Source organism: Nonomuraea sp. NPDC049695, from assembly GCF_040674955.1.
In the GTDB taxonomy this organism is placed as follows: Bacteria; Actinomycetota; Actinomycetes; order Streptosporangiales; family Streptosporangiaceae; genus Nonomuraea; species Nonomuraea helvata.
Map to the genome: position 1 here is coordinate 1 of NZ_JBFANV010000077.1, position 49,566 is coordinate 49,566.

Annotated in this window: 48 protein-coding genes and 1 pseudogene; 23 read left to right on the forward strand and 26 right to left on the reverse strand. The window is 70.9% G+C overall.

Annotated elements, in window-relative coordinates; translation table 11 throughout:
- Window positions 1-97: 97 nt before the first annotated feature.
- Genes AB0J64_RS42990 through AB0J64_RS43000 form a run of 3 tightly spaced genes read right to left on the reverse strand, consistent with a single transcriptional unit; the run spans window position 98 to window position 1,219 of the window.
- The gene (locus AB0J64_RS42990) at window positions 98-547 is read right to left on the reverse strand and encodes an SRPBCC domain-containing protein (RefSeq protein WP_364041193.1); all 450 of its coding nucleotides are present in this window, start codon (window positions 545-547) and stop codon (window positions 98-100) included.
- Window positions 525-869, reverse strand: coding sequence for a metalloregulator ArsR/SmtB family transcription factor (locus AB0J64_RS42995; RefSeq protein WP_364041195.1), 345 nt, complete (start codon window positions 867-869; stop codon window positions 525-527). Before AB0J64_RS42995 ends, AB0J64_RS42990 begins: the two co-directional genes overlap by 23 nt.
- On the reverse strand, window positions 866-1,219 hold the full coding sequence (locus AB0J64_RS43000) for a VOC family protein (RefSeq protein ID WP_364041197.1): 354 nt from the start codon (window positions 1,217-1,219) through the stop codon (window positions 866-868). The genes AB0J64_RS42995 and AB0J64_RS43000 overlap by 4 nt, the downstream gene beginning before the upstream one ends.
- A gap of 106 nt (window positions 1,220-1,325) precedes the next feature.
- On the opposite strand from AB0J64_RS43000, the gene AB0J64_RS43005 reads away from it, so the two are divergent.
- Window positions 1,326-1,994: a permease prefix domain 1-containing protein gene (locus AB0J64_RS43005; RefSeq protein ID WP_364041199.1), complete on the forward strand. Its 669-nt coding sequence runs from the start codon at window positions 1,326-1,328 to the stop codon at window positions 1,992-1,994.
- Here the strand turns inward: AB0J64_RS43005 and AB0J64_RS43010 are convergent.
- Window positions 1,966-2,322 carry a helix-turn-helix transcriptional regulator gene (locus AB0J64_RS43010; RefSeq protein ID WP_344984785.1) on the reverse strand — a complete coding sequence of 119 codons (357 nt, stop codon included), beginning with the start codon at window positions 2,320-2,322 and terminating at the stop codon, window positions 1,966-1,968. The genes AB0J64_RS43005 and AB0J64_RS43010 overlap by 29 nt on opposite strands.
- Window positions 2,323-2,478: 156 nt before the next feature.
- Between AB0J64_RS43010 and AB0J64_RS43015 the strand changes: the two genes are divergently transcribed.
- The 8 genes from AB0J64_RS43015 to AB0J64_RS43050 all read left to right on the forward strand — a co-directional run bounded on the left by AB0J64_RS43015 (window position 2,479) and on the right by AB0J64_RS43050 (window position 10,732).
- Window positions 2,479-3,648: a cytochrome ubiquinol oxidase subunit I gene (locus AB0J64_RS43015; protein ID WP_364041201.1), complete on the forward strand. Its 1,170-nt coding sequence runs from the start codon at window positions 2,479-2,481 to the stop codon at window positions 3,646-3,648.
- Window positions 3,649-3,659: 11 nt separating this feature from the next.
- Window positions 3,660-4,424, forward strand: coding sequence for a cytochrome d ubiquinol oxidase subunit II (locus tag AB0J64_RS43020; protein WP_364041203.1), 765 nt, complete (start codon window positions 3,660-3,662; stop codon window positions 4,422-4,424).
- Window positions 4,425-4,430: 6 nt separating this feature from the next.
- Window positions 4,431-6,290 (forward strand): thiol reductant ABC exporter subunit CydD, encoded by a 1,860-nt coding sequence (gene cydD / locus AB0J64_RS43025; RefSeq protein WP_364041205.1) that lies wholly within the window; start codon window positions 4,431-4,433, stop codon window positions 6,288-6,290.
- Between the two features lie 103 nt (window positions 6,291-6,393).
- Window positions 6,394-8,094 (forward strand): thiol reductant ABC exporter subunit CydC, encoded by a 1,701-nt coding sequence (cydC, locus tag AB0J64_RS43030; protein WP_364041207.1) that lies wholly within the window; start codon window positions 6,394-6,396, stop codon window positions 8,092-8,094.
- An 83-nt stretch (window positions 8,095-8,177) separates the two neighbouring features.
- Window positions 8,178-8,801: a hypothetical protein gene (locus tag AB0J64_RS43035; RefSeq protein WP_364041209.1), complete on the forward strand. Its 624-nt coding sequence runs from the start codon at window positions 8,178-8,180 to the stop codon at window positions 8,799-8,801.
- Entirely contained in the window at window positions 8,798-9,121 is a 324-nt protein-coding gene (locus AB0J64_RS43040) for a transcriptional regulator (RefSeq protein ID WP_364041211.1), read from the forward strand. The genes AB0J64_RS43035 and AB0J64_RS43040 overlap by 4 nt, the downstream gene beginning before the upstream one ends.
- On the forward strand, window positions 9,118-9,999 hold the full coding sequence (locus tag AB0J64_RS43045; RefSeq protein WP_364041213.1) for an ABC transporter ATP-binding protein: 882 nt from the start codon (window positions 9,118-9,120) through the stop codon (window positions 9,997-9,999). The genes AB0J64_RS43040 and AB0J64_RS43045 overlap by 4 nt, the downstream gene beginning before the upstream one ends.
- Window positions 9,992-10,732: an ABC transporter permease gene (locus AB0J64_RS43050; RefSeq protein ID WP_364041215.1), complete on the forward strand. Its 741-nt coding sequence runs from the start codon at window positions 9,992-9,994 to the stop codon at window positions 10,730-10,732. The genes AB0J64_RS43045 and AB0J64_RS43050 overlap by 8 nt, the downstream gene beginning before the upstream one ends.
- An 83-nt stretch (window positions 10,733-10,815) precedes the next feature.
- Here the strand turns inward: AB0J64_RS43050 and AB0J64_RS43055 are convergent, their stop codons facing one another.
- From AB0J64_RS43055 to AB0J64_RS43085, 7 genes are all read right to left on the reverse strand, one after another.
- A complete protein-coding gene (locus tag AB0J64_RS43055) occupies window positions 10,816-12,051 on the reverse strand; it encodes a trypsin-like peptidase domain-containing protein (protein ID WP_364041217.1) in 1,236 nt (411 codons plus the stop codon).
- 154 nt (window positions 12,052-12,205) lie between these two features.
- Window positions 12,206-13,741: an acyl-CoA synthetase gene (locus AB0J64_RS43060; RefSeq protein WP_364041219.1), complete on the reverse strand. Its 1,536-nt coding sequence runs from the start codon at window positions 13,739-13,741 to the stop codon at window positions 12,206-12,208.
- A gap of 285 nt (window positions 13,742-14,026) precedes the next feature.
- Entirely contained in the window at window positions 14,027-14,848 is an 822-nt protein-coding gene (locus AB0J64_RS43065) for a MetQ/NlpA family ABC transporter substrate-binding protein (protein WP_364041221.1), read from the reverse strand.
- A 9-nt stretch (window positions 14,849-14,857) separates the two neighbouring features.
- The gene (locus tag AB0J64_RS43070; protein ID WP_364041223.1) at window positions 14,858-15,514 is read right to left on the reverse strand and encodes a methionine ABC transporter permease; all 657 of its coding nucleotides are present in this window, start codon (window positions 15,512-15,514) and stop codon (window positions 14,858-14,860) included.
- A 64-nt stretch (window positions 15,515-15,578) separates the two neighbouring features.
- Window positions 15,579-16,535 carry an ATP-binding cassette domain-containing protein gene (locus AB0J64_RS43075; RefSeq protein WP_364041225.1) on the reverse strand — a complete coding sequence of 319 codons (957 nt, stop codon included), beginning with the start codon at window positions 16,533-16,535 and terminating at the stop codon, window positions 15,579-15,581.
- A gap of 289 nt (window positions 16,536-16,824) precedes the next feature.
- Entirely contained in the window at window positions 16,825-18,000 is a 1,176-nt protein-coding gene (locus AB0J64_RS43080) for an alpha-amylase family protein (RefSeq protein WP_364041227.1), read from the reverse strand.
- Complete coding sequence (locus AB0J64_RS43085) at window positions 17,984-19,009, reverse strand: FUSC family protein (protein WP_364041229.1); 1,026 nt, start codon at window positions 19,007-19,009, stop codon at window positions 17,984-17,986. Before AB0J64_RS43085 ends, AB0J64_RS43080 begins: the two co-directional genes overlap by 17 nt.
- 113 nt (window positions 19,010-19,122) lie before the next feature.
- Between AB0J64_RS43085 and AB0J64_RS43090 the strand changes: the two genes are divergently transcribed.
- On the forward strand, window positions 19,123-19,551 hold the full coding sequence (locus AB0J64_RS43090) for a MarR family transcriptional regulator (protein WP_364041231.1): 429 nt from the start codon (window positions 19,123-19,125) through the stop codon (window positions 19,549-19,551).
- Between the two features lie 3 nt (window positions 19,552-19,554).
- Here AB0J64_RS43090 and AB0J64_RS43095 read toward each other — a convergent pair whose 3' ends face one another.
- The gene (locus tag AB0J64_RS43095; protein ID WP_364041233.1) at window positions 19,555-20,685 is read right to left on the reverse strand and encodes a Fic family protein; all 1,131 of its coding nucleotides are present in this window, start codon (window positions 20,683-20,685) and stop codon (window positions 19,555-19,557) included.
- A 67-nt stretch (window positions 20,686-20,752) separates the two neighbouring features.
- Window positions 20,753-23,110, reverse strand: coding sequence for an endopeptidase La (gene lon / locus AB0J64_RS43100; RefSeq protein ID WP_364041235.1), 2,358 nt, complete (start codon window positions 23,108-23,110; stop codon window positions 20,753-20,755).
- A 177-nt stretch (window positions 23,111-23,287) separates the two neighbouring features.
- Here lon and AB0J64_RS43105 point away from each other — a divergent pair, with 177 nt between their 5' ends.
- The 6 genes from AB0J64_RS43105 (at window position 23,288) to AB0J64_RS43130 (ending at window position 29,866) form a co-directional block, all read left to right on the forward strand.
- Window positions 23,288-24,784 carry a sensor histidine kinase gene (locus AB0J64_RS43105; protein ID WP_364041237.1) on the forward strand — a complete coding sequence of 499 codons (1,497 nt, stop codon included), beginning with the start codon at window positions 23,288-23,290 and terminating at the stop codon, window positions 24,782-24,784.
- 128 nt (window positions 24,785-24,912) lie between these two features.
- A complete protein-coding gene (locus tag AB0J64_RS43110) occupies window positions 24,913-25,569 on the forward strand; it encodes a response regulator transcription factor (protein ID WP_364041239.1) in 657 nt (218 codons plus the stop codon).
- Between the two features lie 70 nt (window positions 25,570-25,639).
- Window positions 25,640-27,001: a phenylacetate--CoA ligase family protein gene (locus tag AB0J64_RS43115; RefSeq protein ID WP_364041241.1), complete on the forward strand. Its 1,362-nt coding sequence runs from the start codon at window positions 25,640-25,642 to the stop codon at window positions 26,999-27,001.
- A gap of 138 nt (window positions 27,002-27,139) precedes the next feature.
- Window positions 27,140-27,781 (forward strand): biliverdin-producing heme oxygenase, encoded by a 642-nt coding sequence (locus tag AB0J64_RS43120; protein ID WP_364041243.1) that lies wholly within the window; start codon window positions 27,140-27,142, stop codon window positions 27,779-27,781.
- A gap of 70 nt (window positions 27,782-27,851) precedes the next feature.
- Window positions 27,852-28,457, forward strand: coding sequence for a TetR/AcrR family transcriptional regulator (locus AB0J64_RS43125; RefSeq protein WP_364041245.1), 606 nt, complete (start codon window positions 27,852-27,854; stop codon window positions 28,455-28,457).
- Window positions 28,454-29,866, forward strand: coding sequence for an MFS transporter (locus tag AB0J64_RS43130; RefSeq protein WP_364041247.1), 1,413 nt, complete (start codon window positions 28,454-28,456; stop codon window positions 29,864-29,866). Before AB0J64_RS43125 ends, AB0J64_RS43130 begins: the two co-directional genes overlap by 4 nt.
- A 72-nt stretch (window positions 29,867-29,938) precedes the next feature.
- On the opposite strand, the gene AB0J64_RS43135 is transcribed toward AB0J64_RS43130, so the two are convergent.
- Window positions 29,939-31,168: a cytochrome P450 gene (locus AB0J64_RS43135; protein WP_364041249.1), complete on the reverse strand. Its 1,230-nt coding sequence runs from the start codon at window positions 31,166-31,168 to the stop codon at window positions 29,939-29,941.
- A 120-nt stretch (window positions 31,169-31,288) separates the two neighbouring features.
- Between AB0J64_RS43135 and AB0J64_RS43140 the strand changes: the two genes are divergently transcribed.
- Window positions 31,289-32,665 carry an FG-GAP and VCBS repeat-containing protein gene (locus AB0J64_RS43140; RefSeq protein WP_364041251.1) on the forward strand — a complete coding sequence of 459 codons (1,377 nt, stop codon included), beginning with the start codon at window positions 31,289-31,291 and terminating at the stop codon, window positions 32,663-32,665.
- 5 nt (window positions 32,666-32,670) lie between these two features.
- On the opposite strand, the gene AB0J64_RS43145 is transcribed toward AB0J64_RS43140, so the two are convergent.
- The 6 genes from AB0J64_RS43145 to AB0J64_RS43170 are packed head-to-tail and all read right to left on the reverse strand — an operon-like array spanning window position 32,671 to window position 38,622.
- Window positions 32,671-34,179 carry a HAMP domain-containing sensor histidine kinase gene (locus AB0J64_RS43145; protein ID WP_364041253.1) on the reverse strand — a complete coding sequence of 503 codons (1,509 nt, stop codon included), beginning with the start codon at window positions 34,177-34,179 and terminating at the stop codon, window positions 32,671-32,673.
- Between the two features lie 8 nt (window positions 34,180-34,187).
- Window positions 34,188-34,880 carry a response regulator transcription factor gene (locus tag AB0J64_RS43150; protein WP_344984812.1) on the reverse strand — a complete coding sequence of 231 codons (693 nt, stop codon included), beginning with the start codon at window positions 34,878-34,880 and terminating at the stop codon, window positions 34,188-34,190.
- On the reverse strand, window positions 34,877-35,431 hold the full coding sequence (locus tag AB0J64_RS43155; protein ID WP_364041255.1) for a hypothetical protein: 555 nt from the start codon (window positions 35,429-35,431) through the stop codon (window positions 34,877-34,879). The genes AB0J64_RS43150 and AB0J64_RS43155 overlap by 4 nt, the downstream gene beginning before the upstream one ends.
- Window positions 35,432-35,441: 10 nt before the next feature.
- A complete protein-coding gene (locus AB0J64_RS43160) occupies window positions 35,442-36,689 on the reverse strand; it encodes an ABC transporter permease (protein WP_364041257.1) in 1,248 nt (415 codons plus the stop codon).
- A complete protein-coding gene (locus AB0J64_RS43165) occupies window positions 36,686-37,519 on the reverse strand; it encodes an ABC transporter ATP-binding protein (RefSeq protein WP_364041259.1) in 834 nt (277 codons plus the stop codon). Before AB0J64_RS43165 ends, AB0J64_RS43160 begins: the two co-directional genes overlap by 4 nt.
- Window positions 37,516-38,622, reverse strand: a complete 1,107-nt coding sequence (locus AB0J64_RS43170) for an efflux RND transporter periplasmic adaptor subunit (protein ID WP_364041261.1) — start codon at window positions 38,620-38,622, stop codon at window positions 37,516-37,518. Before AB0J64_RS43170 ends, AB0J64_RS43165 begins: the two co-directional genes overlap by 4 nt.
- A gap of 176 nt (window positions 38,623-38,798) precedes the next feature.
- Between AB0J64_RS43170 and AB0J64_RS43175 the strand changes: the two genes are divergently transcribed.
- The gene (locus AB0J64_RS43175; RefSeq protein ID WP_364041263.1) at window positions 38,799-40,418 is read left to right on the forward strand and encodes an efflux RND transporter periplasmic adaptor subunit; all 1,620 of its coding nucleotides are present in this window, start codon (window positions 38,799-38,801) and stop codon (window positions 40,416-40,418) included.
- A gap of 260 nt (window positions 40,419-40,678) precedes the next feature.
- Here the strand turns inward: AB0J64_RS43175 and AB0J64_RS43180 are convergent, their stop codons facing one another.
- From AB0J64_RS43180 to AB0J64_RS43190, 3 genes are all read right to left on the reverse strand, one after another.
- On the reverse strand, window positions 40,679-42,223 hold the full coding sequence (locus AB0J64_RS43180; protein ID WP_364041265.1) for an alkaline phosphatase D family protein: 1,545 nt from the start codon (window positions 42,221-42,223) through the stop codon (window positions 40,679-40,681).
- A 102-nt stretch (window positions 42,224-42,325) separates the two neighbouring features.
- Window positions 42,326-42,913: an HAD family phosphatase gene (locus AB0J64_RS43185; protein WP_364041267.1), complete on the reverse strand. Its 588-nt coding sequence runs from the start codon at window positions 42,911-42,913 to the stop codon at window positions 42,326-42,328.
- Window positions 42,910-43,728 carry a hypothetical protein gene (locus AB0J64_RS43190; protein WP_364041269.1) on the reverse strand — a complete coding sequence of 273 codons (819 nt, stop codon included), beginning with the start codon at window positions 43,726-43,728 and terminating at the stop codon, window positions 42,910-42,912. Before AB0J64_RS43190 ends, AB0J64_RS43185 begins: the two co-directional genes overlap by 4 nt.
- Before the next feature lie 135 nt (window positions 43,729-43,863).
- Here AB0J64_RS43190 and AB0J64_RS43195 point away from each other — a divergent pair, with 135 nt between their 5' ends.
- Window positions 43,864-44,178, forward strand: a complete 315-nt coding sequence (locus tag AB0J64_RS43195; protein WP_364041271.1) for a helix-turn-helix transcriptional regulator — start codon at window positions 43,864-43,866, stop codon at window positions 44,176-44,178.
- Window positions 44,179-44,205: 27 nt separating this feature from the next.
- Here AB0J64_RS43195 and AB0J64_RS43200 read toward each other — a convergent pair whose 3' ends face one another.
- Window positions 44,206-44,982: a hypothetical protein gene (locus AB0J64_RS43200; protein WP_364041273.1), complete on the reverse strand. Its 777-nt coding sequence runs from the start codon at window positions 44,980-44,982 to the stop codon at window positions 44,206-44,208.
- Window positions 44,983-45,136: 154 nt separating this feature from the next.
- Here AB0J64_RS43200 and arfB point away from each other — a divergent pair.
- Window positions 45,137-45,523: pseudogene (arfB, locus tag AB0J64_RS43205) on the forward strand (alternative ribosome rescue aminoacyl-tRNA hydrolase ArfB); the annotation flags it as partial.
- A gap of 9 nt (window positions 45,524-45,532) precedes the next feature.
- Here arfB and AB0J64_RS43210 read toward each other — a convergent pair.
- Window positions 45,533-45,973 carry an NUDIX hydrolase gene (locus AB0J64_RS43210; RefSeq protein WP_364041275.1) on the reverse strand — a complete coding sequence of 147 codons (441 nt, stop codon included), beginning with the start codon at window positions 45,971-45,973 and terminating at the stop codon, window positions 45,533-45,535.
- A 77-nt stretch (window positions 45,974-46,050) separates the two neighbouring features.
- On the opposite strand from AB0J64_RS43210, the gene AB0J64_RS43215 reads away from it, so the two are divergent.
- Complete coding sequence (locus AB0J64_RS43215) at window positions 46,051-46,980, forward strand: acyl-ACP desaturase (RefSeq protein ID WP_364041277.1); 930 nt, start codon at window positions 46,051-46,053, stop codon at window positions 46,978-46,980.
- 60 nt (window positions 46,981-47,040) lie between these two features.
- Here AB0J64_RS43215 and AB0J64_RS43220 read toward each other — a convergent pair whose 3' ends face one another.
- Window positions 47,041-47,991, reverse strand: a complete 951-nt coding sequence (locus AB0J64_RS43220) for an aldo/keto reductase (protein ID WP_364041279.1) — start codon at window positions 47,989-47,991, stop codon at window positions 47,041-47,043.
- A gap of 108 nt (window positions 47,992-48,099) precedes the next feature.
- Here AB0J64_RS43220 and AB0J64_RS43225 point away from each other — a divergent pair, with 108 nt between their 5' ends.
- A complete protein-coding gene (locus tag AB0J64_RS43225) occupies window positions 48,100-48,633 on the forward strand; it encodes an NAD(P)H-dependent oxidoreductase (protein ID WP_364041281.1) in 534 nt (177 codons plus the stop codon).
- Window positions 48,634-48,727: 94 nt separating this feature from the next.
- The coding region (locus AB0J64_RS43230; RefSeq protein ID WP_364041283.1) for a BTAD domain-containing putative transcriptional regulator at window positions 48,728-49,566 on the forward strand (839 nt) is incomplete at its 3' end.

The window sequence follows — 49,566 nt, forward strand, 5'->3', positions numbered from 1 at the left end:
GATGTCTTGGAGTGACACACCTCTTCTACAGCGGCTCCGCTGCTTTGTTCACCGGCTTTGACGAACAGCCCTAACTCTTAACTGAACGGCGTTGCCGCTAGAGCTCGTCGACGAGGGCGGCGATGGCGCGGAAGACGTGCGAGCGCCAGCCGCCGCCCATGATCCTGCGGGAGAGCTGCTGCGTCTCGTCGTCCGGGTCGAAGCCCTCGTGGTCGAGGAAGAGCCTGGTGCCCTTGCCCTCGGGCTCCAGGCGCCAGGTGACCGTCCAGTCGGCCTTCTTGCGGTCGCTCCAACTGATCTTCAGCAGCTTCTCCGGCTCCAACTCCAGCACCTCGCAGTGGACGATCCCGTCGAATCCCACCTGCGGTTTGGGCTCGGTCGTGAACGTGAACCGGTGCCCCACCTCCGGCTTGAAGTCGTTGGGCATGAGCCAGCGGGCCAGCAGCTCGGGCTCGCTGAGCGCCCGCCACACCTTCGCGGGCGGGTGCGCGATGAACTGGTCGAGCCTGATCGCGCGCAGATCTTCAGCCGTCCTGTCGTGGGGCATGGTCGTCGTCCTCCATCTCGTCGAGCAGGGTCGTGAGGTCGGCGAGCTTCTCCCGCCAGAACCGTTCGTACGGGGTCAGCCAGTCGCGGATCTCCATGAGCGGCGCCGCCTCCAGCCGGTAGTGCCGTTCCCGCCCCCTGCGGGTCTCGGCGACCAGCCCCGCGTCCCTGAGCACCTTGAGATGCTCCGACACGCTGGGCCTGCTCATGTCGAACCGCTCGGCCAGCCGCCCGGCGGGCTGGGCGCCCTCGTCGAGCAGCAGGCGCAGCAGCTCCCGCCTGGCCGGGCTGGCCAGCGCGGCGAACACGTGGTCGGCGGTCATGCCTGGCTGACCACGAACCCGTTGCCGAACGGGTCCTGGAACAGCAGCTGCCGGCCCCACGGCTCGTCGCTCGGGCCCTCGAAGGCGACCTCGTGCTCGCGCAGCCGCGCGGCCAGCGCGTCGAGGTCGGGCGCGGCCACCACCAGGCCGCCGATCGGCGCCATGCCGGGGAACCAGGAGGCCAGCAGCAACGTGGTCTCGGCCCCCTTGGGGGCGACGGTGAGCCAGCGGCCCATCGGGAAGGGGTTGTCGGTGCGTACCTCGAACTCGAGCACGCCCGCGTAGAAGGCCAGCGCCCGCTCCTGGTCGGCGACGGGCACGGTGACGGTGCGGATCTGGGATATCGGCATGCCGAACACTATATGTAGGATTTTTCCTACATATCAAGTCGTCCCTGGCGGATATCGGGGACTTCCCCGATGGGCCCCCGAGATCGCTCTCCGTAGACTGGGTCTCATGCGCATCGACGACTATGTGGCAGAGCTCGACCGCGCCCTGGCCGGTCCGCAAGGGGCCAAGCGCGACCTGGTCGTCGAGGCGCGCGACAGTCTGACCGACACCGCCGAGGCCCTGGAGGCCGAGGGGCTGGACCGGGTGGAGGCGGAGCGGGTCGCGGTGGCGGAGTTCGGGGAGGTCACCGAGGTCGCGCCCGGCTACCAGGCCGAGCTGACCGCCTCGGCGGGGCGCCGGCTGGGCTTCCTGCTCTTCATCAGCGTGCCGATGACCGCGCTGATGTGGTCGGTGATCTGGCGCGTCTATCCCGGCAACGAGGTGGCCTGGCAGCACGCGCCCGTCTGGTACAAGCCCGTCTCGCGGCTGCTCGACGTGCTCCAGCTCTGTGTCGGGCTGTACGGCGGGCTCGCGCTGTTCGCCCTGAGCCGGGGCGCCCGCTGGATCCGCCGGCCGCGGCTGGTGACCAGGTCGCTGGGCGTGCTCGTCTGGGCCATGCTGCCGGTCACCGGGATACTGAGCGTGGCGCTGACCTTGGGCTCGAAGGGCGCGACCCAGGTGGACGTCCTGCCCTCCATGCTCGCCAACGTGGTGACGTCCGCCTTCTGGGGCCTGCAGATCTACGGCGCCACGCGCTGCCTGCGCGTCAGCCGTCCGCGGCTCGCACGGGGCTGACCTCGGCGGCTTCGGGGCGCAGCACGCCGCCGATCACGGTGGCGAACTCGTGCCACGCCGAACGCTCGCCTTCCAGCCGCTTCCTGCCCGAGTCCGTCAGCCGGTAGGTGCGGCGCTTGCGCCCGCCCACGGTCGCCCACTCGCTGGACAGGTAGCCGATCCGCTCCAGCCTGCGCAGGGCGGGGTAAACGGTGCCGGTGGGCACGTTCAGCGCGCCTCCGCTCCGCTCCAGCAGCGCCTCGATGATGGCGTAGCCGTGCAGCGGCTCCCGCTCCAGGACGGAGAGCAGGAGCGCGTCCATGTGCCCGCGCAGCGCGTCCGGATTCATGACTTCGATCCTAGGTGCAGCGCCACCGGAGCGTCGTGCCACGACCACTCGCGGCCCCCAGGTGGTGCGGCCGGAGTACTGAGGTGTGCGCTCATGTAGGCAGTCTACATGTAGGCTGTCTATATGTAGGTAGACATAACAACCCACGGAGTCGTGATGGATGTACTCGAACTGGCACGTACGCAGTTCGCGGTGACGGGCAGCCTCCACTTCCTGTTCGTCGTGCTCACGCTGGGCCTGGCGCCGCTGGTGGCGATCATGAACACGCGCTGGGCGCTCTCCCGCAAACCGGTGCACGAGGCGATGACCCGCTTCTGGGGGCAGGTCTACGTCGTCAACTACGCGCTGGGCATCGTGACCGGGCTGGTGATGGAGTTCCAGTTCGGCCTGTCGTGGAGCGGTCTGTCCCACTACGCGGGCGACGTGTTCGGCGCGCCGCTGGCCATGGAGACGCTGGTGGCCTTCTTCCTGGAGTCCACCTTCCTGGGCCTGTGGATCTTCGGCTGGGGGCGGCTGCCCCGAGGGCTGCACCTGGCGTGCATCTGGCTCGTCACGCTGACGGCGTACGCGAGCGCCTTCTACATCATGGTCGCCAACTCGTTCCTGCAGAACCCGGCCGGCTCCGTCGCCCGCGGGGACCGCCTGGAGCTGGTGGACGTCGGCGCCCTGCTCACGAACAAGGCGCTGATCTTCTCCTTCCCGCACGTCATCGGAGCGGGCCTGTTCACGGGGGCCATGGTGCTGGTGGGCGCGAGCGCGTACCAGCTGCGCCGCCGCACCGAGCACGTGGAGTTCTTCACCAGGTCGCTGCGGACCGGCGTGGTCGCCGCGGCCCTCGGGATCTTCGTCACGATCGGGTTCGGGTACGCGCAGTTCGCCGGGGTCCAGGAGGGCAAGTTCGACGGCAACCCGGGCGCGGCGATCCCGCTCGGGCTCATGATCGAGTTCGGCCAGCTGCTCGCGCTGGTCATGCTGTTCGTGCTGCTGCCGCTGGTCGGCGTGCTGCCGCGGTGGCGCTGGACGCATCCGCTGCTCATGCTGATGACGCCGCTGCCGTTCGTCCTGGCGATCATGGGCTGGCTGGCGCGCGAGGTGGGGCGTCAGCCGTGGATGATCTGGGAGAAGCTGACCCTGGCCGACGCCATGTCCCCCGGGCTGACCCCGGGCATGATCACGGCCTCGCTCATCGGGTTCGCCGGCGTGCTGGGACTGCTGGCGGTCGTCGACTACGTGCTCATCGCCAGGATCATCCGGCGCGGACCGCGCGACCTCGACCTCGGCGCCGTTCCCGCCACTGAGTCCCGCTCCCCCGCGCTGACCTACTGAGGAGTGCTGACATGGAAATGATGTGGTTCGTCCTCTTCGCGCTCCTGCTGGCCGGATACTTCGCCCTTGAGGGGTTCGACCTGGGGGTGGGGCTGCTGCTGCCGCTGCTGGGCAGGACACGCGAGGGCCGCGACCGCATGGTGGCCGCGATCGCGCCGTTCGTGCTGGCCAACGAGGTGTGGCTGGTGGCGGTCGCCGGGGCGCTGTTCGGGGTCTATCCGCTGCTCGAGGGCGAGGTGCTGTTCAGGCTCTACCCGCTGGTGGTGGCCATGCTGCTGAGCTGGGTCGTACGGGATGCGGGGCTGTGGTTCAGGCGCCGGCTGGACGGGTTCAGGTGGCGCGGGTTCTGGGACGCGATGATCGCGTTCGGGTCGCTCGGGCTGTCCTTCGGATGGGGCATGGCGATCCACGCGGCGGCCACGGGATTCAAGACGCCGGTCGTGCATCCGGTGGGGGTGATGCTGGGAGCGGTCGTGACGCTGCTGTTCGCCTTCCACGGGTGGACGTTCCTGGCCTGGCGGACGCCCGGGGCCTTCGGGGCGTCCAGGTCGGGGCGTGCCCTGGCGGTGTCGGCGCTCGTGGCGGCGGTCCCGGCGCTGGGGCTGCTCGTGGGCGCGATGCCGTACCTGCTGGACCACAGCGCGCCCCCGGCTACGTTGAATGTGCTCAGTGTCATGGTGCTGCCGTTCGCACCCATCGTGCTGAGCGCGCAAATATGGGTATGGCGTACTTTCCGCCCAGGGAAGGACGCTTTCCGACTCCCATCGTTCTTCTGAGGGCACGTGCATAAGGATCTCCTCAGGCTCATGCGGGCCGAGCGGTCGGTTCGCCGCCATCTGGCCGTGACCATGCTCGCGGCGGTGCTCGCGGGGCTGCTCGTCCTGGTGCAGGCCGAGCTGCTGGCCGGGGTGCTGTCCGGCAGGTTCACCGCCGCCGCCCTGACGGGGCTGGCGGCGGTGGTGGGCGTGCGGGCGCTGCTCGCCTGGACGCAGGGCGTCTTCGCGGGGCGCACCGCGACCGGCGTGAAGTCGGCGCTGCGCCACCGGCTGCTGGGCCGCCTGCGGGACCTCGGGCCCGGGCGGCTCACCGCCCACCGCTCGGGCGAACTGGTCACGCTCGCCGGGCGCGGCCTGGACCGGCTCGACGCGTACCTCACCGGCTACCTGCCGTCGATCGCGGTGGCCGGGGTGGTGCCGCTCGCGGTGCTGGTACGGCTGTTCGCCGCCGACCTGGCGAGCGCGGTCATCGTCCTGGTCACGCTCCCCCTGATCCCGATCTTCGGCGCGCTGGTGGGCATGACCACCAAGGCCGTCACCGAGCGCCAGTTCCTGGCCCTGTCGCGGCTCGGCGGCCACTTCCTGGACGTGGTGCGCGGGCTGCCCACCTTGCGGGCCTTCGGGCGCGCCCGGTACCAGGCGGGCGTCATCCAGCAGGTCGCGGACGCGCACCGGAGCACGACGATGCGGACCTTGCGGGTGGCGTTCCTGTCGTCGCTGGTGCTGGAGCTGTGCGCGTCGCTGTCGCTGGCGCTGGTGGCGGTGCCGATCGGGCTGCGGCTGCTCGGAGGGTCGCTGGATCTGACGACGGCGCTGCTGGTGCTGCTGCTGGCGCCGGAGGCGTACCTGCCGCTGCGGGCGATGGGGACGCGCTTCCACGCCTCGATGGAGGGAGTGGCCGCCGCCGACGCGGCCTTCGCCGTACTCGACGGATCCGGCTCCGAGACGGCCGATCCGGTACGGCGGCCCGCCCCGGCGTCGTCGGGCGGTGCACCGGAGATCCGCCTCGAGAACGTGACCGTCCGCTACCCCGGCCGGGACGGCGCCGCGCTGGAGAACGTCTCGCTCACCATCGGCCCGCGCGAACGGGTGGCGCTGGTCGGCGAGAGCGGCGGCGGCAAGAGCACGCTGCTCCACCTCGTCCTCGGCTTCATCCAGCCGTCGGAGGGCCGGGTCCTCGTCGACGGGACGGATCTGCGCGAGCTGGACCTGGCGAGCTGGCGGGCGCGGCTGGCGTTCGTGGCGCAGCGGCCGCACCTGTTCGCCACGTCGGTGGCCGGCAACATCCGGCTCGGGGCTCCCTCGGCCACCCTGGACGAGGTCCGGAAGGCGGCCGCCGCCGCGCACGCCGACTTCGTGGACGGGCTGCCGCAGGGGTTCGACACGGTGGTGGGCGAGCGCGGGACCAACTTCTCGGCCGGTCAGCGGCAGCGGATCGCGCTCGCGCGGGCCTTCTGCCGTCCCCATGCCTCGGTGCTGCTGCTCGACGAGCCCACGGCCCGCCTGGACGGCCGGAGCGAGGCGGCCGTGGTGGCGGCCACCGCGGACCTGGCCCAGGACCGTACGGCCGTCATCGTCGCCCACCGGCCCGCCATGATCGAGCTCGCCGACCGCGTCATCCGCATCCACGACGGCCGTGTCGTCTCGGACACCACCCGCCGCGCTTCCCCTCCCGACGGGAGCGCCGCGCGCGCCGGTGCGCCGCCCGCGCGGAACGGCGCGGCGGCGCAGCGCGACACGACGGCGCAGCGGGACGTGGTGGCGGACGGGGGTGGCGGCGCCTCGGGAGGTGCGCCGGAGGCAGGCCCGCACCGGGCGCGTGATGAGGTGGCAGTGGTGCGGCCGGGCGAGGGCAGCGGACAGTGAACCAGCACGAACACGCGAGCCATGAACCGGCGCATGAAGATGTGGCAGGCCGAAGGGAGCGGACGGTGAACCGGCGCATGCGGTGGGCCGAAGGGGGCAGGTCGTGAACCGGCGCATGGGAGTGCGGCTGGTCTGGGCCGTGCTGGCCGGGGCGGCGGCCGATCTGGCCGGGCTCGGGCTCATCGCCGCCGCCGCGTGGCTCATCACCCGGGCCGCGCAGCAGCCGTCACTCGCCGCCCTGAGCGTGGCGATCGTGGCGACCAGGGCGTTCGCCACCAGCAAGGGCGTCTTCCGCTACGCCGAACGCCTCACCGGTCACGACGTCGCGCTCCGCGCCCAGGCAGGCACCCGCGAACGCCTCTACCGGGCCCTCATCCCGCCCCAGCAGCCGCGGCACGGCGGCGCCGACCTGCTCAGCCGCATGGTGGACGACACCGAGGCCGTACAGGACCTGCTCGTACGCTGCCTGCTCCCCGCCGCCGCGGCCGCCGCCGCGGGGCTGGCGGCCGTGGTCATCGGGCTGACCGTCCTGCCGGTGACGGCACTGGTGCTGGTGGCCGGGCTGGTGCTGGCCGGGGTGGCGCTGCCCGCCGGTACGGCCGCCGCCGCCCGCCGCTGGTCGGCCAGGATCGCGCCCGCCAGGGCGGCCCTGGCGGGCCGGGTGACGGACCTGGTGCACGGCTCCGCCGACCTGGCCGCCTACGGCGCCGACGACGAGGCGCTGGCCAAGGCGCTGGCCGCCGACGAGGCGCTGGCCGCCCTCGAGCGCCGCCAGGCCCGCGTCCACGCCGCCGCCCTGGCCGGGGGCACGCTGGTGCAGGGGCTGACGGTGGCGGCCATCGTCCTGCTCGCCCAGAGGGCGGGCGCCGATTCGGTCGCGACGGCCGTGCTCGCGCTGACCGCCCTGGTGTCGTTCGAGCCGGTGCTGCCGCTGGCCGCGGCGGGCGAGCGCCTGGCGGGGATCACGGCCGCGCTCCGGCGCCTGCGGGAGGTCCGCTCCGCCACCCCGGCCGTCACGGAGCCCCCCGCGCCCGCTCCCGTGCCCGCGTCCCCGCTGACCATCGAGATCGACGACCTCGTGGTCCGCCACCCCGCCCCTGCTGCTGACACGGCACCAGGGGCGCGGCCCGCGCTGGACGGGGTGTCGTTGACGCTCACCCCCGGCAAGCGGGTCGCGATCGTCGGTCCCAGCGGCGCGGGGAAGAGCACGCTGCTGGCCGCGCTGATGCGGCTGGTCGAGCCCGAGTCGGGCAGCATCCGCGTCAACGACGTCGACGTACGCGACCTCGCGGGTGACGACGTGCGGACGCTCATGACCGGGCTCACCCAGGACCCGTACATCTTCCGCACCACCCTCCGCGACAACCTGCGCCTCGCGGGCCCCGAGGCCGGCGACGAGGCGCTGGAGCGCGCCGTACGGGATGCCAGGCTCGACGGATGGGTCGAGCGGACCGGATGGGACGCGGAGCTGGGCGAGGACGGCAGGACCGTGTCCGGCGGCCAGTTGCAGCGGCTGGCGCTGGCCAGGGCGCTGCTGTACGACCCGCCCGTGCTGCTGCTCGACGAGCCCGCCGAGGCGCTCGACGAGGAGACGGCCGACCGGCTGATGGGCGACCTGCTCGACGTCACCAGGGACCGCACCACGCTCCTGGTCACGCACCGGCTCAGAGGGCTGGAGAACGTGGACGAGGTCGTCGTGCTCGAAGAGGGCCGGGTCATCCAGAGAGGGCGGCATGACGAGCTCGTCGCCGTGCCCGGTTACTACCGCGATCTGTGGGAGTCCGAGGTCCTGACCACGCGCTGAGTCCCTGACTGAGGAGAGGGATTGAGTTGGCGCGGCAATCTGGTTTAAAGTACAAACCAGTTTGAGTTACCGAGGAGTTTGCGATGGCGAGCGACGACGAGCACGTGGCGAGTCCCGAGGAGATGCTGCGCGTCATCGAGGAGCAGCGCGTCGCCACCGCGCGGTGGCTGTACGGCGACCCGCTCCTGCTCTACGTCCCCTGGGGCGTCGCCTGGTTGCTCGGCTTCACCGCGCTCTTCCTGCACTACGGCCTCGACGGCCACCCGTACGCGCCGATCTCCCAGACACAGGCGCTGGCGGTGCTGATGAGCGCGCAGCTCGTGGCCGGGGCGGTGGCCGCGTTCGGGCTCGCGCGGATGAACAGAGGAGTCCGCGGCGACCACACGGCCAGGGGCACGATGTACGGGTACGCGTGGTTCGCCGGGATGGTGCTCGTGTGGGTCATCTGCGTCAGACTGAGCTCCCTCCTGCCTCCCGATGAGAGCGGCCTCGTCTGGGGAGGCGCATCGCTCATGATCGTCGCGGTCATGCACATGGCCGGGGGCGCGATCTGGCTCTACTGGCCGATGTTCTTCGTCGGCGCCTGGGTCGCCGCCGTCGACGCCCTCGGCGTGCTGCTCGGCGCCGGCTGGCACGCGCTGCTCACGGCGGTGCTGCTGGGCGGCGGCTTCATCGTCGCGGGCCTGTGGCTGAGGCGCCGCCGGTGAGCGCGGACGAGGCGCCGCCCGAGCTCGACCCGGTGATCCACGCGCAGGCCCGGCTCCGGGTGGTCGCCGCGCTGAACATGCTCGGCGAGGGGAACGAGATGGCGTTCCCGGCGCTGAAGGACCTGCTCGGCATGACCGCGGGCAACCTGTCGGTGCACCTCAGCAAGCTGGAGGACGCCGGCTACGTCGAGATCACCAAGACACACAAGGGCCGCACCCCGGTCACGTACGTGGCGCTCACCAAGCGCGGACGGCTGGCCTTCGAGGACTACACCAAGGCGATCCGCGCCTTGCTCGACAACGCAGGAGGAATGTCATGACGGTCCTCGCCAGGGCGATCGAGGTCAGCCGCCGCTACGGCGACGTGCTCGCGCTCGATCGGCTCTCACTCGACATCAGGGCGGGCGAACTGGTCGGGCTGCTCGGCCCGAACGGCGCGGGCAAGTCCACCCTGATCAACCTGTTCGTGGGGCTGCGCCGCCCGACGTCCGGCACGGTCGAGCTGCTCGGCGGCTCCCCTCAGGATCCGGCGACGCGGCGTGGCATCGGCGTGACCCCGCAGGAGACCGGGCTGCCGGAGTCGTTACGCGTCGGCGAGATCGTCGACTTCGTATCCTCGCATTTCCCGAAAAAGTCGGAAAAAGGGGAGCTGCTCTCCCGCTTCGGCCTCGAAGACCTGGTCAAGCGGCAGATCGGCGGCCTGTCCGGCGGGCAGAAGCGGCGGCTGGCCGTGGCGCTGGCGTTCGCGGGCAACCCGCAGCTGGTCTTCCTGGACGAGCCCACGACCGGCCTGGACGTAGAGGCCAGGCGTTCGCTGTGGGACGGCATCAGGGCCTTCCACGAGGGCGGCGGCACCGTCCTGCTCACCAGCCACTACCTGGAGGAGATCGAGGCCCTGGCAGAGCGGGTCGTGGTGGTGGGCCACGGCCGCGTGCTGGCCGACGACACCGTGCGGGCCGTACGCGACATCGTGGGCGTGCGGCGCGTCTCGCTCGCCGCGGCTGACCTGCCCGAGCTGCCCGGGGTGATCGGCTCAGAACGCGAGGACGGCCGGATCCACCTGATGACCACCGACCCCGACCGGCTGGTCGTCGAGCTGGTGCGGAGCGGCACGCCGTTCTCCGGGCTCGAGATCAGGCCGACCACCCTGGAGGAGGCCTTCCTCACCATCACCTCGAAGGAGTCCGCGCATGTCTAGCCTGGTCCTCGCGCACACCCGCTACCTCATGCTGGAGCAGATCAGGGTGCCGATCAGCATTCTGGCCAGCGCGTTCTTCCCGGCCGTTTCGCTGCTGGCGTTCGTGGTGCCGTTCGCGGGCGGCGATCCCCAGGCCGCCACGACGGCGACGGCGTCGCTGATGTTCTTCGGCGCGATGTCCGGCGCGCTGATCGGGCTCGCCATCAGCGTCGCCCAGGACCGCGAGCAGCCCTGGAACCCGTACCTGCGCACGCTCCCCGCCGGCCCGTTCCCCCGCTTCGCCGGGCGCATCCTCACCACGGTGGCCGTCATGCTGGTCTCGGTGATCCCCGTGCTGCTGTTGGCGGCGTTCTTCACGGAGGCCACGATCACGCCGGTCCGGCTGCTGCTCGGGCTTGTGGCGCTGGTCGCGGGCGGGATCCCGTTCATGCTGATGGGTCTGCTGATCGGCTTCCTGATGAGCTCGAAGGGGGCGATCGCGGTGTCGCAGATCATGTTCTTCCCGCTGGCGGTGGTCGGCGGGCTGCTTCTGCCGCCCGCGGTGCTGCCCGGCTTCATCGAGACCGTCTCCCCGTACACGCCGGCCAGAGGGGCGGCCGAGCTGCTCTGGGCGGCGACCGCGGGCCTCAGCCCCAACCCGGTCGCCCTCGTCATGCTGGCCGTGTGGACCGTCGCCCTGGCGCTCGCGGCGGGCTGGGCCTACCGGCGCGACGAGGGCCGGCGCTTCTCCTGAGTAAAGCTTCTCCCAGAAAATGGGGGGTGTGCCGCCGAGTCCGCAGCGATCTCGACGGCACACCCGTCCGGGAGGGGGTCCTGTTATTTGTTCTCTGCGAGGGTCACGGTGACGTCGTTGGTCTTGCCGTCCCTCATGTATGTGATCTTGACCTGTTGGCCCGGTTTGAAACCTCTGACCTGCCCAACTACAGTATCGCCGCCGTCAACCACCTTGCCACCGATCTTCGTGATCAGGTCGCCCTGCTGCAGTCCCGCCTTCGCCGCCGGGCTTCCGTCGGTGACCTGCCTGATGAGGGCGCCCGGCACGTCGCCCGTCGCGTCGGTGACGCTCACGCCGAGGAAGGCGTGGCTGACCTTGCCGTTGCTGATGAGCTGCTCGGAGACCTGCTTGGCGGTGTTGACCGGGATGGCGAAGCCGACGCCGCCGCCCGCGGCGTCCGAGGCGATGGCGGTGTTGATGCCGATCAGCTCGCCCGCGGCGTTCACGAGCGCGCCGCCGGAGTTGCCGGGGTTGATGGAGGCGTCGGTCTGGATGGCGCCGCCGATCGTGGTGGTCCCGCTCCCCTGGCTCTGCTGCTCCTGACCCCAGCCCGGCGGGATCTGCTGGCGCTGCTCGCCGCCGACGGTGAGCGTGCGGTCGAGCGCGCTGACGATGCCGGCGGTGACGGATCCGTCGAGGCCGAGCGGGCTTCCGATGGCCAGTACGGGGTCGCCGACCTTGACGATGTCGCTGTCGCCGAGCGTGGCCTTGGTCAGCCCCGACACGCCCTCCGCCCTGATGACGGCGAGGTCGGTGGTCGGGTCGGTGCCGACGACGGTGGCCTTGGCGGTCTTGCCGTCGTTGAACTTGACGGTCATCTGCCCGCCGCCCTGGTTTGCGCCCTCGACCACGTGGTTGTTGGTGAGGATGAGCCCGTCCTCCGAGAGCACGACGCCGGAGCCCTCGCCGGTCTGACCCTGGATCATCACGACGCTGGGCTGCACCTTGGCGGCCACCTGCGCGATGGTGAGCTGGTTGGAGGCCGACTTGAAGACGGGGCTCGGCGTGGCGCTGCTGGCGAGCGGCTCGGGCTGGAACGAGTTGGCGACGACGGCCCCCACGACGCCGCCGCCGATGGCCGTGGCCGCGAGCGCGAGACCCGCGATGGCCCTGCGCCCCATGGAGGACAGGCCGGGCTTCTTCGGCGGCGGGGGCGGAGGAAGCGGCTGTCCAAGGATCTGCGTGTCTCTGCGGGGGAAGCCCCCGGGGGCCGGCGGGGTGTTGCCGAACTGGCTCCACCCGCCGGTGCCCTGCTCGCGAGGCTCATTCGCGTTCATCTGTCATCTCCCTCGAGTCCCGATGACTCAAGGGTGCCAAGACTGGCGTAAGAGCTGCTTAAGCCGGTTCTTTGAGGTTTCTGAGACGGTTGACGGCTGCTTTATCGATCCAGGTGGGGACCCGGGGCGGGGGGCGTACGAGATTGCCAAGTTTTTACCCGCGAACCGGCCAGTACTCGTCTCTGAGCAGGCGCTTGTAAAGCTTGCCCGTCGGGTGGCGCGGCAGTGCCTCACGGAAGTCCACCGATTTCGGGCACTTGTAGTGTGCCAGACGCTCGCGGCAGTACGCGATCAGCTCCGCCTCCAGCTCCGGGCCCGCCTCCGCCATGGACACCGGCTCGACCACGGCCTTGACCTGCTCCCCCATCTCCTCGTCCGGCACCCCGAACACCGCCACGTCCGCCACCTTCGGGTGCACCGACAGGACGTTCTCGGCCTCCTGCGGGTAGATGTTCACACCCCCAGAGATGATCATGTACGAGCGGCGGTCGGTAAGGTAGAGGAAGCCCTCGTCGTCCAGGCGGCCGATGTCGCCGAGCGTGGTCCAGCCCTTGCCCTGGGGGTCCCGCGCGGAGCGGGTCTTGTCCGGGTCGCCGTGGTACTCGAACCGGCTGCCGTTCTCGAAGTAGACCGTGCCGTCCACGCCCGGCGGCACGTCGTTGCCGTCCTCGTCGCAGACGTGCACGACGCCGAGCAGCGAACGGCCGACCGTGCCCTTGTGCCGGAGCCAGTCCTGGGAGTTGACATAGAGGAAGCCGTTGCCCTCGGTGCCCGCGTAGTACTCGTGGATGATCGGGCCCCACCAGTCGATCATCTGCTCCTTGACGGGGACGGGGCAGGGGGCGGCGGCGTGGACCGCGCACTGGAGGGAGGATAGGTCATACTTTGACCGGATTTTTTCGGGCAGCTTCAGCATCTTGATGAACATCGTCGGCACGAGCTGCGCGTGCGTCACCCCATACCGCTCCACCAGCGCCAGGAACTCCTCGGGGTCGAAGCGCTCCATCACCACCACCGTGGCCCCCAACCGCTGGAACGTCAGGCTGTAGCGCAGCGGCGCGGCGTGGTAGAGCGGCGCGGGCGAGAGGTAGACGCTCTCCGGCGACGGCGCGAAGAGCGCCTGGATGAGACGGAGCAACGCGCCCGGCTCGGTGAGCGGCCCGTGGGTGGAAGGGATCTTGACGCCCTTCGGCCGTCCTGTGGTGCCCGACGAGTACAGCATGTCCGCGCCCATGCACTCGTCATCGACCGGGGTGGCCGGCTGCTCGGCGACCGCCTCCTCGTACGGCTCGAAGCCCTCGGCCACCCCGTCCAGCATCAGCCGCACCTCCACACCGGGCGCGGCGGCGCTGATCGAGCCGGCCACGGGGGCCAGGTCGGCGCTGGAGACGAACGCCCGGGCGCCGCAGTTGTTCACGATGTAGGCCAGTTCGTCGGTCTGCAGGCGCGAGCTGATCGGCGTGTAGTACAGGCCGGAGCGCAGTGCCGCCCAGGCGACCGTCAGGAAGAGCGGGTGGTTGGGGAGCATGAAGGCGATGTGGTCGCCCGGGCGTAGGCCGGCGGCGCGGAACAGGTGGGCCAGCCGGTTCGACTCCTCGTCGAGCTCGCGGTAGGTGATGATCCGTCCGGAGCCCGCCATGATCACAGCGGGCTTGCCGGGGGTGGCGGCTGCGATGGCTCCCGGATACATGAACCGAACACTATTCGGTCGTCCGAGGATCCGGAAGCGTCGGGCACTTCGCAGGGGCCATGGATGGTCGTACTTCTGCTTGACCAACTGCACCCACCTGGGAGGAGGGGGCTCGCTCTCGCGACTCCCGACTGGCTGCCGGGCGACCGTAGCGTATGGGCGGTTGACAAACGCCCCGGACGACGTGCCGCCCGCGATGAGGTGATGGCCGATAGCAGGCCATGAGCCGTTTCCCGATTGCTCGGTGCCTTAGACCCCGTCCATCACCTGTGCGTAACCATACCATTACTCTGCTGGGATCACGGAGCCCTCGTACTTCTGCTTGATAAAGTCCTTGACCTTCGGGTCCTGCAGGAGCTTGCCGAGGGTGACGATGTTGGCGTCCTTCTCGTGGCCGGCCTGGACGACGAGGCCGTTGACGTACGGGTTGCCCTCGGTCTTCTCCAGCACCAGCGCCTGCGAAGCGGGCTTGAGCCCGGCCTCGATGGCGTAGTTACCGTTGATCACGGCGGCGTCCACGTCCTCGAGCGAGCGCGGGAGCTGAGCCGCCTCGAGCGGCTTGAACTGCAGCTTCTTCGGGTTGTCCACCACGTCGCGCTCGGTGGCGGCGGTGCCGACGCCGTCCTTGAGCTTGACCAGGCCGTTGTCGGCGAGCAGCTTGAGCGCGCGGCCCAGGTTGGTGGCGTCGTTGGGGACGGCCACGGTCGCGCCTGCGGCCAGCGCCGACACGGAGGTGATCTTCTTGGAGTACAGGCCCAGCGGCTCCAGGTGGACCGGCGTGACGAAGGTCAGCTTGGTGCCCTTGGAGGCGTTGAAGTCGTCAAGGTAGGGCTTGTGCTGGAAGAAGTTCGCGCTCAGCTGGCCCTCGTCAAGCTGCACGTTCGGCTGCACGTAGTCGGTGAACTCCACGACCTCCAGCTTCAGCCCGGCGGCCGGGGCCAGGTTCTGCTTGACGAAGTTGAGGATCTCCGCGTGCGGGACCGGGCTCGCGCCCACCTTCAGCACCGTGTCGGCCGACTCGGCCGTCTTCGTCGCGGATTGCGACGTACCGCATGCGGCGAGCGACAAGGCCAGCGCAACAGCACCCGCTATATAACGAAATTTCATGATTTTTCCTTACTTGTGAGAAAGGCGCCGGGCGACCCAGTCGCCCAGGCTCTGCAGGAGTTGCACGATCACGAGGAGCAGGACGACGGTCACGATCATCAGCAGCGTCTCGAACCGCTGGTAGCCGTACCGGACGGCGAGGTCGCCCAGGCCGCCGCCGCCGAGCGTGCCCGCCATGGCGGAGTAGCCGATGAGCGCGACGACGGTCACGGTCAGGCCCGCGACCAGCCCGGGCAGCGCCTCGGGCAGGAGGACCTTGCGCACGACGGTGGTCCGGCTCGCGCCCATGGCCTGCGCCGCCTGCACCACGTCCGCGCCGACCTCCCTGAGCGCCGTCTCGACGAGCCGGGCGTAGAACGGCACCGCGCCGACGGTGAGCGGCACGACGAACGCGGCCGTCCCGATGGTCGTCCCGACGACGACCCTGGTGAAGGGGATGATCGCGATCATCAGCACGATGAACGGCAGCGACCGGCCGACGTTGACCACGAAGCCGAGCCCCGACTTGAACGCCGGGAGCGGCCGCAGCCCGCCCCGGTCGAACACCACCAGCGCCACGCCGAGCGGCAGCCCGAGCAGCGCGGTGAACAGCGTCGACCAGCCGACCATCTGCGCCGTCTCCAGCGTCGCCGGCCAGAGCAGCGGCAGGATCTCGTCCCAGGTCATGAGCCCTCCTTCGTCGGTCTCATGACCAAGGTGCTGTGCTTATCGATGACCTCGACAAGCTCGGTCATGTGCCCTCCACCTCTACGATCAGCCCCGCGTCGCGCAGGTACGCCAGTGCCGCGGCCGAGTCGGCGCCGTCGAGCGCGACGCGCAGGCGGCCCACCGAGCCGCCCGCGAGGTCCTCGATCGAGCCGCCGAGGATGCTCAGGTCCACGTCGAACTTCCTGACGACCTCCGACACCACCGGCTGCCGCGGGTCGCCGGTGAACGTGAGCGTCACCGAGCCGGCCGGGGCGGGTTCGGGCAGCGGGAAGATCTCCCTGGTCAGGCGGGATCCCGACGTCTTGATGAGCTCCGCGATGGCGCCGGACTCCTCTATGCGGCCGTTCGCCATGATGGCGACCGAGTCGCAGACGCTCTTGACGACGTTCATCTCGTGGGTGATGAGCAGGATCGTCAGGCCCAGCTCGGTGTTGAGCCGCTTGAGCAGGGCGAGGATCGACTGGGTGGTGGCCGGGTCGAGCGCGGAGGTGGCCTCGTCCGACAGCAGCACGGCGGGGTTGCCCGCGAGTGCCCTGGCGATGCCGACGCGCTGCTTCTGGCCGCCGGAGAGCTGGTTAGGGCGGTCCTTGCCGCGGCCCTCGAGCCCGACCAGCTCCAGCAGCTCGGCGACGCGCCGGTCGCGCTCGGCCCTGGGCACTCCCATGATCTCCAGCGGAAAGGCGATGTTGCCCGCGACCGTGCGCGAGTTCAGCAGCGCGAAGTGCTGGTGGATCATGCCGATGCGCTGCCTGGCGCGGTTCAGCTCGGCGCTGCGCAGCGCGGTCAGGTCCTGCCCGGCGACGGTGACGGTGCCCGCGCTGGGGCGTTCGAGCAGGTTGACGCAGCGCAGGAGCGTGCTCTTGCCGGCGCCGCTCTGACCGAGCACGCCGTAGATCTCGCCTTCGCGCACGTGCAGGTCGACGCCGTCAAGTGCGACGGTGTCCCCGTACTGCTTGCGCAGGCCGGAAGCCTGGATCACGGATTATCCCCACGACTGAGAGCGGCCCGTCGGGGGCCGCGGAAACGTACATCACCGGAAGAAAGCGCGTGGCGTCAGCGCGTGCCGGGGTGGAAGGGCAGGTGGCTCAGCCTGCGCAGCACGAAACTTGGTGCGATCATGTGGAGGGGCTTTCGACGAGAACGGGGCAGGGCGGAGGGTCGCTTCAGCGGCTCAGCATTCGGCCCGGACAACACACGGCGTTCTCTGTCACGCCTGTCCTAACGAGATCTTTACTCGGCTCCATTCCTGATGCGCGGTGTGAGTTGACTCACTTCTCCTCGATGATCTCCCAGCCGTGCGGCGGGACCTCCCCGAGGCCGGGAAAGCGGTGCGGCTCGTCACCCACGTTGAGCAGGAGCGTCATCCCCGCGCCGGAGCGCAGTACGGCGGCGGTGCCGGTGAGGTGTTCGACGGTGGTGCGCGCGGTCGCCGCGCCCTTGTGGCGCCTGCGCGCGCCGATGAGGCGCTGGTGCGTGCGGTAGACGGACCGGCCGTGCGGCGCGAGCCCGGCGGGGGTGTCGGGGAAGGCGGGTCTGATCGCGTCGTCGCCGCCTTCGCGCTCCTCCTTCAGCCCCTGGAACGCCTGCTCGTCGCCGTAGTACACGCTCGGCACACCGCCCACGGTGAACAGCACGGCCAGGGCGTGCCCGAGGTGCCGGGGGTCGTCGAGCCTGGTCGCGAGCCTGGTGACGTCGTGGTTCCCGGCGAACGTCTGAGGCGTGAACGTCTCCAGCATCCGGTTGTGCCGGTCGAGCGCCCAGGCCAGCTCGAACAGGTTGCGGTCGTTGAGCGAGCTCCAGATCGCCTTCCACAGCTCGTACTGGGTGACGGAGTCGAGCCCCGACCGTTCGACGTAGTCCGCGTAGTCGCCGTGGATGACCTCGCCGGAGAACCAGGCGTCCGGGTGGCGTTCGCGCACGCCGGGCAGCACCTGCGCCCAGAAGCCGGCGGGCACCGCGTACGCCGCGTCCAGTCGCCACCCGGCCGCTCCCCTGCCGAGCCAGTGGTCCATGACGGCCGTCACGTGCTCGCGCACGGCCGGTTCCGCGTGGTCCAGCACCACGAGGTGGTGGTGCCCTTCGAACGTCTCGAACTCGCCGGATTCCGGCCGGCGCCTGAGCCAGCGCTGCCCGGCGGGGAACGAGCGGGCCACGTGGTTGAACACGCCGTCCAGCACGATCCGCAGCCCGCGATCGCGTGCCTGCTCGACGAGGTGGTCGAAGTCCCGCTCGTCGCCGAGGCGGGGGTCGATCGCGAAGTGGTCGACGGTGTCGTACCCGTGCGTCTCGGAGGCGAAGATCGGCCCCAGCATGATCGCCGAGCAGCCCAGCTCGACCGCGTAGTCCAGCCAACCGGCCAGGTGCCGCAGCGGGCGCGGCCGGCCCGCGCCGAAGCCGAGCGGGTAGACGTGCCAGAAGATCGCATGTTCAGCCCACGGCGGCACGAAGCGCCTCCTTCTTCCGTAGGTAGGGCGCACAGGCCAGTCCGAGGGCGATCGCGCAGCCGATCGCCGTGTCGGCCAGGCGGTAGCCGAGCGTGGCCGGTGACACGTGGCCCATGAGCAGCAGGACGAGCGGGGTCATGACGGTCGCGTACATGGTGTAGTTGCGCTCCTTGAGCGCCGGCCTGGCTGCGGCCAGCGCGGCGACGAGCAGTACGAGCAGCCATGAAGGCGGTACCCACAGCAGCACGGCTGATCCCGCGATCACTCCGGCGGCGGTGCCGGCGGCCCGCTCGAGCGACCGCCGCGCCGATCCGTCCGATCGCCGCCGGACGAGGATCACCACGGTGACGGCGATCCATGACGCGGTCGGCTGGGGCCACAGGAGCCCGACGGCCTCGGCGGCGGCGAGGCACGCGGTCAGGCGGATGGGGTGCTGCCATCCGTGTGCGCTCCCCAGCGTCCCCCACCAGCGCCGCAGCAGCGCTCTCGCCGTGGGGGCCGGTCGAGCGGCGGGTGTGTGACCTTCTTGGGCGCCGTAGCGGGTGCGTCTCACGTGGACGCAGAGCGCGGTGACCAGCAGGCCCCAGGCCGCTCCCTCGGCGAACAGCACGGCAGCGGCGACCGGCTCGACGCCCTTCGCCGCGCCGGTGCTGATCACCATGAAGACGATGAGGCGCGTGCTGTGCTCGGCCATGGGCCGGCTGATGCCTCCTGCCGTCGCGAGCACGCCCGCGACGAGCACGACGGCGACCGCGGTCAGCCACCCGCGCCCCGCGACAGCGACCCCGGCGAACCCCGCCGCAGCCGTTCCCGCCACCACGGCGGCTCCCTGGGCCAAGGCGCGGCAGAGGCGCGCACGCGGGCCCCCGTTCAGGGAGACACCGTTCACGGCCAGGGCTCCGAGGGCGGCCAGGGCGCCGAGCGCGGGCCGCCCGGAGGCGACACCCCACGCGACCGGCCCGGCGAGCCCGAGCGCGGCGGCGACCATGGGCCGGAGCTCGATCCGCATGCGGCACCTCCTCTCGACGCGGGAGCCTACCCCACTTTCCTACGCATTGCGTAGCAACTTGCGGCTATAAGCCGCTTATGTCGGGGCAATTAGTAAGTGCTATCGTAATAATCATGGACGACGAGGAGCTGCGTGCCACAGCCGTGTCACTCCGCCGGGCGACCATCGGCCTGGCGAGGCGGCTGCGCGACGAGCGGCCCGCGCACGGTCTCGGCCGGCTGGCTCTCTCCCTGCTCGGCCACCTGCACAGGCGCGGCGCGCTGACGGCGGGAGAGCTCGCCGCCGCCGAACACCTCCAGCCCCAGTCCGTCACCCGCGTGCTCGCCTCGCTGGAGGAGCAGGGCCTGATCCGCCGGTCGCGCGGCGAGACCGACCGCCGCAGGCACCACATCGTCCTCACGGAGCGCGGCGCCGCGGCGCTCACCCAGCAGGTCGGCACCACGGATCTGTGGCTGGCCGACGCGATGGCCCGCAAGCTCACCCCCGCCGAGTGCCGCATCCTGGCAGTGGCGGCCGACCTGCTCGACCAGCTCCAGGCGTGAGGGCTACTGGCGGTACGGGTCGCGCAGCGGGGTGACCCGTTCGGCGAAGTCCGCCTTGATCCGCTCCATGCGCGGCCCTGGGGCGTAGAAGCGGCCCTTGGTCTCACCGTAGGGCCGCAGCCATCCCTTGGCGGCGAGATCGCGCAGGTCGCGAGCGGCCTGCCCCTGGCTCAGGCCTTCGTCGGCCTGGTAGCGGCTCCTGCGCAGGCGCCTGTTGACGAACACCTCGTAGAGCGCGGAGACGGTACGGCTGTTGAGCCCGTCGGCGTCGACCTGTTCCTCCAGGAGCATCCAGATCTCTCCGGCTTCGGCGAGGCGCTGGCGGACCCGCTGGGCCTGCATGTGATGCGCCTTCAGACAGAACCGCACCCACGGCAGCGTGTCCCCGTGGGGGCTCCATCGCCGCCTGCCGACCTGGCCCAGCACGTCGTAGTAGTCGAGCGTGACACGCTGCTGGCCGAGCCACTCCTCGATGGAGCAGAACTCGGGCAGCAGGATCTGCTCGCGGCCGAGGACAAGCGTCTGCAGCGCTCGGGACATCCGGCCGTTGCCGTCACGCCACGGGTGGATCTTGACGAGGTTGAAGTGGGCCATGGCGGCCCGGACATAGCCGGGGGCGTCCAGGTCGCCCTCGTTGAGCCATACGACCAGCTCATTCAGCGCGCCGGGCACCAGCTCGACGTCGGGGCCCTCGTAGACGACCTCTCCCGTGTCGGAGTCGCGGATGTAGATGGCTCCCGGCCGGATGACACCCGGTCCCTTGTTGCGGTGGTGACCGATGACCATGAAGTTGAGCGCGTTGAGCAGCCCGACGTCGTAGCGGAACACCGGCGCCCGCGACAGCACCTGGATGTAGGTCAGTGCCTGCTGGTAGCCCGCGATCTCCTGAGCCACCGGCGCGGACGTCTCCAGGGGCTCCTCCCCCGCCATGATGGACTCGATGTCCTCGACGCTCGCGCGGTAGCCCTCGATCGAGTTTGAGCCCTGGATCGCACGCGCCTGCAACTGCCTGCGCAGCTGCCCGTCCCACCGATGCGTCTCGGCGAGCCGGTATTTCAGGTCGCGCCGCATCTCCTCGATCTCCTCGAGGACACCCTTGTCCACGGCCTCGAGCACCGGAGTCCCGTACAGCATGCCCACATAACAGCATGGACGAATCATCCAGTCAAGCGACTGAATGATTCGTCCATTTATGCCGCAATTAGGCGGCTACCGTGGAGGCGACCTGCGCCGGGGTCAGCGCGATGTCGAGAACCTCGCGCACGTCGCTCACCGCGTGGATGGTCAGCTCGTTGCGGACCTCCTCGGGCACGTCGTCCAGGTCCGGCTCGTTGCGGGCCGGGATGAGGACGGTGGTGATGCCCGCCCGGTGAGCCGCCAGGAGCTTCTGCTTGACGCCGCCGATCGGCAGGACCCGCCCGGTCAGCGAGATCTCACCGGTCATGGCCACGTCGCCGCGTACCAGCCGGCCGGACAGGAGGGACGCCAGCGCGGTCGTCAGCGTCACACCGGCCGAAGGGCCGTCCTTGGGCACGGCGCCCGCAGGGAAGTGGACGTGTACCGAGCGGTCCTTCAGCGCGGTGACCGGCAGCTCCAGCTCCGCCCCGTGCGAGCGCAGGTAGGACAGCGCGATCCTGGCCGACTCCTTCATCACGTCGCCCAGCTGGCCGGTCAGCGTGAGGCCGGTCTCGCCGGTCTCCGGGTCGGCCAGGGACGCCTCGACGTACAGGACGTCACCGCCGGCGCCGGTGACCGCCAGGCCCGTGGCGACGCCCGGCACCGAGGTGCGCTGGGTGGCCTCGGGCAGGGACGACTCCGGCACGAACCGCGGCCGCCCGATGTAACCCACGAGGTCGTCCTCGCCGACCGTGACGGGCAGCTCGTCCTTGGCCGCCACCTTGCGCAGGATCCTCGCGACCGCGCGCTCCAGCGACCGGACGCCCGCCTCGCGGGTGTACTCGGCGGCCAGCTTGCGCAGCGCGTCGTCCTCGACCGTGATCTCCTCCGCGGTCAGGCCGGCCAGCTCCCGCTGCCTGGGCAGCAGGTGGTCGCGGGCGATCGCGACCTTCTCGTCCTCGGTGTAGCCGTCGAGCGTGACGACCTCCATCCGGTCCAGCAGCGGTCCGGGGATGGCCTCGAGAACGTTGGCCGTGGCCAGGAAAAGCACGTCGGACAGGTCCAGCTCGACCTCGAGGTAGTGGTCGCGGAACGTGTGGTTCTGGGCGGGGTCGAGCACCTCCAGCAGGGCGGCCGTCGGGTCGCCGCGGTAGTCGGCGCCGACCTTGTCGACCTCGTCGAGCAGGACGACCGGGTTCATCGAGCCGGCCTCGCGGATGGCGCGGACGATGCGGCCGGGCAGCGCGCCGACGTAGGTGCGGCGGTGGCCGCGGATCTCGGCCTCGTCGCGTACGCCGCCGAGCGCGACCCGGACGAACTTGCGGCCCATCGCGCGGGCCACGGACTCGCCCAGAGAGGTCTTGCCGACCCCGGGAGGACCGGCGAGGGCCAGCACGGCGCCGCTGCGGCGGCCGCCCACCACGCCGAGGCCCTTGTCCTGGCGGCGCTTGCGCACGGCCAGGTGCTCGATGATGCGGTCCTTCACATCCGACAGGCCCGTGTGGTCGGCGTCAAGCACGCCCCGCGCGCCGGTGATGTCGTAGTTGTCCTCTGTACGGGTGTTCCAGGGGATGTCGAGCACCGTGTCCAGCCAGGTGCGGATCCAACCGGTCTCGGGCGACTGGTCGGAAGTCCGCTCCAGCTTGTCGACCTCCTTGAGCGCGGCCTCGCGGACCTTCTCCGGCAGGTCGGCGGCCTCGACGCGGGCCCGGTAGTCCTCTTCCTCGGTCTCGGTGTCGCCGTTGAGCTCCTTGAGCTCCTTGCGCACGGCGGCGAGCTGCTGGCGCAGCAGGAACTCCCGCTGCTGCTTCTCCATGCCCTCCTGGACGTCCTTGCGGATCGTCTCGGCGACGTCGAGCTCGGCGAGGTGCTCGCGGGACCATTCGACCAGCTTGGCCAGCCGGTCGGCGGGGTCGGCGGCCTCGAGCAGCTCGACCTTCTGCGCCGTGGTCAGCCACGGGGTGTAGCCGGAGCTGTCGGCCAGCACCGAGGGGTCGTCGATCTGGTTGACCTGGTCGACGACCTGCCAGGCGCCGCGCTTCTGCAAGATCGTGGTGGCGAGGGCCTTGTACTCCTTGGCCAGCTCCTGGGCGCGCTCGCCGGCGGCGACGGTGTCGATCGTGTCGGCCTCGACCCACAGTGCGGCGCCGGGACCGGTCGTGCCGGTGCCCACGCGAACGCGGTCGACGCCCCGCACCACAGCGGCGGGCTCGCCGCCGGGCAGCCTCCCGACCTGCTCGACCACGGCCTGCACGCCGATGGCGCCGTAGCGGCCGTCGATGCGGGGAACGAGGAGGACCCGCGGCTTGTTGCCACCGGATGCACGGGCCGCGTCGATGGCAGCGCGCACCTCGGAGTCGGACAGGTCGAGGGGGACGACCATGCCCGGCAGTACGACCTCGTCGTCCAGCGGCAGGACCGGGAGGATCAGACTCTCACTCATGCGAACTCCAAAGGGTTGAGTTATACCGACTCAATTCATTGGAGCCCGGCATTGTTCCCTCTCTTGCTGATGTTCGCTCACGGCGATCGTAATCTTGTAAGCCATACCTGAGGGTGATGCTCTGGATCAGACCGTGGAGTGACGCCGTCCCGGGGCCGCGTCCGTAAGCTTGACCAGGTGATCTCCGTCCCCCGTCCCCGCCGCCTGAGGGGCGGCCGCGTGCCCGGCCAGGACGACCCCGGCGGGCAGGAGACACTGCCTGAAGAGGATGTCCTCAGATGGTGGGAGCGCGCGTTCGGCCGGGGCGGCAGCCGGCTCAAGCGGGTGGCCGCGGCTGCCACGCGGCCCCTCGGCATGGCGTTGTTCCAGGGTGACGCCGATCCGCCCCCACGATCGCGGCGGCTGACGTTCAGGACGCCGCGCAGGCTCCGGCCGGCGATCCCGTTCGGGAGCTTCAGCCTGGTCCAGGTGGCCGACGTCGTGCTTGCCCTCGTCACGTTCGGTCAGACGGTGTCGTTGATCCTGGCCTGGAACGCCGAGGCGGCCCGCGCCCACGCGCTCAACCCGGTCCTGGCCGGGCCAGTCTCGGACCTGTTCGCCTATCTGACCGCGATCGGGACCTCGCTGCCGATCGCCCTGCGTGACCGCTGGCCGCTGGCCGCCTGGCGGCTCGCGGCCATGCTGCTGCCCGTCGGCGTCTGGGTGTGGACCACAGTCGGCGACATCAGGCCACCCGCCGCGACCCCCGCCTTCAGCGACTACGGGCCGCCCTATATCTTCCCGACGGTCCTGATGTACCTGCTGGTCGTCTACTCCGTCGCCGTCCGCTGCGACCGGCGGATCACACTGGGGATCTGGTTCATCACGGTCGTGGCGGCCTGGATCATCCATCCCGATTCGATGGCTGTGGTCACGGTCGCGGTATCAGTCGCGATGTTGTTCGGCTACAACGTACGCATGCGGCGCAGCGCCACGGCCAGGCTCCTCGAGGAGGAGCGGCGCTCCCGCGAGGCCGAGAGTGCGCAGGCGGTGCTGGAGGAGCGGGCCCGCATCGCCAGGGAGCTGCATGACGTGGTCGCGCACCACATGTCGGTGATCGCGATCCAGGCGGAGGCGGTGCCGCTCAAGGCCAGGGGCGATCCCGCGCAGCTGGAGGCAGGGCTGGCGGAGATCCGCGGGCTGTCGCTGGAGGCGATCGCCGAGCTGCGCCAGGTCCTCGGCGTGCTGCGCGACCAGGACGGCCGCGCTGACACTGCGCCCCAGCCAGGGCTCGACCGGCTCGAGGAGCTGCTCTCCAATGCCCGGGCCGCCGGACTGGCCGTGCTCGTCGAGCGCTCCGGCCCGATCGGACTGCTGCCGCCCGCCGTGGGGCTGTCGGCGTACCGGATCGTGCAGGAGTCGCTCAGCAACGCGATGCGGCACGCGCCCGGAGCGACGGTGACGCTGGACATAACGAGAATGCGGGACCAGCTGCGGCTGCGGGTCGCCAACGGCCCGGGCACCGCTCCGGGCTCGGCACCGGGGGGCGGTCAGGGCCTCGTGGGCATGCGCGAACGGGCGGCGCTGCTCGGCGGCTCGCTCGCCGCCGGTCCGGTAGAGAGCGGAGGCTTCGAGATATGCGCGACGCTGCCGCTCACGGACGACGTGGAGAATGAGCAGGAGGCCGCCCCATGAGCCGCGCCCGCCGCCCGAAGGAGGCTTCTCGATGAGGCGCGCCCGCAGATCGCAGACGAGGAAGGCCAGGCGACCGAGATGATGACGCGCGGGCGACGCCGTTGGCCGGCGGCGGAGAGGAAGAGGGCTTGATCCGGGTTCTGATCGCCGATGACCAGGGGATGGTGCGCACGGGATTCACCGTGTTCCTGAGCGGGCAGCCGGACATCGAGGTCGTGGGCGAGGCGGCCAACGGGCGGGAGGCCGTGGAGCGGGCGGCGGCGCTGAGTCCGGACGTGGTGCTCATGGACGTACGCATGCCGGTCATGAACGGCCTGGAGGCGACCAGGGAGCTCCTGTCGCGCAAGACCGGGCCGAAGGTGCTCATCCTGACGACGTTCGATCTCGACGACTACGTGTACGCGGCGCTGCGGGCGGGGGCCAGCGGATTCCTGCTCAAGGACGCCTCCGCCGCGCAGCTGGTGGAGGCGGTGCGGGTGGTCGCAGCCGGGGAGGCGCTCATCGCTCCGGCGATCACCAAGCGGCTCATCCACGAGTTCGCCAAGCTGGGCGGGCCCCGTCCGACGGCGGGGCCGCGACTGGCCGAGCTGACCGAGCGGGAGACGGAGGTGCTGACGCTGATCGCCCAAGCGCTGTCCAACCAGGAGATCGCGGAGAAGCTGTTCGTGGCGGAACAGACGGTCAAGACGCACGTGGGGCGGGTGCTGATGAAGCTCGGGCTGCGCGACCGCGCCCAGGCGATCGTCTTCGCCTACGAGACCGGCCTCGTCCGCCCGGGCGAGTGACCTCGAGACGGCCCCCCATCGGGCGGCCTGTCCCGTTCCCCTTCCCCAGCCTCCGCCGTACATTCGGCTGATGGACCCGGTTGAGCTCTTTCATCAGGTGGCGCAGACCGTTCCCGCCTACCAGGCCTTTCTGGCGGAGCACCGCATCGCTCCGCAGGACGTCACGACGCTTCAGGACTTCGTACGGGTGCCGATGACGTCCAAGGAGAACTACACCCGCCGCCACCCCCTGCCCGACCTGTGCAGGAACGGCGTGATCGGGGACATCATCGCCGTGTCCTCCGGCTCCACCGGCGTCCCGTCCTTCTGGCCGCGTTCGGCGGACGACGAGCGGGTGATCGCGGCCCGGTTCGAGGAGGTCTTCAGGGACTCCTTCGACGCCCGCGAGCGCCGCACCCTCGCCGTCGTCTGCTTCGCCCTCGGGACCTGGGTCGGCGGCCTGTTCACCGTCAACTGCTGCCGCCACCTGGCCGAACGCGGCTACCCGATCACCGTGGTCGCCCCGGGCACCGACCGGAGGGAGATCCTGCGGGTCATCCCCGAGCTGGCGCCCCACTTCGACCAGGTCGTGCTCCTGGGCTATCCCCCGTTCCTGAAGAACGTCATCGACACCGAGGACCTCCCGTGGGCGGACTGGAACATCAGGCTCGTCACGGCCGGAGAGGTGTTCAGCGAGGAGTGGCGCAGCCTGGTCGCGCAGCGGGCCGGGATCGCGGACCCGGTCAAGGGCATCGCCTCCCTGTACGGCACCGCCGACGCGGGCGTCCTGGGCAACGAGACGCCGCTGTCGGTCGAGCTCCGGCGCTTCCTGTCCGCCCGCCCGGACATCGCCAGGGAGCTGTTCGGTGAATCCAGGTTGCCGACGCTTGTGCAGTACGACCCGGATGTCCGGTTCTTCGAGGAGCATCAGGGCACGCTGCTCTTCTCCGGCGATAACGGCATCCCACTCATCCGCTACCACATCGCCGACGAGGGCGGTGTGGTGCCGTACGACGACCTGCTCGGCTTCGCCCGCCGGCACGGCTTCGAGCCCGAGGCCAAGGGGCCGGAGCGGCCGTTCGTGTACGTCTTCGGCCGCGCCCACTTCACGGTGTCCTACTACGGCGCGAACGTCTACCCGGAGAACATCGCCATCGGTTTGGAGCAGCCCGAGGTCAGCGGGTCGGTGACGGGGAAGTTCGTCATGGAGGTGGTGGAGGACGCTCAGCGCGACCGGCATCTGACGATCACGGTGGAGCTCGCACCCGGCGAGAAGCCGTCCGACGGGACGGCCCAGGCCGTGGGCGAGTCGATCCTGGCCCAGTTGCTGCGGCTGAACAGCGAGTTCGCCAACTACGTGCCCGCCTCGCAGCAGATGCCGTTCATCCGCCTGCGGGAAACCGGGGATCCCGAGTATTTCCCACCCGGCGCCAAGCACCGCTACACCCGCTAGGCGCTCTTGACTTGGTGTTTACTGGGTACGAAAGCGGAAAGGCAGATTTTCATGACATAGTGTCGTCATCATCTTGACGCAGGATGCCGACGTTTGTGACACTTCGTCATAAAACGTACATGCGAGTTGAGGTAGTCCGTGACCACGTCGTTCTCCGAAATCCTGAGGAACGCCACCTGGGCCGACCACGAGTCCGCCGAGTCCGAGAGCTATCTCGCCGAGCTCATGGACGGCCGGTTGAGCGAGCACGAGTACGGCGAGATGGTGGCCCAGCACTACTTCGCGTACGTCGCCCTCGACGGGGTGTCGCGGCAGCTCGCCGGCCATCCGGTGGCCGGCCGGTTCGTCTTCCCCGAGCTGTATCGGGAGCGGGCGCTCGAGCGGGACCTGGCGACGATCTACGGGCCGGGCTGGCAGCACCGGATCGCGCCGTCCAAGGCCACGCGCACGCTGGTCGCGCGGATCCAGCAGGTGGCCGACTGGCCGGGCGGTTACATCGCGCACCACTACACGCGCTATCTGGGCGACCTGTCGGGCGGGCAGTTCATCCGGCTGGAGCTGCAGAAGATCTACGGCTACGGCAAGGGCGGAGGCGTCGACTTCTACATCTTCGACGAGCTCGGCAGCCTGCCGCGGTTCAAGAGCGAATACCGCACGCGCCTCGATGGGCTGGAGCTCGACGAGCGCGAGCGGCAGCGCGTCATCCGCGAGGTCCGCCTGGCCTACCAGCTCAACACCGAGGTCCTCACCGAGCTGCACCACACCCGCCAGGCCGCCTGATCGATCCGGGCGGGAGCCCGGAACGGCCGGTATCGGATGGAAGCGGCCGGAAGAGACCTACCATGGGCCTATGCCCCGGATCTCGGCCGCCACCATCGGCGAGCATCGCGCGCAGACGCGCGACCGCATCCTGCAGGCCGTCTCCCGCCTGTCCAGGATGCACGGTATCGACGCCATCTCGATGACGGACGTGGCCGGCGAGGCAGGCATCACCCGGACCGTCCTGTACAACTACTTCCCGGACAAGGCGGCCCTGCTGCTGGCGTTCACCGAGCGGGTGACCCAGTACTTCATCGACAGCTACGAACGCGAGCTGCCGGAGAGCGCCTCCCCCGCCGACCGGTTGCGGGCGTTCGTACGGTTGCAGCTGGCGGGCCTGCTCGCCCATCCGCACCCCGGGGCCGCCGATCTCGGCGCCGCTCTCGGCCCGGACGCCTTCCAGCAGCTGGCCGAGCACGTCGCGCCCATGCACCGCGTCCTCGTGGACATCCTGGACAGCGGTGTCGAGTCCGGCGACTTCCGTGTGATCGAGGTGGGGGCCACGGCCCGGATGATCCTCGCCGTCATCGGCGCCGAGCGGGTTCCGCTGATCAGCGGGGACGTGACGGTCGACCGGGCCGCGGAGCTGGTGTCCGAGTTCGTGCTGCGGGCCCTGCGCACGGAAGGCGCCGTATGACCGGCCAGGAAACGGTGATGCCCGGGGACGGCCACATCGAGCTCAAATCCGCCCGCGGCCGCTGGATCCTCGCCGCCACGGTGCTCGGTTCCGGGCTGGCCCTGCTCGACAGCACCGTGGTCAACGTCGCGCTCCCGTTCCTCGGCAAAGAGCTCGACGCGGGCATGGACGGCCTGCAGTGGACGATCAACGCGTACACCCTCACCCTCGCCGGCCTGATCCTGCTGGGCGGATCCCTGGGTGACCGCTACGGGCGGCGGAAGATCTTCGTCATCGGCACCGTGTGGTTCGCCGTCGCGTCCGCCCTGTGCGGCCTGTCACCGAACATCGAGTTCCTCATCGGGGCCAGGGCCTTGCAGGGCATCGGCGGGGCGCTGCTCACGCCCGGCTCCCTGGCGATCATCCAGGCGTCGTTCGTACGACACGACCGTCCCCGGGCCGTCGGGATCTGGTCGGGCCTCGGCGGGGTGGCCGCCGCGATCGGGCCGCTGCTGGGCGGCTGGCTGGTGCAGACGGCCGGGTGGCGCTGGGCGTTCCTGATCAACCTGCCGTTCGCGCTGCTCATCGTGCTCGTCACCGTGCGGCACGTGCCCGAGAGCAAGGACGAGGAGGCGGTGGGGCGGTTCGACGTGCTCGGGTCGGTGCTGGCGGCGCTGGCGCTGGCCGGGATCACGTACGGGCTGATCCAGAAGGGCGCGCCCGTGCCGCTGATCGCCGGAGTGGTGCTGGGCGCGGCGTTCGTGGTGATCGAGATCCGCAGGTCGCCGGACGCGCTGGTGCCGGTGGGGATCTTCCGCAACCACGTGTTCACGGCCGTGAACGTGGTGACGCTGATCATGTACGCGGCCATGGGCGTGGTGTTCTTCCTGCTCGTGGTGCAGCTCCAGGTGGTGTCCGGCTTCGGGCCCATCGCGGCGGGGCTGGCCATGCTGCCGACGACGATCCTGATGCTGTTGCTGTCGGGCCGGGCCGGCGAGGTGGCCAAGCGGCGCGGGCCGCGCTTGCCGATGACGACCGGGATCCTGCTCGCGGGCTGCGGGTTCATCGCGATGAGCAGGATCGGGCCGGGCGCCTCGTACCTGCTGGACGTCCTGCCCGCGGTGACCGTTTTCGGGATGGGGCTGTCGGCGGCGGTCGCCCCGCTCACCTCGACCGTCCTCGCCACGGCCGAAGAGCGGTACGCGGGCACGGCCAGCGGCGTCAACAACGCCGTGGCCCGCACCGGCAGCCTGCTCGCCGTCGCCGCGGTGCCGCCGCTGGTCGGGCTGGTGGGCGACGCGTTCAGGAATCCGCCGGTGTTCGACGCCGGGTTCCGGATGGCGATGCTGATCAGTGCGGGGATGATGGTGGTGTCGGCGCTGATCACGTTCCTCACCATCAGGACGAACGTGCTCGCGGCCGAAGATTAGGGGACCTGTCCGGCAGGCGCGGCGTGGCACGAGCGGCGTGGCCTGGCGGGGACTGCGGCAGGGGCGGTGGGGCTAGAAGGTGAAGGCCTGGGTGCGGACGCTGTTGTCGAAGTTCGACAGGAGCAGTTCGGGCTCGCCGACCGCGCGGATGCCGGGCAGCCTGGTCAGCAGCTCGCGGAACATCGTACGCAGCTCCTGCCTGGCCAGGTTGGCGCCGAGGCAGAAGTGCGGGCCGGGGCCGCCGAAGCCGACGTGGGGCTTGGTGTCGCGGGTGATGTCGAACGTGTCGGCGTCCGGGAAGACCGACTCGTCCCGGTTGGCCGAACCATAGAAGAGGACGACCTTGTCCCCCTTCTTCAGCTCCAGCCCGCGCAGCGAGCAGTCCTCGGTGACCGTGCGCCTGAACTGCATGATCGGTGACACGTACCGGACCATCTCCTCGATCGCGCCGTTGACGTGCGCGTCGAAGTCGCTCATCAGCAGCTCGCGCTGCGCCGGGTTGTCGGTGAGGAGCTTGATGCCGTGGGCCATCGTGTTGCGGGCCGTCTCGTTGCCCGCGACCAGCAGCAGGGCGAAGAACGAGCCGAGCTCCTTGTCGGTCAGCCGCTCCCCGTCGACGTTGGCGTTGACCAGCAGGGACACCAGGTCACCCTTGGGGCTGGCGACGCGCTCGTGGCCGAGCTTGATGACCATGCGCTGCAGGGCGAGCAGGGCCAGCATGTTCTGGCCGGCCAGCTGGACGCTGCGCGCCAGGCTGGGGCGCACGCCGGTGTACGCGGTGGAGATGTCGGCGTGCTGGTGGACCTTCTCCCGCAGCTCCTGCGGGACGTCCAGCATGTCGCAGATGACGTGGATGGGCAGCCGGGCCGCCACCTGGCCCACGAAGTCGCGCGGGCCCTGCTCGACGACGTCGTCCACGATGCGGGCGCAGGCGGCCTCGATGTCGCTCTGCAGGCCGGCCAGCATCTTCGGGCTGAAGGAGCGGGTGACGATCCTGCGCAGGCGGGCGTGGCGCGGGTCGTCCATGTTGACCATCGACTCCCCGAACACCTGCTTCACCCAGCCGGGCGGCTCCGGGTTGGTCACGGCCGGCTCGCTGGAGAAGATCTTGGCGCTGCGGCTGGCCTCGACCACGTCCGCGTGCCGTACGAGGGCGTAGAAGCCCTTGCCTGACCGGAGGAAGGGGACCTTCTTCTCCGGGAAGAACACCGGATGCTCCAACTGGCGGAGCCGGGCGAACGCCTCATTCCGCTCTTTGAGCGGCCTCCGCCAGAAATCCAGGTCCGCGAGGTCGATGTCCACGCGACCATCGTGGCACGTTCCCATGCCCCTGGGCATGGGCAACCGATGTGCATCCGCATCTCCAGGGCCGTTCTCGCGCCGTTCAGGCACGGTTCGACCTGTGTGGACATTACTTCCGGTATGAAGCTGCTGCTCGCCGCGTGTCTGGTTCTTCCGCTCACTTCCGGTACGGCTCCCACCGCGGCTCGCTCGTGCGGTGGGCACCCCCTCGACTTCGACGGCGACGGACGGCCCGACCTCGCCGTGGCCGCCCCCTACGACGACTCCCGGGCCGGGTCGGTGACCGTGATGTACGGGTCCGGGAAGAAGGCGAAGCTCACCCAGGCCGGGGCGGAGCCGGGCGACTCGTTCGGGTCGGCTCTGGCCGTAGGGGACTTCAACGGGGACAAATGCGCCGACCTGGCCGTGGGCGTGTCGGAGGAGTTCACGGGCGCCCGCGTGCCCGGCGGGGACGGGAACGGGGTCGTCCAGATCTTCAACGGGTCGGCCGAGGGCCTGGTCCCGGGCAAAGAGCTGGCGCTGGCCAGGCCGTCCAGCGACCGGTTCGGCGCGTCGCTGGCCGCCGGGGACCTCGACGGGGACGGCCGGGACGAGCTGGTCGTGGGCGCGCCGAGCCACCGGTCGGGCGGGGCGGTGACCGTCTACTGGATGAAAGGGCGCAAGCCGTACCAGATCACGCAGAAGACATCGTGGGTGCGGCAGGCGGCGAACGTGACCGACCAGTGGGGGGCGGCGCTGGCGACCGGCGACTTCGACGGCGACGGCAAGGACGAGCTGGTCGTCGGCGCGCCCGCCGACAGCGTCACGCTGGACGGGCAGGGCTCGGTGACCGTGATCGACGTACGGGCGAAGCGGGCCCGGCAGCTCACCCAGAGCAGCCCCGGCATCAAGGGGGCCTCCGAGAAGTGGGACGCGTTCGGCGCCGCGCTGGCCACGGGCGACTTCAACGGCGACGGACGCGCCGACCTGGCCGTCGGGGTCCCCGGCGAGGGCCTCAGCGCGAACCAGCGGGCCATGGACTACGGCGACGGCACCGTGGACGTCCTGTACGGGTCGCGCGGCGGCCTGACCACCCACAAGAGCGAGGCGTGGTCGCAGAACACGCTGGAAGGCGTGCCCCGGTACTACGACCGGTTCGGGGCGTCCTTGGCGGCCGGGGACTTCAACGGGGACGGCAACGACGAGCTGGCGATCGGCGTGCCCGGCGAGAAGGCGGTCCAGGTGCTGGCCGGGCGCGCGTCCGGCGGGCTGACCCGCGCGGGGAACCTGCTGGTCAAGGGGAAGGGCCGCGACTTCGGCGCCGCACTGACCGCGCTGCCCCTCAGCGAGCGCTACCACCCGCTGGACCGGCGGCGGCCGCTCTACGGGCTGGTGGTGGCGGCCCCCGACCAGGGGCTCGTCATGTACGCGCCCGGCTCGCGGAAGCGGGGGCTGAAGCTGGGCAAGGTGCGCCGGCTCAGCCAGGGCAGCGGCCTGTACGGTTACACCTTCGGCTGAGGTCCTCAGACGGGATCAGGGCGGGACGCGGCGCCGTTGACGGGCAGGATCACCCTGAACAGCGCTCCCTTGCCCGGCGCGCCCTCCGCCATCACGATGCCGCCGTGCGCCTCCACCAGCGTGGCCGCGATCGACAGCCCCAGCCCCGACCCGCCGGCGCTCCGGGCCGGGTCGGCGCGGTAGAACCGCTCGAACACCCGCTCGGCCACCTCCGCCGGGAACCCGGGCCCTTCGTCAGCCACCTCCACCACGGCCTGGTCGCCGTCCAGCCCGACCCGCACCTGGAAGGGCGTGCCGGGCGGCGTGTGGGTGAGCGCGTTGGTGACGAGGTTGTTGAGTACCTGCCCGAGCCGCGACTCGTCGCCCGTCACGATCACGTCCCCCTCGCCACCGAAGAGCCGCACCAGCTCGATCTTCCGGTCCGGCGCCAGCGTCTGGGCGTCGATCACCACGGTGGCCGCGAGACTGAGCAGGTCCACGGGCCGCATCGCCAGCTCCCGCCGCTGGTCGAGCCGGGCCAGCAGCAGCATGTCCTCCACGAGCAGCCCCATGCGCGCCGCCTGCCCCTCGATGCGGCTCAGCAGCCGTACGGCCTCGGCCAGGTCTTTCTCCTTCCCCAGCCGGTACAGCTCCGCGAACCCCCTGATCGAGGTCAGCGGCGTGCGCAGCTCGTGCGAGGCGTCGGCCATGAACCGGCGCATCAGCTCCTCCGACCGCCTGGCCGCCGTGGCGGACCGGCGGGCGGACTCGGCCGCCGCCTCCCGCTCGCCCACCGCCACCTCGATCTGGGCGAGCATGCTGTTGAGCGAACGGCCGAGCTTGCCGACCTCGGTGGTGCCCGCCCAGAGGGGCACGCGGCGCGACAGGTCGCCGCCCGCGATGTCCTTGGCCGTACGCGCGATCTCGCGGAGCGGGCGCAGGCTGCGGCGTACCAGCCAGTAGCAGGCGAACCCGAGCACCACCAGCGTGCCGCCGCCGGCGACCGCGACGATCAGGACGAGCTGGGAGACCGTGGCGTCCACCTCGCTCAGGTTGACGGCGATCACCCGGCTCTGGCCGTCGCGGCCCGGCACGGCGACCACGCGCCAGCTCGGGCCCCCGGTCCCGAGCGACTCGACGGTGAAAGGGCGGCCGTTGAGGGCGACGACCTTGAGGAGGTCGAGCTTGGGCAGGGCGGGCGTGTGCTCCTCTGTCGACTCGCTGAGCGTCCTGATCGGGGTGCCGGAGGGGTCCAGGAGCACCGCGTAGAACAGGCCGAAGAAGCGCTGCGGGCGCCCGCCGGGGCGGGGCTGCTCGGCCATCGGGGGCGGGTCGCGGAGCGGGCGGGTGGCCGAGATCAGCTGCTGGTCCACGCGCTCGACGAGGTAGCCGCGCAGCAGCCGCACGGCGAACCCGCCGGTGAGGGTGATGGCGAGGGTGACCAGCAGGAGCGTGGCGGAGACGAGGCGGAGCCAGAGCGGGGCCCTGGCGAGGTATTTCCGCAGCCGGGCGACCCTGGTCAAGAGCGTGCTCATCTACGGGCTCAGATACGGGGCGGGCGCAGGATGTAGCCGACTCCGCGCAGCGTGTGCAGGTACTTGCGCTCCCCGGTGTCCACCTTGCGCCGCAGGTAGGAGACGTACGACTCGACCAGGCCGACGTCGGTGCGCCAGTCGCCGTTCCACACGTGGTCGAGGATCTGCGTCTTCGACAGCACCCGGCCCACGTTGAGCATGAAGTACCGCAGCAGCCTGAACTCCGTCGGCGACAGCTTGATCGGAATGCCGTCGCGCCACACCTCGTGGCTCTCCTCGTCGAGCTCCAGATCGGCCACCCGCATCCGGTTGGGCGGCGGCGCGCCGCGGCGGGTCCTGCGCAGCACCGCCCGGATCCTGGCGATGACCTCCTCCAGGCTGAACGGCTTGGTCACGTAGTCCTCGCCCAGCCCCAGCCCCGCGATCCGGTCCTCCGGCGTGTCCTTGGCGGTCACGAAGAGCACGGGGACCCGGCGGCCGCGGGACCGCAGCCTGCCCGCGACCGCCAGGCCGTCCAGGTCGGGCAGCATGACGTCGAGCATCACCAGGTCAGGCGAGCTCTCCTCAGCGACCCGAAGCGCCTCCATGCCGTCGGCCGCGGTCAGCACCTCGAACCCCGCCATGCGCAGGCTGGCCGAGAACAGCTCCCTGATGTTGGGCTCGTCGTCCACCACCAGCAGCCTGGCCTCGGGCTCGCTCATCGAGGGCCTCCTCCCTGGGCACCCTGGGTGATCGAGGTGGCCGCCACCGAGCCGTCACCGCCCTGCCGGCCGCGTACCACGACCGAGGTGCCGGTCTGCAGGTCGGACACCTTGCCCGGCTTGGAGATCTGGACGGTGGTCTGGTCGTTCACGGTGACCGTGACGGTGGAGCCGTCCATGGTCTTGACATAGATCTTGCCGCCCTCGACCTTCTGGACGGTGCCCACCGTACCTCCCCCGCCGCCCATCCGCTGGCCGCCGCCGTAGCCCGGGGGCTGCCCGAACCCGTTGCGCTGCTGGCCGAAGCCTCCTGGCGGCTGAGCGTACCCTTGCTGCGCGCCGTACCCGCCTGCGCCGGGGCGCTGCCCGCCGGCGACGGACGCGGAGGAGGAGCCGAACAGGCTCTGCGCCTGGATGCCGATGAGGATGCCCGCCACGAGCACCACGCCGGCGGCCAGCGCCAGCGTGAGCTTCGACGGGCCCCTGCTGGGCTGGACGGCAAGCTCCTCTCCCAGGTCGTCGGGGAAGGGTGAGGAGTCGAGCTGGGCCATGTCATTCTCCTTACTCGTGGCGCAGGGCCTGGATCGGCCGCAGCTTGGCCGCCCTGTTGGCGGGGTAACTCCCGAAGAACAGCCCGATCCCCACCGACACGCCCAGCGCCAGCGCCACCGATGACGGCACGAGGACGGGTTCGATGCCGGCGACGGTGAACCTGGTCCCGATGAACGCCACCAGTACCCCGGACAGCCCGCCGACCAGGCTCAGCAGCGTGGCCTCCAGCAGGAACTGGCCCAGGATCGCGCTCCTGGGCGCGCCGATCGCCTTGCGGATGCCGATCTCGCGCGTGCGCTCCGTGACGGTCACCAGCATGATGTTGGTGATGCCGATGCCGCCCACCAGCAGCGAGATCGCCGCCACGGCGCCCAGCAGGACGGTGAAGGTGCCGGTCGCCGCGCTGACGGTCTCCTGCAGCGTGGCCTGGTTGAGTATGCGGTAGTCGGCGTTGTCGTTCTTGATGCCGTGCCGCTGGTTGAGGATGGCCGTGACCTCGGACTGCGCCGCCGTCGTGGTGTCCGCGCCGGTCGCCTGGACGACGACCGAGCTGAGCGAGCCGAACCCGCTCAGGCTCTGCTGTACGGCGGGCAGCGGCGCGATGGCCACGTCGTCGGCGTCCTGCATGCCGGTGGACCCGGCCTCCTTCAGCACGCCGACGACCGTGAACGGCACGCCGGACACGCTGATCTGCTTGCCGATCGGATCGACGGTCCCGAACAGCTCCTCCACGACGGTCTGGCCGAGCACCACGACCTTCCTGGCGGCCAGCACGTCGTCGTTGAAGAAGTAGGTGCCCTTGGCGACGGGCTTGTTCACGGCCTCGAAGTAGCTGGGGTAGGTGCCGACGAACTGCGAGATCGCGTGGCTGGCGGCCCCGTACGCGGCGGTCGAGGATGCGGCGGTCACGACGGGCGAGACGCTCCTGACCGAGGGCGCCAGGGTCTTGTCCGTCAGCGCCTTGGCGTCGGCCAGGCTGAGCTGCCTGGCCTGGGTACGCGGGCCGGTGTTCCCGCCGCCGCCCTGGCCCCGCATGCCGCCACCGCCGCCTCCCGAGAACTGCGGGGAGATCGTCAGGGTGTTGGCGCCGAGGCGCTGGATGTTGCGCTGGATGCTCTGCGAGGAACCCTCGCCGACGGCGACCAGCATGATGACCGCGGCGACGCCGATGAGGATGCCGAGCGTGGTCAGCGAGCTGCGCATCTTGTTGGCCAGCAGGCCGCGCAGCGCGAAGCGGAGGATCTCGAGCTGGTTCACCTGGCCGCTGCCTTCTCTGTCATACGCGGCGGCGGGCCGTCCACCGGCGCCTGGCGGCGGTCCTCCACGATCTCGCCGTCCACCAGCCTGATCACCCGCTTGGCGTGCGCGGCCACGTCGTTCTCGTGGGTGATGAGCACGATCGTGCGGCCGGACGCGCTGAGCCGGTCCAGGATCTCCAGGACGTCGCCCGTGGAGGCGGTGTCGAGGTTGCCGGTCGGCTCGTCGGCCAGCAGCAGCGCGGGCGCCGTGACCAGCGCCCTGGCCACGGCCACGCGCTGCTGCTGACCGCCGGAGAGCTGGTTCGGCTCGTGGTGCACGCGGTCGGTCAGCCCGACCTGCTCCAGCGCGGCCAGCGCCCGCGCGCGCCGCTCGGCCTGGCCGATGCCGCCGTAGACCAGCGGCAGCTCGACGTTGGCCAGCGCGCTCATGCGCGGGATCAGGTTGAACGACTGGAACACGAACCCGACCCTGCGGTTGCGCAGGATCGCGAGCTGGCGCTCGTCCAGCCGTCCCACGTCGGAGCCGTCGATCTCGTACGTGCCGGAGGTCGGGATGTCGAGGCAGCCCAGGATGTTCATGAGTGTGGACTTGCCGGAGCCGGAGGCGCCCATGATGGCGACGTAGTCACCGCGCTCGACGTCCAGGTTGACGCCGCGCAGGGCGCGTACCCTCGCGTCGCCCTCGCCGTACTCCTTGATCAGGTCCCGCACGCGCAGGACGGGCGGGGCCTCACGGGTCGAGGGGGCGGCGGTCGAGGGGGCGGCGGTCGAGGGGGCGGCGGTCGAGGGGGTGCCGGTCGAGGGGGTGTCGGCTGAGGGGGCGCTCATCGCCCGCCTCCCGGCACGCCGCCGGGGCCGCCACCCGGGAATCCGCCGCCGCCGCCGAAGCGCAGGTTGCCGCCTGTGGTGCCGGTCGTGGTCACCGGGGGCACGACCTGGTCGCCCTCGGACACACCCGACTTGATCTCGGTCAGGCTCGTGCCCTGCACGCCGACCTCGACCGGGGTCCTGGTCTGGCGTCCGTTCTGGAGCAGGGTGACCGTGGTCTGGCCGCCGCTGGTGGAGACGGCGGTGGAGGGGACGGTGACGACGTTGTCGGCCTGGCCGACCACCACCTCGACGGTGGCCGTCTGGCCCAGCCGCACCTGGCTCGGGACCTTCGCGAACGTGACCGTGACCGGGTACTGCACGACGTTGTTGCTGGTGGAGGCGACCGGATCGATCTGGGTGACCTTGCCCGTCGCGGTCACCCCCGGCAGGGCGTCGAAGGTGACCGTGGCCTGCTGGCCCTGCTTGAGCTTGCCGGTGTCGGACTCCGTGAAGGAGCCCACGAGCTGCAGCTTGCCGATGTCGGCGATCTGGATGAAGCCGCTGGAGCCCGTACCGGACGACGAGCTTGCGCCCTGTCCTTGTCCCGTGCCCGAGGTGGAGCCGGAGCCCGAGCTCGAACCGGAGCTGCCGCCGCCGACCGAGCCGTTCACCGCCGTGATCGTGCCCTTGAACGGGGCCTTCAGCACCGTGGCCGCCACCGTGCGCTGGGCCTCCCGGTAGGCGTTGCGGGCCTTGATGTAGGAGGCGTAGAGCTGGGCCGTCGAGGTCCCGTCGTCCACGGCGCTGTCGTACGTGGCCTTGGCCGCCGACAGGCTCTCCTGGGCGGCGTCGTCGTCGAGCCTGGCCAGGATGTCGCCCTTGCTCACCTTGTCGCCGGCCTTGACGTAGATCTTCTCGACCGTGCCCGTCGTGCCGAAGGAGAGCGCTCTGGACTTGGAGCTCGTCACCGCGCCCGACGCGGACACCGCGGCCACCACCGAGCCGCGGGTCGCGGTCACGGTCCTGACGGTCGTCTCACCGGCCGCCCGATCCGTGCCGAGCTGGGAGTAGGCGAGCACAGCACCGCCCAGCAGGAGCACCGCCAGTGCTCCGTTGGTCATCAGCGCTCTGCGCCTTGTGGACACCTTCACAGGCGGTGACCCTTGCACATGATGCTGCGCCGGAGCCGCGAGCAAGCTGAACGTTCGCTGACAACCTCGCAGCCGCGACGGGCACTCAGGTAACTCTTAGGCTGCTCGCAGCCGGGCGCGAACCTCCTCCGCCAGGATGGGCCGCCATGAGACCGACTATCGCGCTGGGCGGGCTCGCCCTTGCCGTGCTCGTGGCCGGGAGCGGCCTGGCGCTGGCGCTGCGCGACGACGCCCCGCCCACTGTCCAGGTACGGCTCGCCGCCGCGCAGCGCGGCCAGGTCACGGCCACGGTCAGCGCGGCGGGCAGCACCGTGGACGGCTCGCGGAGAGACCTGGCGTTCGGCTCCTCCGGGACGCTGACCAAGGTGTACGTCAAGGTCGGGACCAAGGCGAAGAAGGGCCAGGTGCTGGCCAGGATCGACAGCCGGGGGGCTCAGGAGGCGTACACGGCGGCCAAGGCCGACCTGGCGGCGGCCGAGGAGGCCCTGGACGAGGCCCAGGAGAAGGCCGCGTCCCCGGCCGCCTCGACACCCGCGGCCTGCGCGCCCTCCGGGACCGGCGCCACACCGGCCGCCGCCTCTACCGGAGGCTCGGCGCCGACCGGCGGGGCGGGCGCCGCGCTCGGGCCGACGGCGCCGTCCGCACTGAACGTGGACCCGGCGCCGACCTCCACCCCGCACCCCACCACGACGCCGCACCCCACCACCACGCCGACCACCGGGCCCACCGATCCGGGCCCCGAGCCGCAGCCCACGGTCACGGTCACCGTGACGGCCACCGTCACCAAGACCGTCACCGCCGCCCCCACCGGCGGCTCACCCGGCGGCGGCTCACCCGGCGGCGAGATCCCTGGCGGCGGGGCGACCAGCCAGCCGGGGGGTCCTCCCTCCTCGACCGGCACACCCTCCGGCAAGCCGTCCACCGGCGCGAAGCCGTCGCCGAACGGCAAGCCCACGGGCAGCGGCAGGCCGTCGGCCCAGCCAAGCGGCCGATCAAGCGGCAGGCCGAGCGGCAGAACCACCGCCAGGCCGAGCGGTGGGCCGACCAACGGCTCCCGGCCGTCCTCCCAGGGCTCCTGCAGCCGTAACACGGGCTCCACGGGGCAGGGCGGCGGGATCAGCGAGGAGCAGGCCGCCGCGAACGTGGACCGCGCGGAGGCCGCGCTCGAGCAGGCGGCCGACGCCGTACGGGCCACCCGCATCGTGGCCCCCGCGGCGGGCACGGTCCTGTCGGTGGCGGGCGCGCCCGGCGACACGGCGGGCACCGGCACCTTCATCAGCCTGGGGAACCTCAACGAGCTGCAGGTCCAGGCCATGGTCACCGAGTCCGACGTGAACCGGCTCAAGCTCGGTCAGAAGGCCCAGATCACTCTGGCCACCCGGAACGGCGAGCGCTACCAGGGAACGGTGACGGCCATCGCGCCGACCGCGACGGTGGACGGCCAGCTCGTCCGCTACTCGGTCACCCTCGCCTTCGACGAGCCGCCCACGGGTCTCATGCTCGGGCAGACCGCCTCGGTGACGGTCACCACGGGCTCGGCCAAGGACGCGATCTACGTGCCCGCCGCCGCGGTCCGCACCCGGTCGGACGGCACGCAGGTGGTCACGGTCCGCTCGGACGGCCGCGACTCGGCCAAGGCGGTGCGCACGGGGGTGCGCGGCGACCAGTACGTGCAGGTCACCTCGGGTCTGCAGGAGAGCGAGGAGGTGGTCATGTCGGGCACCACCTCCGGCGAGTTCCCGGACGCGAGCTGGCCCGGCGCCTGAGCCCAGGACCGGCCCGGCACGCCTCCTGCCGGGCCTCGGGCCCCGGGCGTGCGTGCGGCACGCCCGGGCCCACCCGCCCCCGGCGAGCGCCTCCGACGGGCGTGGCAGGCGAGCGTGGCAGGCGAGCGCGGCAGGCGGGCGCGGCAGGCGGGCGCGGCAGGCGAGCGCGGCAGGCGGGCGCAACACGCGGGCGTGGCGGTTGAGCGAATCCTCAGCCCGTTCCCAGCGAACGTTCAGGCAACGCGCACCGGCGGAACCGTTCAGCCGGCGCGCGGAGCGCCCGCCTGGGCGGCGGCTGCGGCGCCGGTCGTCGCGGGCAGGGTGAGGCGGTGGGAGGTCTTGGCGCGGGCGCCGCGACGGGAGATGTAGTCCAAGGTCCGGAAGTCGACCGAGAGCTCGTCACGGGTCAGCTTCGCCATGAGGTATCCACGCCGCTGGTCGATGAACGAGATGTGCGGGTTCTCCTGGAGCGCCTCCGCGATCCACGTACGGTCCCGGTACCCGTCACCGTCGCTCGCGATCGACGAGGCCACCAGCTCCTTGGCCACCACCGGCGAGTCCGGGTCGTCGAAGTCGGTCTTGAGCTCCGCCAGGTGGTGCATGTGCGCGTCCCCGGTCAGCACCACCGGGTTCGACGTCCCGGCCAGCGATCCCAGCAGGCGCGTGCGCTCGGCCGCGTACCCGTCCCACGAGTCCAGGTTCACCTCGCGGCCCGGCCCGACCTTGTAGTCGCGCTGCGCCATCAGGATCTGCTGCCCGAGCAGGTTCCAGCGGGTCGTCGAGCCGCGCAGCCCGCTCTCCAGCCAGCGCCACTGGTCGGCCCCGAGCAGCGTCCGCCCGGACGCCAGCCGGTCGTCGCAGCCGGCCCGTACCCCGTCCAGGCAGGCCTGGTCGTCGCGGAACTGGCGGGTGTCCAGCAGGTGGAAGCGGGCCAGGGTACCCCAGGAGATGCGCCGGTTCACCCTGAGCACCGCCCCCTGGAGACTGGCGCGGCGCAGCGGCATGTTCTCGTAGTACGCCCTGAACGCCTGCGCCCTGCGCCTGGTGAAGCCGGGCGCGCCCGTGCTGGAGACCGAGCCGGCCCAGTTGTTCTCGATCTCGTGGTCGTCGAACGACATCAGCCAGGGCCCCACGAGGTGCGCGGCCTGCAGGTCGTGGTCGCTCTTGTACTGGGCGTGCCGCAGCCGGTAGTCGGCGAGCGTCTCGCACTTGCCGGGCGTGTGGGTGCGTACGCGACCGGCCAGCGCCGTGTAGCCGCTGGGGCCGTACTCGTACATGTAGTCGCCGAGGAAGACGACCAGGTCCGGCTCCTGCTCGGCCAGGCGGCGATAGGCGGTGTAGTAGCCGTGCTCGTAGTGCGCGCACGCCGCGACCGCGAACGTGAGCGGAGTCTCCCCGGTGGGCGTCGTCCTGGTACGGCCCGCCGGCGAGAGGCGGCCCTCGCTCCTGAACCGGTAGAAGTACTCGCGCCCGGGTTCCAGCCCGTCCAGCTCGACGTGGACGCTGTGGGCGTCGCGCGCCCTCGCCGTGGCCGTGCCCGACCTGACGATCGTGGAGAAGCGCTCGTCGGCCGAGACCTGCCAGTCCACGTCGACGTCGCGGGCCGGCATGCCGCCGCGGCCGTCGCCGCCCAGCGGGTCGACGGCCAGCCTGGTCCACAGGACGAAGCCGTCGGCCGAGGGGTCGCCGGAGGCCACGCCCAGCGTGAAGGGGTCGGATCTGAGGGTCCTGGCCGCCGCCGGGGTGGCGGTCTGAGGAAGGAGGAGTCCGGCTGTCGCCGCTGTCAGGAAGGCTCTGCGGTCCACGTTCACAGGTATGTCCGCCCGCGCTGACCCGGCCGTGACCGCCGAGTCAAGCGCGGGTGAACAGCATCAGTCGTCCTGGCCCCGGCTTGTCACAGCGCTACTTCACAGGGCCGCTGAGAGCGCGCCGCGGAGCGCGGCCGCGTCCGTGAAGTGCACGCCCGTCAGGCCCGCGCGCTCGGCGCCCTCGACGTTCTCCTCGCGGTCGTCGATGAAGACGATCTTCGACGGGTCGGCGTCCAGCGCGCGGACGAGCTCGTCGTAGATCTCCCGGTCGGGCTTGACCAGGCCCATCCTGCCGCTGTAGAAGCGCTGACCGATCTCCGCGATCCAGGGCAGCTGGTCCAGGCCGTCGCCGACGCAGACGGGCGCGTTGGACAGCAGCGCCACGTTCCGTCCCGCCGCGATCAGCTCGCCGAGCAGGGCGACCGTGCCCTCGTTCGGGTACGCCCAGCTCGCGACGTCCATGGCGACCAGGCGCGCGACCTCGGTCTGGGTCACGGGCCGGCCCAGCACCGCCGACCAGTAGGCCGGCGGGCTCAGGCTCGCCCGGTCGAACTCGAGCCGGTGCTCCCAGTAGCCCCGCTTGAAGTCCTCGGGGTCCGCGTCCACCGCGCGCGCCATGGCCTCGGCGTCGGACTCGGGCTGGGGAAGGGACAGGACACCGCCGTAGTCGAAGACAATCCACGTCATGCCAGGAATGGTCGCAGATGCGGGTCCAGCGCCGGGCAGCCGAGATACTTTTCGGCGGTGTGGAAGTCGATCCAGTCCAGGTTGACCAGCTCCTCGGCGTCCACGCCGGTGAAGCTGACGGCCAGGTTGGGCGGGATGGCGGCGATGTCGTCCTTGTCGGCGATATTCACCCAGCGCCTGACGCCTCCGGGGCGCTCGCCGCGGCCGTTGATGGGGGCGGGCAGGAGCTGCTCGAAGATGACGTTGCGCATGCCGAGCGGGCTGCCGAGGGTGATGAGGAGGTCGATCTGGAGGTCGGGGTTCGCCCAGAGGGCCTCGTACGTGACGACGCTGCCGAGCGAGTGGGCGATCACCACCTCGGGCCGGTTCTTCCTGATCACGTCGGCGACGACCTGCCGGCACCTCTCGCGCTTGTCCGCATCGGTGAGGTAGGCCGCCACCTCCGGCGCGAACAACTTGGCGAACGCCGCCGACCTGCCGTCCAGCCTGTCCAGCAGCCAGCCGGTGAACGACTTGAGCGCCCCCGTGACGTGCTCGCCCACGCCCCGGTTCCGCGCCCAGGCGACGAGCACCTGCTGCGCCGGCCGCTCCATGGCCGCGGACCTCGGCGCCCGCCCGCCGCGCCGCCCGTCGTGCAGGTGGTGCGCGAAATAGGCGATCTCACTGAAGTACGCCCGCGTCTCGCCCCCGAGCGCCACGTGCAGGTAGCGGTCCCACTTGATCCGCATCGCCTCGGCCGCCCCGGCCGCGGACCGCCCGGCCTCGAGGTAGTAGTTGTACTTGCCGATCCCGTGCACGCCGACGATCCCGGCCACAGCGCCTCCCCACCCCGTGATCTTCTCGCCGTGATGGTGGCACACGTCCCTTGCAATCCGCCATCGGCCCGCATCCCCCCAAAACTTTAGGCTTGCCTAAAGATTTAGGTAGAGCTAAAGTGGGAACACCAGTAGGTGAGCCTGTCGCTGAGCGTCGAGAGCGAGACCCAGATGGCCTTCCGCCGGAGCACCCGCGACGAGGTGGGCGGTCTCGCCCAGAACGTCGTGGACGAGATCACCTGGTACATGCGGGAGCACAAGATCTCCCGCGCCGACCTGGCCGCGTCGATGGGCGTCTCCGCGGGCCGGGTGAGCCAGATCCTGTCCGGCGACGAGAACCTGACGCTCCGCACGCTCGAAACCGTCGTGGGCGCGCTCGGCGCCCGCCTGGAGTTCACGCTGGGCGACGCCGAGGGCTCGGAGATCCTGCTCCACGACCCCGCCGGCTGACGCCGCGCCCCGCCTCATCTCGTGGCCTCATCTCGTACGCACCCCGGCGTCGCGCCGGTCCATGGTGTGCGGCACGAACGCCGGCAGCGACCGGTAGCCGGCACGGTAGGCCGCCGCCAGCAGCCGCAGCACCTCGGCCTCCGCGTCGTGCCTGAGCACGCCGTGCAGCCGCGTCAGGTCGTTCAGATACCGCTCGTACCTGGCCAGCCGCGTGTGGCGCGACCCGTTCAGGGCCGTGACGACCTTCGAGCGCGAAGCCCCGTCCTCCACCAGCGCCGCCACGTCCAGCCGCCGCTCGATCGCGTCCAGCCTGGCGTGTATCCGCTCCCGCCTGCGCTCCTCCGGTGAGAGCCGCTCGGCGATCCGCGCGTGGTAGCGGTTGGCGGCCAGGCTGAGCTCGTAGACGTTCCAGGAGTCGTCCACCCGTTTCTCGCACCAGATCCGCTGGTCCTCGGCCATCGCCTGGTCGAGCCGGGCCAGCAGCGACACCAGCCAGAACGTCGCCGCCTCCCGCGCCAGCGAGCGCCGCTCGTCCTCCTGGCCCCGCATCTGGCTCAGCCAGAGCCCGCTCGGCGCGACGGCGCCCAGCACCGTGGCGAGGTTCTCGCTCAGGACCATCCCGCTCACCAGCGCGACCCCGGCCGACAGGCCGCCCGTCAGCGTGGTGATGGCGATCGCCAGCCACCGCCCCGCCGGCCCGAACGGACGCCCCTTGCCCTGACATCGCAGGAGCAGAAATCCGACAGCGGAAACAATGGCCAATGCCACGGTCAGGCCGACCTGCGCGGCCGAGGGTGGCTGCATGGAATTTCGCCTCTCCTGCGGGACGTTCCCTCCATATTCGCAGTGACGGCAGTGATTGAAAATGCCGTTGCGGGTGGCATATGTCCCTCATATACGGTTACACCCGTTTGCAGAAGGAGAACAGGAGCCAGCCATGCCCGGCCCGCTGGTCGTCAACGACTCGGTCGTCATTCCCGACGCCGAGCTCGTCTGGCGTTTCTCACGTTCGTCGGGCCCCGGGGGCCAGGGCGTCAACACCACGGACAGCCGCGTGGAGCTCACCTTCGACGTGGCCGCGACCACCGCGCTGCCGCCCGCGCTGAAGGCCAGGGCGCTCGAGCGGCTGGGCGCCTCCACGATCACGATCGCCGCCTCCGAATACCGCTCCCAGCTGCGCAACAGGGAGGCCGCGGCGCACCGGCTGGCGCAGCGCCTGCGCGAGGCCATCGCCCCGCCGCCGAGGCGCCGCCGCCCGACCAAGCCCAGCCGCGGCGCCGTCGAGCGCCGCATCGCCGCCAAGAAGCAGCGCTCCGACCTGAAGCGCCTGCGCCGCGAGCCCTGAGGAGCGGACCTAGGCGATCAGGCGGGGCAGGGCGGTGACGTTCTCGGACAGGTAGCCCGCCACCGCCTCGGGGATCAGATGGCGTGAGGTGATCTCCGACCGGTCCAGCCGTACGCGCTCCACCTCGTACAGGCCCCTCGACGGATCCTCGAACTCGGGCCCGTGCCGCAGCGCCGGATCCATCGACACCAGGCGGCAGCCGTAAACGTGCTGCGTCTTCACCTCGCCCTGCCACGGGTACGAGACCGTGACCAGAGGCGTCACCGACGACACCGTGGCGCCCAGTTCCTCGAGCATCTCCCTGTGCAGGGTGTGCTCCAGCGTGTCGTCTTCGGGCTCCACGTGTCCACCGGGGATGCTCCAGTAGATGTCACGTCCAGGCACCGTACGCCGGAAGAGCACCAGCCGTTCGTTGTGGTCGAGCAGGACACCGCGGACACTGGGTCGCATACGGACACCCTATTTGACCGGTATGTCCTTCCGGTAGCCTAACCTACGGTACCGTAACCTGAAGGAGAAGATCTTTTATGGCGATGACTCAGACGGAGCTGCTGCACGAGCTTGAGCCCGTCGTGGCCGTGGAGCTCGACCGCCACGAGAAGATGGCCAAGGAGTGGTTCCCGCACGAGTACATCCCGTGGAGCGAGGGCCGCGACTTCGACGGCATCTACGGGGGCGAGGCGTGGCAGGAAGGCGACTCGAAGATCCCCGAGGCGGCTCGGGTCTCACTCATCGTCAACCTCCTCACCGAGGACAACCTGCCCAGCTACCACCACGAGATCGCCAGCACGTTCGGCCGCGACGGCGCCTGGGGCACCTGGGTGCACCGGTGGACGGCCGAGGAGGACCGTCACGGCACCGCCCTCCGCGACTATCTCACGGTCACCCGCGCCGTCGACCCCGTGGCGCTCGAGCGTGCGCGCATGCACCACATGGCCAACGGCTTCACCTCCGATTACGGCACCATGCTCGAGCAGCTCGCGTACGTCTCCTTCCAGGAGCTGGCCACCCGCATCGCGCACCGCAACACCGGCAGGGCCTCCGGCGACGAGGGCTGTGAGCGGCTGCTCGCCAGGATCGCCGCCGACGAGAACCTGCACATGCTCTTCTACCGCAACCTGCTCAAGGCGGCCTTCGAGCTCGACCCCAGCCAGACCATGCGCGCGGTGACGGACGTCGTCACGACGTTCCAGATGCCGGGCACGGGCATCGACGGATTCGCCCGCAAGGCCATGATCATCGCGAACGAGGGCATCTACGACCTCCGGCTCCACCTGGACGACGTGCTGATGCCGGTGCTCAAGCAGTGGGCCGTGTTCGACAAGACGGGGCTGGACGCAGGCGGCGAGCAGGCCCGCGAGGAGCTGTCCGCGTTCCTGGCCAAGACCGAGGCCACGGCCGCCCGGTTCGTCGAGCGCCGCGAGGAGCGCCGGGCACGCGCCGCGGCCGCACGCTGACCGTCGCGAAGGGCCGCCTCTCCCCCGGCGGCCCTGGGCTCCACCACCCTCCTCAGACGATCACCACGCGTACCCGAACGGCTCCCGCGGCCGGTACGGCGCCTCCAGCGCGGCGCTCTCGCCGGGGGTGAGCCGGAGCTCGGCGGCGGCCAGCGCGTCGTCGAGGTGGTGCGACTTGGTGGCGCCGACCAGGGGCACGCTCCCCTTGCCGAGCAGCCAGGCCAGCGCCACCTGGGCGGGCGGCACGCCGCGCCCCTCGGCCACCGCGCGCAGCGCCTCCACGACCGCCTCGCTCTCCGGCGCCCGCGCCTCGTGCTCGGCCCGCACCGTGCCGCCGCCCGTCCGCCCGGCGAGCAGTCCGCGCGCCAGCGGACTGTAGGCCAGCACGCCGAGACCAGCGTCGGCGCAGTACGGGATGACCTCGCGCTCCTCCTCCCGGTAGGCCAGGTTGTAACGCGTCTGCATGGACACGAACAGGGCCCCGCCCGCCCGCCGCGCGGCGTGCTGCATCTTGGCCAGCTGCCAGCCGTACATGAGCGAGGCCCCGAGATGACGCACCTTGCCGGCCCGCACGGCGTCGTCCAGCGCCGTCATCGTCTCCTCGACGGGGGTCTCCGCGTCCCAGCGGTGCACCTGGTAGAGATCGATGTAGTCGGTGCCGAGCCGCCGCAGCGAGGCGTCCACCGACGCGAGCACGTGCTTGCGTGACAGCCCGCGATCATTCGGCCCCGGCCCCATGGGGAAGCAGACCTTCGTGGCCAGCACGTACTCCTCGCGCCTGGCGAACAGCTTCCGCAGCAGCCTCCCGGTGATCTCCTCGCTCACCCCGGACGAGTACATGTCCGCGGTGTCGAAGAGCGTCACCCCGCCCTCGACGGCCCGCCGCACGATCGGCTCCGCCCTGTCCTCGGGCAGGAACCACGGCGCTTGCGCCGGATCCCCATAGGACATCATGCCCAGCCCGATCGCCGACACCTTCAGCCCTGACGAACCCACCCGTATGTGATCCATCGGCTCATCATGCGGCATAGCGTGTGCGCCTCTTGACCGGGAGCTGGTCTTGGACATCCCAGGCATCGGGCAGGTTTCCCGAAAACCGGAACCCCTTGGGAGCAGAGGGTGAAAATCATCGGGATTGCCGCCGGCCTCCACGCGGGGTCTTTCATCAACAGGCTGCTGGAAGCAGCGGGCGGCGAGCTGCCCAAGGGCGTCGGTTTCTCGGTGTGGTCCGGGCTGGGCGAGATCCCGCCGTACGCGCGCGGTCCCGTGCCGGCTTCCGCACGGGAGCTCATCCGGCTGGTGGCCGCGTCCGACGCGGTGCTGCTGACGGCTCCCGAGCACAGCCTGCTGCCGGTGGAGCTGACGTACGCGCTGGAGTGGATGTCGGCGCGGGACGGGCTGTCGGGCAAGCACGTGGCGGTGATCAGCGCGAGCGCCCGAGCGTGCGGCGCCATGTGGGCGCAGGCCGAGCTGTACAAGCGCCTGCAGGCGGCGGGCGCCGTGGTGATGGGGGAGGAGCTGGTGATCTCTCCCGCCTGCCGCCACTTCGACGAGGACGGCCACCTCGCGGATCCCGCCCTGCGCGCGCAGGTGCGCGCGGTGATCGGCCGGCTCTGTCCGGCCGAGGTCATGGAGCCCGCGCTGCTCCTCTGACCCGATCACGCACGGTCTCGCCCGGCGACGGCGTACCGCCTGCCCCCACGGTCTCGTTACGCTCGAAGATCCCTAGGCAGGGAGGTGGACCGTCGTGCTGATCCGGTTACTCGGCCCGGTGGAGGTCGAGCGTTCTGGGCAGGTCCGGGGCGTGCGGCCGCCGCAGGTCGCGCTCGCGCTGGCCGCGCTCGCGTGGGAGGTCGGCCGGGTCGTCTCCGTCGATTCGCTCCTCGCCCGGGTCTGGGGTGATCGGGTGCCGGCCGGCGCGCGGCACACCCTCCACACGATCATCACGCGGATCCGCCGCGACGTGCTCGCCGACGACGGCGCCGTCGTCCGCCGGGTCGGGGGCTATCTGCTCGACGTGGACGAATTCGCCGTGGACGTGTCCAGGTTCCGCGGCCTCGCTGATCTGGCGGCGGCCGGGCCGGACCCGGGGCCGCCGCTGGGCGAGGCACTGGCGCTGTGGCGCGGAGATCCGCTGACCGGGCTTCCCGGCGAATGGGCGGAACGGGCCCGCCACCGGCTGCGCGACGAACGCAGGGAGATTCTCCTGCGCTGGGCGCGGCTCGTGACCGGCCACGACCCCGTGGCCGCGGAGACGGCGCTGTCGCCGCTGGCCGAGGAGTACCCGCTCGACGAAGCGGTGGCGGCCGCGCTGATCGAGGCGCTGCACGCCGGGGGGCGGACCGCCGAGGCACTGGCGCACTTCGCCCAGGTACGCCGCACGCTCGCCGAGGAACTGGGCGTCGAGCCGGGTACGGCGCTGCGCCACCTCCATCGCAGGCTGCTGCGGTGCGACGACACCACAGGGCCCGCACGAGGGCCCGCCCGCCTGGCCAGGTTCGCACATTGTGGCCATGATCTGACCACAACCCGGCCTAGCTTCACCGCATGGCACGCGATCACATCCGCATCGCCGGAGCACGAGAG

Coding starts and splice junctions, on each gene's coding strand:
- AB0J64_RS42990 (WP_364041193.1), bottom strand. CDS start 547: ATGCCCCACGACAGGACGGCTGAAGATCTGCGCGCGATCAGGCTCGAC.
- AB0J64_RS42995 (WP_364041195.1), bottom strand. CDS start 869: ATGACCGCCGACCACGTGTTCGCCGCGCTGGCCAGCCCGGCCAGGCGG.
- AB0J64_RS43000 (WP_364041197.1), bottom strand. CDS start 1,219: ATGCCGATATCCCAGATCCGCACCGTCACCGTGCCCGTCGCCGACCAG.
- AB0J64_RS43005 (WP_364041199.1), top strand. CDS start 1,326: ATGCGCATCGACGACTATGTGGCAGAGCTCGACCGCGCCCTGGCCGGT.
- AB0J64_RS43010 (WP_344984785.1), bottom strand. CDS start 2,322: ATGAATCCGGACGCGCTGCGCGGGCACATGGACGCGCTCCTGCTCTCC.
- AB0J64_RS43015 (WP_364041201.1), top strand. CDS start 2,479: ATGGATGTACTCGAACTGGCACGTACGCAGTTCGCGGTGACGGGCAGC.
- AB0J64_RS43020 (WP_364041203.1), top strand. CDS start 3,660: ATGGAAATGATGTGGTTCGTCCTCTTCGCGCTCCTGCTGGCCGGATAC.
- AB0J64_RS43035 (WP_364041209.1), top strand. CDS start 8,178: ATGGCGAGCGACGACGAGCACGTGGCGAGTCCCGAGGAGATGCTGCGC.
- AB0J64_RS43045 (WP_364041213.1), top strand. CDS start 9,118: ATGACGGTCCTCGCCAGGGCGATCGAGGTCAGCCGCCGCTACGGCGAC.
- AB0J64_RS43050 (WP_364041215.1), top strand. CDS start 9,992: ATGTCTAGCCTGGTCCTCGCGCACACCCGCTACCTCATGCTGGAGCAG.
- AB0J64_RS43055 (WP_364041217.1), bottom strand. CDS start 12,051: ATGAACGCGAATGAGCCTCGCGAGCAGGGCACCGGCGGGTGGAGCCAG.
- AB0J64_RS43060 (WP_364041219.1), bottom strand. CDS start 13,741: ATGTATCCGGGAGCCATCGCAGCCGCCACCCCCGGCAAGCCCGCTGTG.
- AB0J64_RS43065 (WP_364041221.1), bottom strand. CDS start 14,848: ATGAAATTTCGTTATATAGCGGGTGCTGTTGCGCTGGCCTTGTCGCTC.
- AB0J64_RS43070 (WP_364041223.1), bottom strand. CDS start 15,514: ATGACCTGGGACGAGATCCTGCCGCTGCTCTGGCCGGCGACGCTGGAG.
- AB0J64_RS43085 (WP_364041229.1), bottom strand. CDS start 19,009: ATGCGGATCGAGCTCCGGCCCATGGTCGCCGCCGCGCTCGGGCTCGCC.
- AB0J64_RS43090 (WP_364041231.1), top strand. CDS start 19,123: ATGGACGACGAGGAGCTGCGTGCCACAGCCGTGTCACTCCGCCGGGCG.
- AB0J64_RS43095 (WP_364041233.1), bottom strand. CDS start 20,685: ATGCTGTACGGGACTCCGGTGCTCGAGGCCGTGGACAAGGGTGTCCTC.
- lon (WP_364041235.1), bottom strand. CDS start 23,110: ATGAGTGAGAGTCTGATCCTCCCGGTCCTGCCGCTGGACGACGAGGTC.
- AB0J64_RS43115 (WP_364041241.1), top strand. CDS start 25,640: ATGGACCCGGTTGAGCTCTTTCATCAGGTGGCGCAGACCGTTCCCGCC.
- AB0J64_RS43125 (WP_364041245.1), top strand. CDS start 27,852: ATGCCCCGGATCTCGGCCGCCACCATCGGCGAGCATCGCGCGCAGACG.
- AB0J64_RS43130 (WP_364041247.1), top strand. CDS start 28,454: ATGACCGGCCAGGAAACGGTGATGCCCGGGGACGGCCACATCGAGCTC.
- AB0J64_RS43140 (WP_364041251.1), top strand. CDS start 31,289: ATGAAGCTGCTGCTCGCCGCGTGTCTGGTTCTTCCGCTCACTTCCGGT.
- AB0J64_RS43145 (WP_364041253.1), bottom strand. CDS start 34,179: ATGAGCACGCTCTTGACCAGGGTCGCCCGGCTGCGGAAATACCTCGCC.
- AB0J64_RS43150 (WP_344984812.1), bottom strand. CDS start 34,880: ATGAGCGAGCCCGAGGCCAGGCTGCTGGTGGTGGACGACGAGCCCAAC.
- AB0J64_RS43155 (WP_364041255.1), bottom strand. CDS start 35,431: ATGGCCCAGCTCGACTCCTCACCCTTCCCCGACGACCTGGGAGAGGAG.
- AB0J64_RS43165 (WP_364041259.1), bottom strand. CDS start 37,519: ATGAGCGCCCCCTCAGCCGACACCCCCTCGACCGGCACCCCCTCGACC.
- AB0J64_RS43170 (WP_364041261.1), bottom strand. CDS start 38,622: ATGACCAACGGAGCACTGGCGGTGCTCCTGCTGGGCGGTGCTGTGCTC.
- AB0J64_RS43175 (WP_364041263.1), top strand. CDS start 38,799: ATGAGACCGACTATCGCGCTGGGCGGGCTCGCCCTTGCCGTGCTCGTG.
- AB0J64_RS43185 (WP_364041267.1), bottom strand. CDS start 42,913: ATGACGTGGATTGTCTTCGACTACGGCGGTGTCCTGTCCCTTCCCCAG.
- AB0J64_RS43200 (WP_364041273.1), bottom strand. CDS start 44,982: ATGCAGCCACCCTCGGCCGCGCAGGTCGGCCTGACCGTGGCATTGGCC.
- AB0J64_RS43210 (WP_364041275.1), bottom strand. CDS start 45,973: ATGCGACCCAGTGTCCGCGGTGTCCTGCTCGACCACAACGAACGGCTG.
- AB0J64_RS43215 (WP_364041277.1), top strand. CDS start 46,051: ATGGCGATGACTCAGACGGAGCTGCTGCACGAGCTTGAGCCCGTCGTG.
- AB0J64_RS43220 (WP_364041279.1), bottom strand. CDS start 47,991: ATGGATCACATACGGGTGGGTTCGTCAGGGCTGAAGGTGTCGGCGATC.